At 63.5% G+C, this 55,865-nt stretch carries 56 protein-coding genes and 1 pseudogene (1 of these 57 cut by a window edge); 21 read left to right on the forward strand and 36 right to left on the reverse strand.

What is annotated here, in order from left to right:
- Positions 1-53: 53 nt before the first annotated feature.
- From AC2FAN_RS04670 to AC2FAN_RS04705, 8 genes are all read right to left on the reverse strand, one after another.
- Positions 54-1,091, reverse strand: a complete 1,038-nt coding sequence (locus tag AC2FAN_RS04670) for a trans-3-hydroxy-L-proline dehydratase (protein WP_485172868.1) — start codon at positions 1,089-1,091, stop codon at positions 54-56.
- Between the two features lie 85 nt (positions 1,092-1,176).
- The gene (lhpI, locus tag AC2FAN_RS04675) at positions 1,177-2,181 is read right to left on the reverse strand and encodes a bifunctional Delta(1)-pyrroline-2-carboxylate/Delta(1)-piperideine-2-carboxylate reductase (RefSeq protein ID WP_485172869.1); all 1,005 of its coding nucleotides are present in this window, start codon (positions 2,179-2,181) and stop codon (positions 1,177-1,179) included.
- Positions 2,182-2,231: 50 nt separating this feature from the next.
- Positions 2,232-3,026 carry an ectoine/hydroxyectoine ABC transporter ATP-binding protein EhuA gene (gene ehuA / locus AC2FAN_RS04680; protein WP_485172870.1) on the reverse strand — a complete coding sequence of 265 codons (795 nt, stop codon included), beginning with the start codon at positions 3,024-3,026 and terminating at the stop codon, positions 2,232-2,234.
- Between the two features lie 49 nt (positions 3,027-3,075).
- A complete protein-coding gene (gene ehuD, locus AC2FAN_RS04685; protein ID WP_485172871.1) occupies positions 3,076-3,759 on the reverse strand; it encodes an ectoine/hydroxyectoine ABC transporter permease subunit EhuD in 684 nt (227 codons plus the stop codon).
- A complete protein-coding gene (locus tag AC2FAN_RS04690; RefSeq protein WP_485172872.1) occupies positions 3,732-4,397 on the reverse strand; it encodes an amino acid ABC transporter permease in 666 nt (221 codons plus the stop codon). The genes ehuD and AC2FAN_RS04690 overlap by 28 nt, the downstream gene beginning before the upstream one ends.
- Positions 4,398-4,420: 23 nt before the next feature.
- Positions 4,421-5,311, reverse strand: a complete 891-nt coding sequence (gene ehuB, locus AC2FAN_RS04695; protein WP_485172873.1) for an ectoine/hydroxyectoine ABC transporter substrate-binding protein EhuB — start codon at positions 5,309-5,311, stop codon at positions 4,421-4,423.
- Positions 5,312-5,337: 26 nt separating this feature from the next.
- Entirely contained in the window at positions 5,338-6,240 is a 903-nt protein-coding gene (gene ehuB / locus AC2FAN_RS04700) for an ectoine/hydroxyectoine ABC transporter substrate-binding protein EhuB (protein ID WP_485172874.1), read from the reverse strand.
- A 27-nt stretch (positions 6,241-6,267) separates the two neighbouring features.
- Positions 6,268-6,645 (reverse strand): RidA family protein, encoded by a 378-nt coding sequence (locus tag AC2FAN_RS04705; RefSeq protein ID WP_485172875.1) that lies wholly within the window; start codon positions 6,643-6,645, stop codon positions 6,268-6,270.
- A 160-nt stretch (positions 6,646-6,805) separates the two neighbouring features.
- Between AC2FAN_RS04705 and AC2FAN_RS04710 the strand changes: the two genes are divergently transcribed.
- A complete protein-coding gene (locus tag AC2FAN_RS04710) occupies positions 6,806-7,474 on the forward strand; it encodes a GntR family transcriptional regulator (RefSeq protein ID WP_485172876.1) in 669 nt (222 codons plus the stop codon).
- 41 nt (positions 7,475-7,515) lie between these two features.
- Here the strand turns inward: AC2FAN_RS04710 and AC2FAN_RS04715 are convergent, their stop codons facing one another.
- From AC2FAN_RS04715 to AC2FAN_RS04745, 7 genes are all read right to left on the reverse strand, one after another.
- Positions 7,516-8,271, reverse strand: coding sequence for an SDR family oxidoreductase (locus tag AC2FAN_RS04715; RefSeq protein WP_485172877.1), 756 nt, complete (start codon positions 8,269-8,271; stop codon positions 7,516-7,518).
- Between the two features lie 31 nt (positions 8,272-8,302).
- Positions 8,303-9,547: a peptidase dimerization domain-containing protein gene (locus AC2FAN_RS04720; protein WP_485172878.1), complete on the reverse strand. Its 1,245-nt coding sequence runs from the start codon at positions 9,545-9,547 to the stop codon at positions 8,303-8,305.
- Positions 9,548-9,654: 107 nt separating this feature from the next.
- A complete protein-coding gene (locus AC2FAN_RS04725; protein ID WP_485172879.1) occupies positions 9,655-10,389 on the reverse strand; it encodes a GntR family transcriptional regulator in 735 nt (244 codons plus the stop codon).
- 35 nt (positions 10,390-10,424) lie between these two features.
- On the reverse strand, positions 10,425-11,312 hold the full coding sequence (gene ehuB / locus AC2FAN_RS04730; protein ID WP_485172880.1) for an ectoine/hydroxyectoine ABC transporter substrate-binding protein EhuB: 888 nt from the start codon (positions 11,310-11,312) through the stop codon (positions 10,425-10,427).
- Positions 11,313-11,826: 514 nt separating this feature from the next.
- Positions 11,827-13,143 carry an NAD(P)/FAD-dependent oxidoreductase gene (locus tag AC2FAN_RS04735; protein WP_485172881.1) on the reverse strand — a complete coding sequence of 439 codons (1,317 nt, stop codon included), beginning with the start codon at positions 13,141-13,143 and terminating at the stop codon, positions 11,827-11,829.
- 175 nt (positions 13,144-13,318) lie between these two features.
- The gene (locus tag AC2FAN_RS04740; RefSeq protein ID WP_476807015.1) at positions 13,319-13,663 is read right to left on the reverse strand and encodes a RidA family protein; all 345 of its coding nucleotides are present in this window, start codon (positions 13,661-13,663) and stop codon (positions 13,319-13,321) included.
- Between the two features lie 59 nt (positions 13,664-13,722).
- Entirely contained in the window at positions 13,723-14,364 is a 642-nt protein-coding gene (locus AC2FAN_RS04745) for a cupin domain-containing protein (protein ID WP_485172882.1), read from the reverse strand.
- A gap of 396 nt (positions 14,365-14,760) precedes the next feature.
- Here AC2FAN_RS04745 and AC2FAN_RS04750 point away from each other — a divergent pair, with 396 nt between their 5' ends.
- From AC2FAN_RS04750 to AC2FAN_RS04765, 4 genes are all read left to right on the forward strand, one after another.
- Entirely contained in the window at positions 14,761-16,263 is a 1,503-nt protein-coding gene (locus tag AC2FAN_RS04750) for an ABC transporter substrate-binding protein (RefSeq protein ID WP_485172883.1), read from the forward strand.
- Positions 16,264-16,309: 46 nt separating this feature from the next.
- The gene (locus AC2FAN_RS04755) at positions 16,310-17,227 is read left to right on the forward strand and encodes an ABC transporter permease (RefSeq protein WP_476807012.1); all 918 of its coding nucleotides are present in this window, start codon (positions 16,310-16,312) and stop codon (positions 17,225-17,227) included.
- Positions 17,224-18,117 carry an ABC transporter permease gene (locus AC2FAN_RS04760; protein ID WP_485172884.1) on the forward strand — a complete coding sequence of 298 codons (894 nt, stop codon included), beginning with the start codon at positions 17,224-17,226 and terminating at the stop codon, positions 18,115-18,117. The genes AC2FAN_RS04755 and AC2FAN_RS04760 overlap by 4 nt, the downstream gene beginning before the upstream one ends.
- Before the next feature lie 129 nt (positions 18,118-18,246).
- Entirely contained in the window at positions 18,247-19,152 is a 906-nt protein-coding gene (locus tag AC2FAN_RS04765) for an alpha/beta hydrolase (protein ID WP_485172885.1), read from the forward strand.
- 878 nt (positions 19,153-20,030) lie between these two features.
- Here the strand turns inward: AC2FAN_RS04765 and AC2FAN_RS04770 are convergent.
- From AC2FAN_RS04770 to AC2FAN_RS04795, 6 genes are all read right to left on the reverse strand, one after another.
- Positions 20,031-21,302: an enolase C-terminal domain-like protein gene (locus AC2FAN_RS04770; protein ID WP_485172886.1), complete on the reverse strand. Its 1,272-nt coding sequence runs from the start codon at positions 21,300-21,302 to the stop codon at positions 20,031-20,033.
- Positions 21,303-21,341: 39 nt separating this feature from the next.
- Entirely contained in the window at positions 21,342-22,349 is a 1,008-nt protein-coding gene (locus AC2FAN_RS04775) for a TRAP transporter substrate-binding protein (protein ID WP_265055565.1), read from the reverse strand.
- A 43-nt stretch (positions 22,350-22,392) separates the two neighbouring features.
- On the reverse strand, positions 22,393-23,676 hold the full coding sequence (locus tag AC2FAN_RS04780; protein WP_485172887.1) for a TRAP transporter large permease: 1,284 nt from the start codon (positions 23,674-23,676) through the stop codon (positions 22,393-22,395).
- Positions 23,673-24,218: a TRAP transporter small permease gene (locus AC2FAN_RS04785; protein WP_265055216.1), complete on the reverse strand. Its 546-nt coding sequence runs from the start codon at positions 24,216-24,218 to the stop codon at positions 23,673-23,675. Before AC2FAN_RS04785 ends, AC2FAN_RS04780 begins: the two co-directional genes overlap by 4 nt.
- Positions 24,178-24,957, reverse strand: coding sequence for a FadR/GntR family transcriptional regulator (locus AC2FAN_RS04790; protein ID WP_485172888.1), 780 nt, complete (start codon positions 24,955-24,957; stop codon positions 24,178-24,180). Before AC2FAN_RS04790 ends, AC2FAN_RS04785 begins: the two co-directional genes overlap by 41 nt.
- A gap of 588 nt (positions 24,958-25,545) precedes the next feature.
- Entirely contained in the window at positions 25,546-25,998 is a 453-nt protein-coding gene (locus AC2FAN_RS04795; RefSeq protein WP_485172889.1) for a universal stress protein, read from the reverse strand.
- A gap of 152 nt (positions 25,999-26,150) precedes the next feature.
- On the opposite strand from AC2FAN_RS04795, the gene AC2FAN_RS04800 reads away from it, so the two are divergent.
- Together AC2FAN_RS04800 and AC2FAN_RS04805 are read left to right on the forward strand one after the other, a co-directional pair.
- Positions 26,151-26,369 (forward strand): hypothetical protein, encoded by a 219-nt coding sequence (locus AC2FAN_RS04800; protein ID WP_485172890.1) that lies wholly within the window; start codon positions 26,151-26,153, stop codon positions 26,367-26,369.
- Between the two features lie 582 nt (positions 26,370-26,951).
- On the forward strand, positions 26,952-27,347 hold the full coding sequence (locus tag AC2FAN_RS04805; RefSeq protein WP_485172891.1) for a hypothetical protein: 396 nt from the start codon (positions 26,952-26,954) through the stop codon (positions 27,345-27,347).
- Between the two features lie 96 nt (positions 27,348-27,443).
- Here AC2FAN_RS04805 and AC2FAN_RS04810 read toward each other — a convergent pair.
- From AC2FAN_RS04810 to AC2FAN_RS04830, 5 genes and pseudogenes are all read right to left on the reverse strand, one after another.
- Positions 27,444-28,070 (reverse strand): annotated as a pseudogene (locus AC2FAN_RS04810) (tyrosine-type recombinase/integrase).
- 272 nt (positions 28,071-28,342) lie between these two features.
- Positions 28,343-29,599 (reverse strand): M20 family metallo-hydrolase, encoded by a 1,257-nt coding sequence (locus AC2FAN_RS04815; RefSeq protein WP_485172892.1) that lies wholly within the window; start codon positions 29,597-29,599, stop codon positions 28,343-28,345.
- A 2-nt stretch (positions 29,600-29,601) separates the two neighbouring features.
- Positions 29,602-30,483 (reverse strand): alpha/beta fold hydrolase, encoded by an 882-nt coding sequence (locus AC2FAN_RS04820; RefSeq protein WP_485172893.1) that lies wholly within the window; start codon positions 30,481-30,483, stop codon positions 29,602-29,604.
- A 12-nt stretch (positions 30,484-30,495) separates the two neighbouring features.
- Complete coding sequence (locus tag AC2FAN_RS04825) at positions 30,496-31,278, reverse strand: SDR family oxidoreductase (RefSeq protein WP_485172894.1); 783 nt, start codon at positions 31,276-31,278, stop codon at positions 30,496-30,498.
- A 43-nt stretch (positions 31,279-31,321) separates the two neighbouring features.
- Positions 31,322-32,455 carry a pyridoxal phosphate-dependent aminotransferase gene (locus AC2FAN_RS04830; protein WP_485172895.1) on the reverse strand — a complete coding sequence of 378 codons (1,134 nt, stop codon included), beginning with the start codon at positions 32,453-32,455 and terminating at the stop codon, positions 31,322-31,324.
- Between the two features lie 237 nt (positions 32,456-32,692).
- Between AC2FAN_RS04830 and AC2FAN_RS04835 the strand changes: the two genes are divergently transcribed.
- Genes AC2FAN_RS04835 through AC2FAN_RS04850 form a run of 4 tightly spaced genes read left to right on the forward strand, consistent with a single transcriptional unit; the run spans position 32,693 to position 36,247 of the window.
- Complete coding sequence (locus tag AC2FAN_RS04835) at positions 32,693-33,787, forward strand: ABC transporter substrate-binding protein (RefSeq protein ID WP_485172896.1); 1,095 nt, start codon at positions 32,693-32,695, stop codon at positions 33,785-33,787.
- Between the two features lie 60 nt (positions 33,788-33,847).
- Entirely contained in the window at positions 33,848-34,681 is an 834-nt protein-coding gene (locus AC2FAN_RS04840) for an ABC transporter ATP-binding protein (RefSeq protein ID WP_485172897.1), read from the forward strand.
- A gap of 8 nt (positions 34,682-34,689) precedes the next feature.
- A complete protein-coding gene (locus tag AC2FAN_RS04845; RefSeq protein WP_485172898.1) occupies positions 34,690-35,520 on the forward strand; it encodes an ABC transporter permease in 831 nt (276 codons plus the stop codon).
- 13 nt (positions 35,521-35,533) lie between these two features.
- The gene (locus AC2FAN_RS04850) at positions 35,534-36,247 is read left to right on the forward strand and encodes a GntR family transcriptional regulator (protein WP_485172899.1); all 714 of its coding nucleotides are present in this window, start codon (positions 35,534-35,536) and stop codon (positions 36,245-36,247) included.
- Positions 36,248-36,514: 267 nt separating this feature from the next.
- Here AC2FAN_RS04850 and AC2FAN_RS04855 read toward each other — a convergent pair whose 3' ends face one another.
- From AC2FAN_RS04855 to AC2FAN_RS04890, 8 genes are all read right to left on the reverse strand, one after another.
- Positions 36,515-37,381 carry an isocitrate lyase/PEP mutase family protein gene (locus AC2FAN_RS04855; RefSeq protein ID WP_485172900.1) on the reverse strand — a complete coding sequence of 289 codons (867 nt, stop codon included), beginning with the start codon at positions 37,379-37,381 and terminating at the stop codon, positions 36,515-36,517.
- A gap of 71 nt (positions 37,382-37,452) precedes the next feature.
- Positions 37,453-38,640, reverse strand: a complete 1,188-nt coding sequence (locus AC2FAN_RS04860; RefSeq protein WP_265055076.1) for an ABC transporter substrate-binding protein — start codon at positions 38,638-38,640, stop codon at positions 37,453-37,455.
- Positions 38,641-38,701: 61 nt separating this feature from the next.
- The gene (locus AC2FAN_RS04865; RefSeq protein ID WP_265055077.1) at positions 38,702-39,424 is read right to left on the reverse strand and encodes an ABC transporter ATP-binding protein; all 723 of its coding nucleotides are present in this window, start codon (positions 39,422-39,424) and stop codon (positions 38,702-38,704) included.
- A complete protein-coding gene (locus tag AC2FAN_RS04870; protein WP_485172901.1) occupies positions 39,421-40,149 on the reverse strand; it encodes an ABC transporter ATP-binding protein in 729 nt (242 codons plus the stop codon). Before AC2FAN_RS04870 ends, AC2FAN_RS04865 begins: the two co-directional genes overlap by 4 nt.
- The gene (locus AC2FAN_RS04875) at positions 40,146-41,108 is read right to left on the reverse strand and encodes a branched-chain amino acid ABC transporter permease (protein WP_485172902.1); all 963 of its coding nucleotides are present in this window, start codon (positions 41,106-41,108) and stop codon (positions 40,146-40,148) included. The genes AC2FAN_RS04870 and AC2FAN_RS04875 overlap by 4 nt, the downstream gene beginning before the upstream one ends.
- Complete coding sequence (locus AC2FAN_RS04880) at positions 41,105-41,983, reverse strand: branched-chain amino acid ABC transporter permease (protein ID WP_485172903.1); 879 nt, start codon at positions 41,981-41,983, stop codon at positions 41,105-41,107. The genes AC2FAN_RS04875 and AC2FAN_RS04880 overlap by 4 nt, the downstream gene beginning before the upstream one ends.
- Positions 41,984-42,010: 27 nt before the next feature.
- Entirely contained in the window at positions 42,011-43,345 is a 1,335-nt protein-coding gene (locus tag AC2FAN_RS04885) for a phenylacetate--CoA ligase family protein (protein WP_485172904.1), read from the reverse strand.
- Between the two features lie 16 nt (positions 43,346-43,361).
- Positions 43,362-44,144, reverse strand: a complete 783-nt coding sequence (locus AC2FAN_RS04890) for a citryl-CoA lyase (RefSeq protein ID WP_485172905.1) — start codon at positions 44,142-44,144, stop codon at positions 43,362-43,364.
- Between the two features lie 184 nt (positions 44,145-44,328).
- On the opposite strand from AC2FAN_RS04890, the gene AC2FAN_RS04895 reads away from it, so the two are divergent.
- Positions 44,329-45,045, forward strand: coding sequence for a GntR family transcriptional regulator (locus AC2FAN_RS04895; RefSeq protein ID WP_485172906.1), 717 nt, complete (start codon positions 44,329-44,331; stop codon positions 45,043-45,045).
- A 308-nt stretch (positions 45,046-45,353) separates the two neighbouring features.
- On the opposite strand, the gene AC2FAN_RS04900 is transcribed toward AC2FAN_RS04895, so the two are convergent.
- Together AC2FAN_RS04900 and AC2FAN_RS04905 are read right to left on the reverse strand one after the other, a co-directional pair.
- Complete coding sequence (locus AC2FAN_RS04900; protein WP_485172907.1) at positions 45,354-46,256, reverse strand: HNH endonuclease; 903 nt, start codon at positions 46,254-46,256, stop codon at positions 45,354-45,356.
- A 125-nt stretch (positions 46,257-46,381) separates the two neighbouring features.
- Positions 46,382-48,748 (reverse strand): hypothetical protein, encoded by a 2,367-nt coding sequence (locus AC2FAN_RS04905; protein ID WP_485172908.1) that lies wholly within the window; start codon positions 48,746-48,748, stop codon positions 46,382-46,384.
- A gap of 210 nt (positions 48,749-48,958) precedes the next feature.
- Between AC2FAN_RS04905 and AC2FAN_RS04910 the strand changes: the two genes are divergently transcribed.
- The 9 genes from AC2FAN_RS04910 to AC2FAN_RS04950 all read left to right on the forward strand — a co-directional run.
- A complete protein-coding gene (locus AC2FAN_RS04910) occupies positions 48,959-50,308 on the forward strand; it encodes an acetyl-CoA C-acyltransferase family protein (protein WP_485172909.1) in 1,350 nt (449 codons plus the stop codon).
- A 149-nt stretch (positions 50,309-50,457) separates the two neighbouring features.
- Positions 50,458-51,252 (forward strand): enoyl-CoA hydratase/isomerase family protein, encoded by a 795-nt coding sequence (locus AC2FAN_RS04915; protein ID WP_485172910.1) that lies wholly within the window; start codon positions 50,458-50,460, stop codon positions 51,250-51,252.
- A 105-nt stretch (positions 51,253-51,357) separates the two neighbouring features.
- Positions 51,358-51,558, forward strand: coding sequence for a hypothetical protein (locus AC2FAN_RS04920; RefSeq protein ID WP_485172911.1), 201 nt, complete (start codon positions 51,358-51,360; stop codon positions 51,556-51,558).
- Positions 51,555-52,331: an SDR family NAD(P)-dependent oxidoreductase gene (locus tag AC2FAN_RS04925; protein WP_485172912.1), complete on the forward strand. Its 777-nt coding sequence runs from the start codon at positions 51,555-51,557 to the stop codon at positions 52,329-52,331. The genes AC2FAN_RS04920 and AC2FAN_RS04925 overlap by 4 nt, the downstream gene beginning before the upstream one ends.
- Positions 52,332-52,338: 7 nt before the next feature.
- Complete coding sequence (locus tag AC2FAN_RS04930; RefSeq protein ID WP_485172913.1) at positions 52,339-53,112, forward strand: SDR family NAD(P)-dependent oxidoreductase; 774 nt, start codon at positions 52,339-52,341, stop codon at positions 53,110-53,112.
- Positions 53,113-53,115: 3 nt separating this feature from the next.
- The gene (locus tag AC2FAN_RS04935) at positions 53,116-53,964 is read left to right on the forward strand and encodes a branched-chain amino acid ABC transporter permease (protein WP_485172914.1); all 849 of its coding nucleotides are present in this window, start codon (positions 53,116-53,118) and stop codon (positions 53,962-53,964) included.
- Between the two features lie 41 nt (positions 53,965-54,005).
- The gene (locus AC2FAN_RS04940) at positions 54,006-54,965 is read left to right on the forward strand and encodes a branched-chain amino acid ABC transporter permease (RefSeq protein WP_485172915.1); all 960 of its coding nucleotides are present in this window, start codon (positions 54,006-54,008) and stop codon (positions 54,963-54,965) included.
- Positions 54,962-55,672, forward strand: coding sequence for an ABC transporter ATP-binding protein (locus AC2FAN_RS04945; RefSeq protein WP_485172916.1), 711 nt, complete (start codon positions 54,962-54,964; stop codon positions 55,670-55,672). The genes AC2FAN_RS04940 and AC2FAN_RS04945 overlap by 4 nt, the downstream gene beginning before the upstream one ends.
- Positions 55,672-55,865: the beginning of an ABC transporter ATP-binding protein gene (locus AC2FAN_RS04950; protein ID WP_485172917.1), read on the forward strand. 502 nt of this gene lie beyond the right edge of the window; only the first 194 of its 696 coding nucleotides appear in the window; its start codon is at positions 55,672-55,674; its stop codon lies beyond the right edge, outside the window. The genes AC2FAN_RS04945 and AC2FAN_RS04950 overlap by 1 nt, the downstream gene beginning before the upstream one ends.

The raw sequence follows: 55,865 nt of genomic DNA on the forward strand, positions 1-55,865 counted from the left end.
CGGGTGGCGGATTACTGATCGAGATTTGCGTGAGCCTAGCCGCACTCAGGCCTTTACTTTGGCACCTTTGGCATCGGCCAAGTGTCCGACAGCCGGTACCCGGACGGAAATGGATCGGATGGATCCAGCATGTGCTGATGGATGCCGGTGATCCAGGCACGGCCGGAAATGACCGGAACGATGGCCTGCCTGCCAGCCAGATCGACCTCTGACTCTAGCAGGCAGTCGAACTCCGTATCCACGATGGACAAGCCAATGAACCGCTCGCCGACGGCCAGATCGCCGCGAGCATGGAGAACCGCCATCCTAGCCGAACAGCCGGTACCGCAGGGCGACCGGTCGATCTTGCCCGGCTGGATCGCGACGGCGCTCATGCCGCGCATCGCGCCGTCCTTCCGCGACACCGGCTCGATCATCTGGCAGAATGAGATGTGGTCCCAGCCATTTGTCGGATGCGAGAAGCCCAATTGCTCGTTGGCGGCGTTGGTGACGCGGACGCCTATCTCGGCGATATCGCGGGCCTGATCCGGACGAATGGCCAAACCCAGTGACCCGGCATCAACGATCACGAAGCTGTCGCCGCCCCATGCGATGTCCACAGACAGCGTGCCGATGCCCGCAACCTCGATTGTCGCATCGAGCCTGTCCACGAAGGATGGATGATTGCGGACACGGATGCGCTCGGCCTTGCCGTTGCGGCATTCGGCCTCGACCTCGATCAGGCCTCCCGGGGGCTCTAGGAGCAGCCGTGTCATGGGTTCCTGCATCGGCACGATGCCGGTGTTGAGCAGGACTGTGGAAACGCAGATCGAGTTCGAGCCCGACATGGGCGGCGTATCGCCGGGCTCCATGATGATCCAGCCGGTATGAGCCCTGGGATCCTTGGGCGGAACCAGCAGGTTGACGTGCCGGAAGACGCCACCTCGCGGCTCATTGAGCACGAAGTTTCGCAAACTCTGATCGCGGGCGATGAACTGTGCTTGCTCCCAAATCGTTTCGCCGGGCGGCGGCAGGACGCCGCCCACGATGACATCCCCGACCTCTCCCTCGGCGTGGCAGCTGACGACATGGACGACACGGTTGCTTTGCATGGAACCCTCGGAACCTCGGAATTTGCGCCGGCGCCTCGGCAGGCGACTGTGACTGGGCGGATCAGGACGCTGCGCGTGAAAGCGTTCAGTGGTCCGGCGCATACAGGGCGCGATAGACCAGCCGAGCCGCGACGAGATCGGCCAGAGACGATCCGACGGCTTTGAAGACCGTCACGTGCTCGGCCGATTGGCGTCCGACCGCGGCACCGCGGCACAGCTCGGCCAGCGTTCCCCGAACCTGGTCCTCGGCGATCACCCCCGCTTCGATCGGCTGAATGAGGTCGCCGGATTCATGCAGCGCGTCGCTCGTGTCGACATAGATCTGTGCAGCCGCCATCAGGCGATCATCGACCTCGCGCATCGCCGGCGTAAAGCTACCGATCAGATCGACATGGGTTCCAGGCCGCACCCAGTCACCCTTGATCAGGGGAGAGGTCGACAAAGTCGCCGCCGAGATGATGTCGGCTTCGCCGGCCGCGCTCTCGAGATTATCGACTACGGTCGCGGCAAAGCCGTTGGAGGCAAGGCTGGAGGCTAGGCGCTGTGCGCTATTGGGGTCGATGTCCCAGACCGCAACCGTATCGATCGGTCGAACGGCGCGAATGGCCTCAGGGACGAGGCTAGCGACCCGGCCGGAGCCGAGCAGCAGAAGCTTCCGCGCACCCTCGCGCGATAAGAATCTGGCGCCGAGCGCAGCCGTCGCCACGGTTCGGCGGGCCGTAACGGTGTTGCCATCGATCAAGGCCAGCTGTTGCCCCGTCTCGCCGTCGTACAAGATATAGGTTGAGGCAAGACCTGGCAGGCCTTTGGCGGAATTTCCGGGAAATACGGTGACGATCTTGACGCCGAGGATGCTGTCCTCCTCGCCATCGTTGCTCCATGCCGGCATCAGAAGCAGCGTGGCCTGCGGCTTCCCGGTGCGGTGGATGGCATGATGGTGCCGCAGCGGCGCCTGACATCCTGCCGCGAAGCCCGCTGCCAAAGCATCTATCAGGACCGGATAATCGAGCGCCGACGCCGTCTGGGCCGCTGCAACAATCGTAGGTGAGGACACCCTGATCTCCCTTCCATCATGGCAAAGCTGTGCCATCGCCCGATCGATCGAACGATCGGGCCCGTCAGACTGAATTTTTCCGAGGCTTATCGTTTGATGGCGTTCAGGAACGCCTTGGTTCTTTCGTTTTGCGGGTCCTTGAAGATCGCTTCCGGGGTCCCGTCCTCGACTATTTTCCCACGCTCCATGAAGATCACGCGATCGGCGATATCGCGCGCGAACCCCATTTCATGGGTCACCACCAGCATCGCCATCTTGGTCTCGAGAGCGAGGTTGTGGACGACTTCGAGAACTTCGCCGATCACTTCTGGATCGAGCGCCGAGGTGATCTCGTCGAACAGCATGATCTGCGGCTTCATCGCCAGAGCGCGCGCGATCGCCACGCGCTGCTGCTGACCACCCGATAGTTGCGAGGGATAGGACGTCCCTTTTTCAGCGAGGCCAACCCGTTGCAAAAGGCCCTCGGCAAGATCCCGCGCCTCTGGCCTGCCCATCTTGAGAACATGAATCGGAGCCTCCATGACGTTTTCGAGCGCGGTCATGTGAGGGAACAGATTGAACTGTTGAAACACCATCCCGATCTTGCCGCGGATCGCCCGGAACTCTCGATCCGATCGCGCTTTCGAGGCGGGCGTGTCGCCAAGACACAAGACATCGCCGAACACCCTGATCTCGCCCTCATTGGGACGTTCCAAGGTCATCAGCAGACGCAGGATCGTAGTTTTCCCAGATCCGCTCGGACCAATCAACGACACCCGCTCGGACGGCCTGATCTGAAGATTCAGATTGTCGATGATCGTGAACGCCCCGAACGATTTCGACACGTTGACGAATTCGGCCGCCAGAGGAGCCCCGGTGTCGCTTGTGCTCTGATGGTCCATTTTTAACGCACTCGATGAGGGAAAGAAGACATGCCGGTAGCCTCCACTTTCAAGCTCGACCGTATGCGGTCTTCAGTTCGAGATAGCGAACCAGGCGGGAGAACCCGAAGCCAATGACAAAGTATATGATGCCGACGAGTGTGAAAGCTTCGAAGTAACGGAACGTTTCTCCAGCGAAATTCAACGCCGCGCCGAGGAGCTCAACAACTGTGATCGTCGCTAAGAGGGCTGCGTGCTTGTACATTGAGATGAGGTAGTTTCCGATCTGAGGCAGGACGATACGGAATGCCTGGGGCAGCACGATCCTGGTCCATGTCTTGAGGCGCGAGAATTGGAGCGCGACACATGCCTCCCATTGCCCGCGGGGAACCGCATCGATGCCCGCCCTAAAGACCTCCGAAATATAGCTGCTGTAATGCAGGCCGAGACCCAAAATTCCGGTAAACAGCGGACTGAACGAAGGCCCGTAAAGTGGCAGGACGTAGAACAGCAGATACAATTGGATCAGGAGAGGAGTGCTGCGGACGACTGTAACGAAGCTATCGATCACCAGCACCAGCGCCTTGTTTCCACCGCGCCGTGCAACCGCGATCAGCAATCCCAACGTGAGAGCAACCGCCATGCCGGCCGCCGTCGCATAGAGCGTGACGAGCGTGCCTTTGAGGAGCGCCGGAAGCAGATCCAGCATGATTTGTGCGCTGAAGGTCATGTCGTCGGCACTTTCGGCTTCCATTGCCCGCCAGAACGCTTCTCGAGAGATTTGTTCAACGCAATGAGAGGGAGAGCCAAGATCAGATAGATAACGAAGATCGACATATATATAAGCGTCGGATGGCCGTAATACTGAACAAGTTGCGCGCCAGAGAATGTCAGCTCCGTGATCGTGATCAGCGACACGAGAGACGTCGCCTTCAACAATTCGAGCGCATAATTGCCAAAGGCGGGCAGCATGACCGGTATCGCCTGTGGAATGATGATCCGCCGATAGCTCAGGCCCGTGGTCATGTTGAGCGCGGTGGTCGCGTCATGCTGTCCGCGATCGACCGACAGAATGGCAGAGCGCACGACTTCAGAAATATATGCCCCGAAATTCAAGGCGAGCACGAGACAACCCGTAGTGAACGCTTCCAGCCGAATTCCGATCAGCGGGAAGACGAAGAAGAAATAGAAGATCTGGACGAGCGAGGATGTGTTGCGGAACACCTCGATATAAGCGGCCAGGGGAATCGAAATCCATTTCACCTGGGACAGGCGTGCCAGCCCGACGGTGAAACCCACCAGGAGCGCACCAGCGCCGGAGACAAGCGTGAGCAACACGGTGGTGTATGCGCCACGAAGCAGCGTCGGACCGATTTCAAAGAGGAGGTTCACGCTCGCTCCCGGGCAAGAGGGTGCTAGTTTTTAGCTGCGCAGAGATCGGCAGTGCTGATGTCCGCGGGCGCAATGTCGGCCGCCGTGAATCCGAACGGCTCCAGAAGCCTTACGATCTCACCCGATTGCTTGGCTGTCTTCAGCCAGGCGTTCCAGGCCGCGAGAAGTTCTGGATGCGATTTCCGAAAGCCGAGTGCACCGTATCCGATAACCGGGTTGCCATCCTTGTCCACCGGCGGCTTCGACATCGCAACATAGCCAAGCTCAGGATGCTTGTTGCCCGCCAGCAAGCCGCGGATGGTGATCGAGGTCTGCATCATGACGTCGACCCGGCCCGCCTTGATGCCAGACGCCGCCGTGGTCAGATCGGGGAAGATGACGACCTGAGCATCAGGAATACCGTTGATCCTGGCGTACTCCCGCTCGGCGCCACCGGTGACGACGGCAAGACGGATGGCGGCATTGCCCTTCACGTCATCCAGGCTCGTCAGTTTGGACGGATTGCCGGCCTTGGTTACGAAGGCCTGCGTGCTGACCCATTCAGGATCGCCAAAGGCGATCTGCTGGCAACGGGCGGGCCGGATTTGCATCCCCGCGCCGATGAGGTCGAGACGCTTCGCATCGAGAGCAGGGATGATGGAGACGTACTGCGTCAGAACGCCGTCCATCTTGTCGACGCCAATCGACTTCAGGAAGGCTCGGACGAGCGTCGGCTCGACACCGGCGAGCTCACCGGTTTCGTCGACATAGCCCCACGGCGTGAAGTTCGAGAAACCTACCCGGGCGTAACCCTGTCCCTTGATCGTCGCAAGACTGTCGGCCTGGGCGAAGGTCGCGAATGTCGTGGCCGCAGTAGCGATCACCGCACTCTTCAGCAAATTTGCGACGCTGGATTTCAGCGAAATCGATCTCATGGGCTGTCTCCTGGTTCTTGCGACCGTTATTTGCGCTCTGCGCATGCCTGCTCGGCCGTGGTGCCTTCTTTCGGCAGTGTTTCCGGGCCGAAGCCGAATGGTTCGATAATCTTCGTCACGCGGCCGCTTTTCAGGCCCGTAGCCAGCCAGGCGTTCCATGCCTCGCGAAGCGAGACGTCCTCCTTGCGAAAGGCCATGCCGCCGTACCCGACGGATTCGGCACCGGTTTCGTCCCGCGGCTGCTCACTCAGTGTCACGAAGTCGAGGCGAGCGTCGTTGGCGCGGGTCAGCGCGCCCCGGATCGTTACGGTGGACGCCACGACAGCGTCGACCCGGCCGGCTTGGAGGCCGGCAATGGCTGCGGACAGATCCGGAAACAGGAGACGGCGTTCCTGGGGAATGCCCGCGAGCTCGGAGAAGCGAATTTCGCCAGCTCCCGTCAGCAAACCGATTTTGGCGTCGAGGTGCTTGGCGATCCCCACGAAACTGTTCACGCCCTTGGGATTGCCCTTCTTGACGGCGAAGGCGCGATTGATCTGATATTCGGGGTTGCCGAAAGACACGATCTTGCAACGCTCGGGCTGGATCAGCATGCCTGTGGCGACGATATCGAAGCGCTTGGCAACCAGGCCGCCGATCAGTGATCCGAAATCCGTCACCACGGGTTCGATGGCGGCTACGCCCATATCGGCGAAGAAGGCCCGCACGAGCTCCGGAGCCTGACCGGTAACGCGGCCATCGGGCATCACGAAGCCGTAGGGGTTGATGTTGGCGAAGCCGATCCGGATCTTGCCCTGCGACTTGATCCTTTCGAGGCTGTTGTCCTGCGCCTGTGACCAGGCGGTCGACGACGCCAACACCGCCCAGCTCGCAAGCGCGCCCCTGATAACGAGACGCCTCGACGGATTACCCGATTTGTTCCGCCTCATTGCCGTTGCTCCCGTGTTGGATCACGATCAAGCGTCGTCGATCACCGCGATGACATCGATTTCGACCAGACAATCACGCGCAAGCATCGCAGCCTGAACACGGGTTCGAACTGGCCGGTCCGTTTTGAAGTAGCGCGCGTAAACTTCGTTGAAGACATCGCCGTAGCGAACATCAACGAGATAGGCGTTGACCTTCACGACATCGCCGATCGTTGCTCCAGCCGCGTGAAGAGCGACCTTCATGTTTTCGAGAGCAAGCTCGAGCTGGCTCGCGAAATCGGGCGCCCATGTGCCGTGCTCGTCCCAGCCGACCTGTCCGGCGAGAAACACCAGGGTGCCCTTCGCCTTGACGATGTCGGAATAATATTTGGCAGGGTGCCCCGGCAGGGTGATCGCTTCGCGCATGATACCTAAGCCTCTGAAAGGAAGAGCAAGAGAGCCTCGAACTCCAAGCTCGGAGTAACTAAGGTGTAACATATTACCTGTAGCCGTCAACATTTTTCTCGACCGGAATCTGTCGTACATCTACAAGAAGCACGCCATCACCGAGGGGCTCCGAAGCCAAATGTCCGAGCTGCGTGTGAGCCAATTTTCGATCGCGCAAACGATCAGCCTGCGCGAGCGCGTGCGGCAACTCCTGTTGACACAGATCATGTCGGGCGAACTGGTCCCGGAAGAAATCTACTCGGTCGCCCAACTGGCATCTGGACTGGATGTGTCCCCGACACCCATTCGTGAAGCGGTTCTCGACCTGGCGAGCAAGGACCTGCTCGTCATTCATAAGAACAGAGGCTTCTCGGTTCCTGCGACCTCGCCTGAGGAACTCGATGAACTCCATAAAATCCGCGTCCTGCTGGAGGTACCGGCAACGGTGGAGGCGGGCATGAAGATGGATGAGCAGCACGCACGTCATGCGAGGAGCATTGCCGAGCAAACGGTCGAGGACGCACAATCGATCGATCTCATCAAATATGTCGAAGGCGACCGCCGCTTCCATCAGGCGTTCCTTGTCCCTCTCGGCATGCCGCGCTTGACCGAACTGATCGTGAATTATCGTGACCGGGCGCGGCTGAGAGGGCTACGCGCGAGGTTGGGAAGCGAAGAGATCGTCATTGCTGCCAAGCAGCATATCGAGCTCGTCGACGCTGCTTTGGCGAGAGACGAGACATCGCTCAAGGAGATCATCACCAACCACATCGAAGCCACCAGGGCACGATGGAATGCGGAGGAATGACCGCCGGCTTTTTTAAGAGCGCTGAAACGAGGAACTGAGCACTACCCCCGGCCGACGAACGGCATTTTCGTCGCCATGACGGTCATCGACAGGACGTTTGCGTCGAGCGGCAGACTGGCCATATGGAGCACCGATCGAGCGACATGCTCGACGTCCATGACCGGCTCCGCCTCGGAATAGGTTCCAGACGCCTTGGAGCGCTCGATCATGTCGCGAGCGATCTCCGTTAGAGCGTTGCCGACATCGATTTGCCCACAGGCGATATTGTATTTGCGCCCATCCAACGAGGTGATCTTCGTCAAGCCCGTGATCGCGTGTTTCGTCGCACTATAGGGAGCCGAGGCCGGGCGCGGGACATGCGCGGACAGGGAGCCGTTGTTAATGATCCGGCCGCCAGGCGGGTCCTGGCTCTTCATCAGCCTGAACGCTGCCTGAGTGCAGAGGAACGGGCCAGTCAGATTGGTCGACACCGTCGTGATCCAATCGTCATAGGCAATGTCCTCGATCGAGCCGCCGCGCGTCACGCCGGCATTGTTGAAGAGCACGTCGAGGCGCCCAAAATGCTGCTGGCATTGGAGGAACAGGTCTTGTACCGCCGCCGGGGTGGTGACGTCGCAGGAGACGCATAGTGCGTTTTTCCGCATCGGGCCGCTCTGCTCAGCGGATTCTTTCAGGGCATCGAGCCTGCGACCCGCCAGCACGACGTGATACCCGTTCTTGAGGAAGGCGACGGCCGTGGCGCGGCCGATGCCGGACCCGGCCCCCGTGACGAGTGCGACCTGCTGGCGAGCTGGCATAGATGGGCCTCCTGATTCAAATGCGACGATGTCAGGCCGATGCCGCGTCGGGCGTGACGTAGTCGTAGATCGTCAACGCGATCACCTCGATGGCGGCCATCAGCTCGCCATCGGAGACGGTCGGATCGCCCTCCTCGATGACGACCTTGCCGTGGTCGACCAAGCCGGGCGTATAAGCGACTGCGGCACTTCCCCAACCAGCCGTGAAGTAGTGGAGCCCGAGATAATGGGACCAGACGATCGAGCGCGGCTCGCGCTTGATGACGTTCTTCAGATTGGCGCTCAATGCCTTGTGCAGAGGGTCTTCCGGCGGCGTGTAGGAGCTTGAAACCGAATGCGGAAAGGCGACTTCCATCCTGATCCCGGTCTCGCGTGAAGCCTCCGCAACGACAGCCTTGAGAACCGCCATCGCATCTTCGAGCCTTTCCTCCGGGTTCATCCGGCGGTCGACGAACAGGGCGCATTCGTCGGGTATGAAGGTTGCGTCCAGATTGGCGGCGATCCGGCACATCGCAATCGTCGGTGTATTGGCATGGGCGGGAATGATGTCGATTGGCGTCTTGATCGCCGAAAACTGCTTGGCAAGCGTCCGGATCTTCTCCTGAACGGCCATCATGCCTTCGATGGCGTTGACGCCTTCCGTCGGCCGCGAGCCATGTGTCGCCTTGCCGAAGGCCGTGATCTTCGCCCAGAAATGGCCCTTGTAGCCGGCGGTCACGATGTCCGGGCCTCCCAGGCTGGCCGCCAACACGGCTTTGCTGCGGCCGATGCCCTTCATCGCCAGATAGCCGGCACCCGTTTCGCCGCCGATATAGGCATCGGGCGTTGCCGACAGAAAAACCGACTTGTTCAGCTTCACGCCGCTTTTGGCGAGTGCTTTGAGTGCCAGGATCTGAGCGATCGACCCCGCCCGCTCCTTTCTCGCGCCCCAATAGAGGTCGTAGTTGTTGTTCAGGTGAATCCCGATCTCATCGCTGTTTCCGCGAAGCAGCGCCGTGACGATCACGCGGGGAACCGCCTTGAACACGGGGAGATATTGGCGCGAAAGCGACAGGTCATTCCCCCAGTGATCATCGAGATAGTTTTGTGGGACCTCGATCTGTTCTGTAGGCGTAAAAGCGGAGAGATGTTCCGTCAGATATTTTACGGTTTCGGCATAGCCCTCCCCGGTCGTCGCATCGGCCGGGATTGCCGTCATGTCGGCCAGCATGGAAGCAGCTTCCGCTCGCATCGCCTTGGCCGCCTCTGCGACTTTCAGTCTGTCCTGCTGAGACACGTTGTTCTCCTCGTTTTGCGACGCGAGGCCGGCGTCGGCCTTCTAAGGAGTAATATGTTACCGGCTACATACCACGTGTCAATGCACGAAAGCGCCTCGCGTGGAATCTATCGACGGTCGGCCCCTGCCCAGATCCCTCGAGCGTGTCGGAGATGCCTCCCCATCAAATCCTGGGCGTCCGCGACGTTGCCGGCCTCGATCAGATCAATCAGGGTGCGATGCTCCTGGGCGGAAGAGAGCAGCTCGTCCGAGCCACGCAGCCGGGTCAATCCGAGCAACCTGGTCTGGTCCCTCAACGTCGTGACCATCTCGACCAGACGTGAATTCCCGGTCTCCGAGAGCAGACCGACATGGAACTGCCGGTCGGCAGCCAGGAACGCGACCAGGTTGCCCTCGGCAGCCGCCCGTTCGGTCTGCGCGGCGAGATCGAACAGGAGCGTGCGCCCATCGAGTCTGGATCGTTGCGCGAGGCACATGATGGCCGGCACTTCAAGATAGAGGCGGCACTCGACCAGTTCGTCGAGATCGTGCTCGTCGATCTCGCGAACCGAAAAGCCTCGGTTCCGCACCATCACGATCAGGCGCTCGCCAGCGAGATGAAGGAGCGCTTCCCGCACGGGCGTCGGGGAGACCTTGAGCTGCTCGGCAACCTCGCCGATCGAGTAAAGCCGTCCGGGCGCGAGCGCGCCGATCAGAATCTCCGCCCGAAGAATTCGGATGGCCTGCTGTCGAAGACTGATGCCGGAGAGGCCCTCATTGGCAACGTAGGAAGGCTTCATTGAACACCCTACGGGAGGAGGATGCAGGCCACCTGGGCCGGCATCATCGTCTCTCGTCGTCATTTGCTATCGCGTGGGGAGACAGCAGGCCCGGCCTATCAGTTCTGGCAAAGCGACGGGGCAGTAATGCTTGCGGGTGGAATGTCGTTCGCGCTCAGGCCGAACGGCGCGACGATACGGACCGCCTCTCCGGACTCGCGGGCCTTGCGCAGCCATGCATTCCACGCCTCCAGGAGCTCGCTGTCGCCCTGGCGGAAGCCCATGCCTGCATAGGCCGTCACCGATTGCCCCTTTTCATCGAGCGGCTGCTGGGACAGTTCGGCGAATTCGATTTCGGGGCTGTTGGTCTTTGCTAGAACATATCTGAGCGCGACGCTCGCCCCGGTTGCAGCTTCGATGCGCTCAGCTTGCAGGCCGGCGATCAACTTGTCGAAATCGGGGAACAGGACCTGCTGGTCCTTGCTCACGCCGGCGATGTCGGCGAAGCGGATTTGCCCGGCGCCGGTCAGCATGCCCAGCCGGGCGCTCTTGTTGTTGGCGACGTCCTTGAAGCTCTTCAGCGCGAGCGGATTGCCCTTCTTGACGACGAAGCCTTGAAGCAACTGCATTTCAGGGTCGCCGAAGGCGATCTGCTCGCAGCGCCGCGGCTGGATCTGCATCGCCACCGCAATCATGTCGAAGCGCTGGGCCTGCAAACCGCCGATCAGGGATCCGAACTCGCCCACGACGCCCTCGACCTTGTCGACACCAAGGCTTCTGAAAAAAGCCTTGGCCAGCTCGGGCGAAGAGCCCGTCACGTCGCCGCTAGGGCCAACGAATGATGTCGGCGCGAAGTTCGAAAGGCCGATCCGGGCCGATTTCTGGCTTTTGATACGCTCGAGCGAATTCTGAGCATGAGAAGGGCTGATCTGGCTCGCCAAGGTCAGCCCACCAAGGAGGGCCATGCCCACAATACGGCAATATGGCTTCGAGAACCTGATCTGCATGGTGACGTCTCCTCGCAAAGGAAATGCTCAATCTCGTCGCCGAAGGCCGAGACGTGTCGCTCTGGCAGACATCCAATGGGCACTGGGGCGGGTCAAGTAAGATGTAAGGCGTTACATATTACAACATCGAGTTCGATGGTCAACCGCTTATGCGCTGGCTGACGAGTGCTAAAGCCGTCGCGTAGAGGTTCGATGAGGGCCTTTATGGTGGGACTGATGGACGTCCAACAGTCCGCACGAAGTCGCCAGAAAACAGACGCTCGATAGATCGAAAAAAGGTCGATTCCGGCCCTGACCTGCTGCTCAGTGGAAGTCTACTTTCCGGCAGAGACCCAAATACCGCTTATGGCGCATCTCGTCCGGACGGGCGATCGGCGTTTGTGGCTATAGCCGACGCTTTGAGAGTCCGCATTAGGGCCCTCTCATTTTTCAGGCTACCCCGGAAACCTTGCGTTTCCTGCATGATCTAACGCAGACTTGAAGAATGTCTGCCAAGCCGCAATAGCGCTGGCGGTCAGCGCGTTCCGATCCTTAGGCCAAACAGCTTGGGGATTGCCGCAGCCGCCCGCATGACTGCGGAGGGTGCCTCGCCGCGCTCCTCCGCTTCTTCGCAGCCGATGATGCCCCAGCGCACGAAGCGGCCGCCGACAACGCGGAAAGGCTCCGGCGGCAAGGCAGAGAGCTCGCGTTGGCAGAAGGGAAGGTTCGCCCATTCGTCCTGTTCGCCGAGCACCAGGGATGCGAGCGACTGGCCGCCGATATAGGTCGGATTGACGCCGTGGCCGGAATAGCCGCAGCCGTAATGAACGCGCGTGCCAGGCAGCGTCCGGAAGAACGGCAGCCGATCGGAGGAGACATCAATGCCTCCGCCCCAAATCTTCGCCACCGCGACATCGCCGAGGCCTGGGAGCAGCCTCCGCAAGCCGCGCTCAGCGCGGGCGGCCGATGCCACATCCTGCGTCAAGCTGGGGTCGACCGCACTCCCGTTATAGCTGATCGGGCCGGAGCCTGAGCCCATCAAGACCCGTCCATCGATGGTCTTGCGGAAATAGTGCACGAACATCCGCATATCGGCGAGGCCTTCCTCGTCCGTCCAGCCGATCTCCTGCAGCTTGTCCGGAACCGGCTCCGTCATCAGCGCATAGCTCGAGAAGACGCTGACGTACGGCTTGATCTCGCGGCGGCTGGCGAGACCGGTATTAGTCGCGAGCACGACCTCGCGCGCGACGATCTGTCCTCCGGTCGTGCGAATCCGATTGGGCGAGCCGGTGTCGAGCCCTGTCAAAGGCGTGTTCTCATAGATCGTGACGCCGGCCTCGATCGCCGCTTGGCGCAAGGCTCGGACGAGCCGGGCCGGGTGCACATTGGCGCCCTCGGGCAAATAGATGCCGCCTCGAAAGGCCGGGGATTTGCAGTAGGCCGCGACCTCCTGCGGCGAGAGCTCACGGGCCGTGTCGGGGACGCCCAAGCGCCGGGCCGTCGCTAGGGTGGCCGCGACCTTGACATCCTGCGCCGGTGAAGCGGAGACCCGGACATTGCCGGCCTCGCGCCACCAGACATCGCGCCCCGGCGCGGTCGCGAAGCGGCGAATTGCATCCTGTGCCCTGGTGCCGGCGCGGGCGACCGCGAGCGCGGCGTCTGCGCCGAGAGAAGCTTCCATTCCGCCAAGCGAAGCCCAGTAGCCATGGGCCTTCCCCCCGTTCTTGCCGCTCGCGCCCGAGCCGCAGAGCGACGCCTCGATGAGTGCGACGCTCAGTCCGGGGGCGCGCTCGCGCAATGCCAGTGCCGTCCACAACCCCGTGAAACCGCCGCCGACGATGGCAACGTCCACCGTAATTTCACCCTTGAGCGATGATGACGGCGGAGCGCCGCCCTCGGCCTTGAGAGCATCGGTGAACCACCAGGACGGATCACCTGGGAGCATGCTGGGAGCAGTCAAATCTCGTGACATGTCGCGACCGATTTCATGGAGAAAGACGTGGACGGCGAGGCGCCTGCTGCGCCCGTTAGACGAGGGCCTGGACCTGTACCTCGACCAGGATGTCGTCGGCGGCGAGACGGGACTCGACCGTCGCGCGCGCCGGCGGCTGCTCGGGGTCGACCCAGGTTTCCCAGACGGCGTTCATTTCGTTGAACGTGCCGACATCCTTCAGCCAGATATTTGCGGTCACGAGACGGGTGCGATCGGTACCGGCCATCGCGAGATAGGAATCGATCTGAGCCAGGATATCGGCCGTCTGCTCGCGCACGCCGCCGCTGCGGTCCTTGGCGGTCAGCCCGGAGAGGAAGGCGAATCCGTTCGCAACCAGAACCTTGCTCAAGCGGCCGGTGACTTCATGACGGGTAATCATTGTGCCTCTACTCGTTGTGTGTGGGGGGGGAGAAGGGGAGCGAGCTGCTGCTTATCGCTTTAGAGGTGCGATTCTCTGATGCGGATGATCCAGACCAGCTTGGCCTCTTCGCCGCTGCGATTGACTAGGTGATGCGGGATGCTGCTTTCGAACTGGAAGCTGTCGCCCTCGCGGATCTCTGCTGCGGCGTTGCCGACGGTCAGCTCTACCCGCCCCGAGAGTACGTAGCCGGCCTTGTCGCCCGGCCCGGTCAGGACATCGTCGCTGGTCGCGCCCGGCGGTAAGGTGAGGATCATGAAGCGGAGCTGGTTGTTATCCTTAGGAGACAGCAGCTCCTTGGTCAGAAGACCGGGACCCACGACAAAGCGTGGGCGGTCCTCCCGGCGGCGGACGAAGGCCGGCTCGCCTTCGGATGTCGCCTCCCGTTCGAGGAAGGCCCAAAGATTGACCCCGAGCGCGCCCCGCAGCTTCTGCAGCGTGCTGATCGAAGGGTTCGAATTGCCGCGTTCGATCTGGCTGATGATCCCGGCGGAGAGCCCTGCCTTGGCCGCCAGCTCGAGGATTGTCAGGTTCCTTTCGTTGCGCAGCGCTCGCAGCCGCTGCCCGATCTGGACGGCGTCATCGTCGGAGGGCGCCGGGTCGGTAGCGTCTTCAAAAGGCTTCGGCATGCAAGTGGGTCCATTTAAGTGAAAATGGACCATAGTGAAATTCATTGTTTTGCGCAATTGGGTCGCGCGCGAATTTCTCTGATATGAAATTATTCAATTAATTCAATGGTATAAGGGTTTATTCTCCGAAATTCAGCTCCCGGCTCGCGTTTCATTCTTGACACGTAATTCAATATAATGAAGCAATGCTCATGGAACTCCGGGAATGACCAGTCGGGAGGTATGAATGTTGCAGGTTCAGAAATGCGTCGAGGGAAACGCGTCGCGGTCCCCGGCGTCAGTGTCTGGTCAACGCGCCACTCGATGCGCCGGATGGTGCCCGCGGCAGGCCGCCTTCGAACTTGTGATCGGCGCAGGTGGCCAGGCGAAACGACTGCCGCTGCGCGACCGGAAAATCCGATCATTTTCAACGATACCAAGGGGACTGCGATGACCGCTTCACGCGTTGCTGCTCTGTTGCTCGGCCTTGCTGCCGCAACCCCTGCGTTTGCCGGAAAGGCGAACGACACGCTCACCGTGTCATGGGACCGCGAGCAGACCACGCTGGATGTCTATTACTTCACGGACCATTCCGGCCTCACCCTGATGAACAACGTCTGGGACGGGCTTGTCGATCGCGACCCCAAGACCGGGGAGTATGTCGGCAATCTAGCCACGAGCTGGAAGTGGGAGAGCCCGACAAGCCTCATCTTCGAGCTGCGGAAAGGCGTCAAATTCCACAACGGCGAGGATTTCGATGCCGACGACGTCGTCTACACAATCGACTACGTCAAGGACCCGGCGAACAAGATCCTGCTGGTGCAGATGATCAGCTGGATCGACGCCGTCGAGAAGGTCGATCAATACACCGTGCGCATCAAGCTAAAGCGCCCGTTCCCGGCGGCGCTGGAATATCTCTCGCTGGGCGTGCCGATCTATCCGGATGAATACTATAAGAAGGTCGGCACGGCCGGGATGGGCAAGAACCCGATCGGCACCGGTCCCTATAAGATCACCTCGTTCTCTCCCGGGCGAGAATACGTGATGGAGCGGAACGACGCCTACTTCTCAGGCGGGACGAAGCCCAAGGCGCGCATCAAGCGGGTCGTTGTCCGGACCCAGAAAGACCTCAACCTGATGATGGGCGAGCTCATGACGAAGCGCGCCGAATTCCTGTGGAGGCTGACGCCGGACCAGGCCGACCAACTGGAAAGCATCCCCACAATCCGGGTCGAGCGCTCGCCGACCCTGCGGGTCGCCTTCCTGACCTTTAATGCGCTTGACCCGCAGTCGCCGCTCGCGCGTCCCGAGGTCCGTCGCGCCCTCGCCCATGCGGTCAATCGCGACGCGATCGCCAAAAATCTCATCCGCGGTGGAGCGGCCACGCTCAAGACGGTCTGCGCGACCAATCAGCTTGCCTGCCCCGCGCCAGGGGTCGATTACGCCTATGATCCGGCCAAGGCCAAGGAGCTTCTGGCCAAGGCGGGGGTGCCGGACGGTTTCGAGACCTCGATCGGCTCCACCTCGGACCGCTTCATCACCGAGGCGGTGATCGGCGATCTCCAGCGCGTCGGCATCCGCGCCAACATGAACTTCAACGTCTGGGCCGCCTTCCGCGACAAATGGGTCAAGCGCGAGATGCCGCTCTTCCACGCCTCGACCGGCTTCTGGGGCATCAGCGACGCCTCGATCGCGTTCGGGACCTATTTCGCCGAGGCGCCGCAAGACCTTTCGCGGGACCCGGTCGTGACCGAAGCGATCCGCAAGGCTGACGGTACTCAATCGGTCGAGGAGCGGACGAAGTTCTACAAGGAGGCGCAGGACCGTATCCTGGATCAGGTCTACTGGCTGCCGCTCGTCGAGATAACGAACAATTATGCTTTCTCGAAGGAGCTCGATTTCACGCCGTCTCCGGATGAGATCAACCGCTTCTACCGCGCTGCCTGGAAGTGACCTTCATGAACCTTTCGATCGGCCCCAATTCTAAGGGAGGTTCGCATTGGCAAGTTTCGCGCTGAAACGAATCCTCGTTGCTGTCCTGGTCGCCTTCACCGTCTCGGTCGTGTCTTTCACCGTGCTGCGCCTCTCGGCCGATCTTGCCCAGGCGCTGGCCGGTGAGGGTGCCAGTTCCGAGCAGGTCGAGCAAATCCGCATCAGCTACGGTCTGGATCGGCCGCTTGCGCTGCAATATCTCGACTGGCTCGGGAAAATCGTCCGCGGCGATCTGGGGGAGTCGTATTACTTCAAGCAGCCGGTCTTGGCGCTAATCCTCGAACGCGTCCCGGTCACCTTCACCGTCGCGACGCTGGCGATCGGGCTGGCCTTGCTACTCGCGATCCCGCTCGGCATCTGCGCAGCACTGAATCGAAACAGCTGGCTGGACCGGCTCTGTCTGACGACGGCCGTGGTCGGCCAGGCGGTACCGAGCTTCTGGCTCGCGCTGATGCTGATCTACATCTTCGGCCTGCACTGGCAGTGGCTGCCCTTATCGGGCAGCGAGGAGTGGCAGGGCTTCATCCTGCCGATCATCGTGCTCGCCTATTATGCGATGCCGGCGATCATGCGCCTGACGCGGGCGGGGATGATCGAGGTCCTGCATGCAGACTACATCCGGACCGCGCGTGCCAAGGGGCTGAGCCTCAGGGCCATCGTCACAACCCACGCCGTGCGCAATGCGCTGATGCCGGTCGTGGCGCTCACCGCCGTGCAGTTCGGCTTCCTGCTCGGGGGCTCGACGGTCGTCGAGACAGTCTTCGCGCTGCATGGCGTCGGCTATCTCAGCTGGGAATCGATCCAGCGGGCAGATTTCCCCGTCGTCCAATCGATCGTGCTGATGTTTTCGATGATCTTCGTCGTCCTCACGCTGGCGGCTGATCTGCTGAACGCCGCCATCGATCCCCGGGTGCGCCTGCAATGACCGATCTGTCTCTCTCCGGGCCTCCGGGCGCACCGGCACTGCGCTCGCGCGCCAGACGTTGGCTGCGCAACAGCGGCGCGAGTGTTGGCGGGGCGATCGTCCTCATCGCCGTTCTCTGCGCGGTCGCGGCGCCGCTCCTGGCCCCGTATGACCCTTATCTCCAAGATCTGCCGATGCGGCTAAAGCCGCCGGTCTGGGCGGCGGAAGGCAGCTGGACCCATATCCTGGGGACCGACCAACTCGGCCGCGACTATCTGAGCCGCCTGATCTACGGCAGCCGGATCTCGCTCCTGATCGGCTTCGGCACCGTCTTGATCTCGGGCTCGATCGGTATCCTGCTGGGCATGTTGGCCGGCTTCTATGGTGGCCGCTTCGACCTGGTGATCTCCTTCTTCATCACCGTGCGGCTCGCCATGCCGATCGTTTTGGTCGCGCTCGCGGTTGTCGGGCTGATCGGGAGCTCGCTCACCGTCGTGGTCGCCGTTCTCGGCTTTCTGCTATGGGATCGCTTCGCCGTGGTGGCGCGGGCCACGGTCATGCAGCTGCGCGACAGCGAGTACATCATCGCGGCGCGCTCATATGGCGGCTCCGACAGCAGAATCATGCTGCGGCATGTGCTGCCGAACATTCTGGGTCCGATCCTGGTCGTATTCACGCTCGAGATCGCTCATGCGATCCTGCTCGAGGCCGCTCTTTCCTTCCTCGGCCTCGGTGTCCAGCCGCCGCTGCCGTCCTGGGGGCTGATGATCGCCGAAGGGCGAAACTACGTCTTCTTCACGCCCTGGGTGATCACGATTCCTGGTGTCGCGCTCGTGGTCCTGGTGCTCGGCATCAACCTGCTGGGCGACGGGCTGCGCGACCTGAGCTCGCCGAGAGACGCTGCCGACTAGATCCCAGACATGCCCAGCGGCGCCCGCCGCGGATCACACGCCTTCCACGTGGCCGGTGTCGCGCCACGATCACCAAGAAAGAGGAACGGAAGAATGCTTGAACACGCGATGACTGAATACAAGAAGCGGGTGAGCGACGTTCGCGGTGGGTCGAAGGCCCGCCCGCGCGACCCCAATGAGCGCCGCGCGCAGTTCGAAGCCTATGCGGACATCTTCAAGGAGCCGTATCCCGCGAGCCTCACCGTCACGAACTGGTTCATCGCCGCGCCGGGGCGCGAGATCCCGGTCCGGATCTACAGCCAGAAATCGGACGAGAAGCAGCCGACGATCGTCTACTTCCATGGCGGCGGCTACATGTCCGGCAGCCTCTACACCCACGATACGGTGGTTGCGAACCTGGCGGCCGGCACCGGCGCCCAGATCGTCGCCGTACATTATCGCCGGGCGCCGGAGAACCCCTATCCGGCTGCGGTCGATGACGGCTTCTTCACGCTGCAATGGCTCGAAAAATACGCCGACCGCTACAAGATCGACCTCGATCGCCTCGCGATCGCCGGCGACAGCGCCGGAGGCGGCCTGACCGCGGCCATCTCGATGATGTCCCGTGACCGTCAAGGCCCGAAGCTAGCGATGCAGGTCCTGCTGTATCCCGGCCCAATGAACACGGATCTGGAGACCGATAGCTATGTTCGGATCAACCACGATCCGCAGTTCAACAAGAACGATCTCGAGTTCTATCTGAAGGCCTATCTATCGGATAAGCTGGACACCAAGGACCCCTATGCCGTGCCGCTGCAGGCGACCAACTACGCCGATCTGCCGCCGGCCTTCATCCATGTCGCCGAACTCGACCCTCTTTACGACGAAGGCCTGCTTTACGGCGAGCGAATGAACGCAGACGGGGCACAGGCCGAGGTCCGTGTGGCCAAGAACCTTGAGCACAGCTTCCTGCGCGCCGTCACGGTCTCGCCCGAAGCGCGGGAGGAAGCCGCCTATCTCTACGCCGCGATCAAGCGCGGCCTGAGAATCGGCTAAACAATTGGGGCGGGCGATCGTCTGGACGCGGTCCGCCCCGATTGCCAAGAGCGAAGTGCATTTACTACGTCTGCCCAAGCTTATCAGGCTTTTACCGAGCGGTTCGGCTGCGGCCGGTCGCGAACGCCTCGCACGAGCAGAGCGATCTCGAATTATGCCGTCACTAGTGCTACGGCTGCGCAGATACTGGGAGCGTGCCGAACGTCCGGTTCCAGGCGATGAGCCAACGTCTGCAACTGGCGCCGAGCGCCCTCGCCGCTGGCTACCGTAATGGCGACCATCTAAGCGGATTACTCGCTGCCCAACAGGATCTCGACGAAGCATGCTGCCAGGCGGCTCAAAGGCCGGCTTCGCACCGTCATCAGGCATATAGTGATCGGCAATTCCGGCGTCACATCCAGCCTCACCAGCCCCTCGAAGCGCTGAGCCTGGGTCAGCAGGCTGTCGATCAGGATCAAGTCGCCCTGGCGCGCCAGCAGATGGGCGGCGGAAATGCTGTAGGGCACGGTCATGAAAGGGGCATAATCGATGCCGGCCTGCTCCTGGGCGCGCGCGAGGCGCGCTGCGGCTGCGATCCCGTACCGCTGCTCCTCGCATTCATCCTTGGGCCGATGATGGAGGAAAACCTCCGCCGCGCGCTGCTGATCACAAATGGCGATGCGAGCGTTTTTCTCACGCGGCCGGTGTCGGCCGCGCTTCTCGTGGTTGAGCTAGCGCTTATCCTGCTGGCGATGCTCCATCCTTGGGCCGAAAGCGCGATCAGGTCTTTCAATAAAAGTGAATTTAAAAACAAACACATCACCGGGTGTAATCCGGCCATTCCGAACCTAGAGGACACGCTGGCAACGGCATCGATCGAGCTCCAGTGCCTAGGCGCGTCACCAGTCGACGACCGTGCCGTCGGCGGTGACCGCATGCTGAGTGTGGAGAATTTCCTGCTTGAACGGGTGCAAGGCAGCGACCTTCTCGTTGACCTCGATGCCAAGCCCTGGCGCTTCCGATAGCTGCCACGCACTCTTCACGCGCCGCATCGGAAGGGAGACCACCTCATCGTACCAGGGCACGGCCCCGACCATTTCCTCCTGGATGATGATGTTGGGCGTCGCGAAGCCGAAATGCAGCGCCACCGCACCGGCAATCGGACCGAGCGGGTTGTGAGGCGCAAGGCCGATGCCTGCGGCCTCTGCCATCGAGGCGATCTTGCGCCCTTGCGACAGTCCTCCAACATGGCAGAGGTCGGGCTGGGCGATGTGTGTAGCGCGACTTGAGAAGAGGTTCTCAAAATCGTCCAGGTGAACCAGCCGCTCGCCCGTGGCAATTGTGCAGGGCGAATTCGTCGTGATGGTCTTCAACGAGGCGATCTCACCCGGCGGGATCGGCTCCTCGACGAAGAGCGGTCGGTAGGGAGCCAGCACCTCGAGATAGCGCATGGCCGCCGCGGCCGAGGCGCACCGGCCATGGAAATCCACCATGAGTTCGACGTCGTCGCCGACGGCCTCGCGCAGCGACCGCATGAGGCTGTCGACATGGCGAAGCCCCTTTGTGGTGGCGGTGTAGTGCGTATAGGGAATGAACACGACCTTGAGCGCGTTGTATCCCTGCTCGACCAGGGCGAGCGCGCTTTCGGCCAGCGCCGTCGGATCGAAGGTCTCGTAGACCGCGCGCATGTCGCCCAGGCCAAGGTGGGTGTAAACCGGAAGCTCGTCGCGGACCTTGCCGCCCAGCAGTCGCCAGACCGGCTCGCCGAGCGCCTTGCCACAGATGTCCCACAGCGCCTGCTCGATGCCGCTGATCGCGGACATGCCGATGACACCGAGGCGCCAGAAGCTTTGTTTCTGGAGAATCCGGACGATCTGTTCGATGTCGCGCGGGTCACGACCTATGATTAGCGGTTTCAGGTCCTCGATCGTCCCCACGACGCCGCGGGTCTTCCATTCCAGCGTCGCCTCGCCCCAGCCATAAAGCCCGGGCTGGTTGGTGACGACCTTGACGAAGATCCAGTTCCGCATCTCGGCGTTGACGACGAGAGTGGTGATGTCGGTGATTTTCATGGAACTCTCGAATGCCGTTAGTTGGCAGTGCGGCCCGTCGCGAGGCGGTCGCCGCCCGGTCGATGAGGAACGATGGTTCTCGGCGCTCCCGGCTTGCATGATCGCCCGCCGGGGAGCGCCGGGCTCACTTCGTCGTGTTCAATTGCCGCGGATCTTGGCGAGATCGGCCTGGATGCGATCGATCGTATCCTTGCCGATGGTCGCCTGATGGCGCTGGTACACGGCGGCGGTCGCCTCGCGCATCTTCGTCAGCTCGTCGGGCGTCACCTCAGAGACCTGCATCCCCTTGGACTTCAGATTGGCCAGCGATTTGTCGTTCAAATCACGCGCGACGCGGCGCTCTTCGTCGCGGCCGACGATCGAGCAATCGGTCAGGATGGTCTGCTCCTCGGCCGAGAGCTGGTCCCAGAGCTTCTTCGAATACAGCATCAGGAACGGCGTGTAGGCGTGGCGGGTTAGCGTGAGGTACTTCTGCACCTCGTAGAGCTTCGAGGTGTCGATCGTGACCAGCGGATTTTCCTGGCCGTCAATCGCATGGGTTTCGAGGGCGGCAAAGACCTCGCCGAAGGCCATCGGCGTGGCATTTGCGCCCATGCTCTTGAAGCTGTCGAGGAAGATGTTGTTCTGCATGACGCGGACCTTAAGCCCGGTCAGCTCCTCGGCCTTCGAGACGGCGCGCTTCGAATTGGTCAGGTTGCGGAAGCCGTTCTCCCAGTAGGACAGGTTGACGACGCCAAAGCCCGGCAGCTTGTCGGCGATGTATTTCCCGAACGCCCCGTCGAGGATGGCGTCGGCCTCCTTCTCGTTGGTGAACAGGAAGGGCAGGTCGAAGACGCCGAGTTCCGGCATGATGCCGACCAACGGCGAGGTCGAGGTGATCACCATCTCCTGCGTGCCGGCGCGAAGGGCCTGCGCCGCCTGCAGGTCGCCGCCGAGCGCACCGCCCCAGAAGGCCTGCAGCTTGAGCTTCCCGCCGGACTTCTCGGCCATGCAGCCCCTCATCTTGGCGACGCCGTTGCCGACCGGGTGGTCCTCGTTGATGCCGTTGGAGACGCGGATGTTGCGCTCCTTGATCTGCGCCTGGGCGGAGCCGGCGAGCGCCGCAAGGGCGACGCCGGCAAGGAGCGAAAGGATACGGGCAGTCATGGTCATGGTCTTCTCCCTATGTTCTTCGGTTTCTTGTCGAAAGTCAGCGCCCGCTCAGCCAGGCGAGCGGCACCATCACGAGCTGCGGAAACAGCACGAGCAGGAACATCGCGATGGATTGCGCGATGAAGAACGGCCAGACGCCCCGGATCACGGCGCTCATCGGTACCCGGGCAACGCCGCAGACGACGTTGAGCACGATGCCGACCGGCGGCGTGATCAGGCCGATGGCGTTGTTGATGATGAAGAGCACGCCGAAATAGATCGGGTCGATCCCCGCCTGCTTAACGATCGGCATCAGCACGGGCGTCAGGATCAGGACCGTCGGTGTGAAATCGAGCGCCGTCCCGACAGCCATGACCAGGAGCATGATGATGATCATCAGCACCGTCTTGTTGTCCATGAAGGGCTGGAGCAGAACTGAGAGCTCGGCAGGGATGTTGGCCTGCGTGATCAGCCAGGCCGATACGACGGCTGCGGCTACGAGCAGCATCACGGCGCTCGTTGTCTTGGCGGCAAGCAGCGTGACCTTGTAGAGGTCTCGGACCTTTAGTTCGCGATAGACGAACATGCCGACGATCAGCGCATAGACCGTCGCAACGACGGCAGCTTCCGTTGGCGTGACGATCCCAAAGCGGATGCCGCCGAGTATCGCGACCGGCATCAGCAAGGCGAGCGATCCGTCCCAGGTTGCCTTGAGCCTTTCGGCGCCCGTCCTACGGGGCAGCACCGTGACCTTGTCTTTGCGGCAGACAATCCACCAGGCGATGACCAGCGACAGCCCGATCAGCAGTCCCGGGAAGACGCCGGCGAGAAACAGCCGGGTGATCGAGAGGTTGGCCGCGACGCCGAAGACGATGAAACCGATCGAGGGCGGGATGATCGGCGCGATGATGCCGCCCGACGCAATCAGGCCAGCGGAGCGGCCTACATCGTAGCCGGCGCTGCGCATCATCGGCAGCAGGATCGAGGCGAGCGCAGCGGTGTCGGCGGCAGCCGACCCCGACAGCGAGGCCATGATGATCGCGGCGAAGATCGCGACATAGCCGAGACCGCCATGAAGGTGTCCAACCAGTGACAGCGCGAAATTGACGATGCGCTTCGACAAGCCGCCGGCATTCATCAGCTCGCCGGCGAGCAGGAAGAAAGGGATCGCAAGAAGCTGGAAGGAATCCGCTCCGATGATCATGTTCTGTGCGATGATCTGGGTGTCATAGACACCAAGCCACAGCATCAGGCAGACCGCGCAGACGATCAACGCAAAGGCGATCGGCATGCCGAGCGCCATCGCTCCGCAGAGCGAGACCAGGAAGATCGTGACGGTCATTCCAGGTGCCCCTTCAGGTCATGCGAGGGGCTGGCGCTGTAGTCGCCAACGAATTCCGCGAGTTCATGCGGGCCGAGTCTGCCGGTCAACGCACGGTAGAGCCGGGCGAGCGTGATCAGGCCGATCCCGATGCCGGCGAAGTAGAGCACGTTGTAGACATAGGCCATGCTGATGCCGGTGACCGGTGCGACGGAGCTGGCGTTGATCTCCTGCTGTTTCCAGGTGCCTTCGAGCAGCATCAGACAACAGGCGAAGACGATTAGGTCGCTCAGGATCATGCAGATGCGGCGGCCAGCGTCACCGAGGGTACCGACGAAAGTGTCGACGCCAAGATGCCCGTTCTCGCGCATCACCACGACGGCCCCGATGAAGGTCAGCCAGACGAAGAAATAACGCGACAACTCCTCCGACGCGTTGATGCCGGAGTTGAAGGCATAGCGCAGCACAACATTGCCGAAGACCATCACCACCATTCCGGCAAGCAGGGCGACGAGAACGGCTTCAAGCGCGCGTAAGATCCACCTTTCGGCGATGGCTATCATGCGGCATTTCCTCGGATTTTCTTTTTATGGGGCTTTCATCAAGACGCCGGTCGGCGCCGTGTTCGATATGCGCGCGGGCCATCGCGAGCAGCTCGGCCATGGCCTGGCGGGCCTCGTCCGGGGAGCGAGCGGCAATAGCGTCGGCCACGCGCTTGTGAGCCGCCACCGATGCGCGACCTCGTGCGTGATCGTGCATTGAAAGGCGGAACGACGCTTTCAGCACCGCATGCAGGATCGGCTTGAGCTGAACGAGCAGGAGGTTTCCCGAAGCCTCGAGGATTGCCTCATGGAAGCGAAGGTCCGCAGCCTCGTGACTGGATATGTCCGGCGAATTCGTCATCGCCCCGAGGGCGGCCATGACCGCTTCAATCTGCGGGTCGGCACCGCGCTCGGCGGCGAAGGCGGCGGCCGCGGGTTCCACCATGCTGCGGATTTCCAGAAGATCGCGCTCGAAGCCGTTCGCCATATCGGCGTCGGTGATCCACGCCATCACCTGCGGATCCAGCAGCCGCCAGGTTGCGATCGGCTGGACCCGGGATCCTACCCGCGGCCCCGTCGTGACCAGCCCGAGCGCCCTCAACGTCTTGGTCACCTCCCGGATCACCGTTCGGCTGACGGAGAAGGTCTTCGCCAGCTCATCCTCCCGAGGCAGGGCGCCCAAACTTCCGAAAGTGCCGGTGACGACCATCCGACCGATGCGGTCGACAAGGACATCATGGAGGCTGGAAGGACGGCTCATACAAATATCGTATCATCGTATGATTGAGGCGGTCAATCCACTTCCCTTTGTGAGCGCCAGGACTTGGCGAGCGCGCCGGCCGTGCGGGTCAAGAGCGAGTTAGCGCCCACAACATCGCGCGTTCGACGTGATGCGCGGGGTGGGGCTAACCTAACTTCCGGAAGGCTAAGTCCTTTTCGTCGGCGGTGGCGAATTACTTAGAGCCAAAGTGCGAGTTGGTCCGCCAGCCGACAACGGCGGTGCGCGCCTGTGAATGTCTGGTTCGCGGCGACGAGCCAGTGTTCGATTGCGGCGAGGCGAGCGCTAGCAGGATGCCAGGAGATGGAGGTTATCAGCTGCGCTCAAGATGCCGAAAACACTCCGTCGGACGTGAGATCGCTTCATCACGAGTTAAGTCCCGCCTCAGGCGCGTTCGGCTCGCATCTCAGAGTATTTTCGCTGCGATAGTTTGATCCAACGCAACGAACGCGGCGCCCCAGAGCGCAGGACGCGGGGAGGCTTTGGGAGGCGATCCTAATCGATGGCTCAAAGAATGTACTGGTGACGATCGCACAGGAAGGGCGGGACGAAGACGCCTCGGCATCTACACTACGTCACCACCAGAACGGGTACCGAACTGCGGGAAAGTACCTCGGAGGTCTGGCTGCCCAGCAGAAAGCGACGGAGCCCGCGTCCGCCGTGCGAAGCCATGACAATGAGGCTGCAGTGGCGGTTATTGGCAATTTCTACGATTGCCTCGGCCGGGAGAGCCTGTGGAATGTGAACGGTCTCGGCGTCGACGCCGGGACGATCTGCAGCAGCTCTGGCATCAGCCAATGTATTCTCCGCGGCTTGCCTTTGGCTCACCTCATACTCCCCCGTCTCCATCGGCGGCGTTGTCCATCCGGCGCTGGCCGCGGCACCGGCATAGATCGGAAACGGCTCGGATACGGTGACTATAGTGACCTTGGCGCCCACGCTCTTAGCCAGGTTCAGGCCATGGTTCACGCCCTTCTGGGCAAAATCCGATCCGTCCGTGGGTATGAGAATGAGCTTGTACATTGTCCGACCTGCTCCCTGCTTTCCCGCAGTCATAGAATAGGTCTGGCCGGGTTTTGGTTTTCCCGGAACAGCGGGCGGGTTGATTTGACGCAATCGCGAACTCGCTCATCTGGGGTACAATTGACCAGATGCCCCGTCGTCCGGAGGTCGCCATGAAGACGACGATTAAACACGGGCCGGTATCCTGCAGGTCGGACCCTCCTGCCTTCACGATCGAGACAGATGAAGACTACGCCCTCGCGATCCACCGCATCAAGGCGTTCTCGGTACAGGATGGAAGCAGTTACCGAGAGTTGATGGCACTCAAGGACGCGATCCGCGTCTGGGAGACAAACCATCCGGGTATGACGGGACCTATAGGCGGACGCTGAGAACGCCGATGACCTGAGACCCATTTCTCAGTTTGCCTCGAGGCAGCCTCGCGCCAGGAGCGGACTCTGGGCTACCGCCCCGGACCAGACATTCACAGGCGCATCTCCGTGGTCTGTTGGCGACCCTTTGCCGAAATTCCATCCCCGCGTAACAACCGCCGCAATATGCAGCGTTGCGAAAGTTTATTTTGGCTTTATCATATAGTACAAAGCAAAATGCAGGGCGCATGCGGCAAAGAATACCGCCACAACGCCGATCCAAGGCTTGATTTCTATAAACACAAAAACCAGCAAGTATGTGGATATAAATATAAAAAGCATATCAATGATGTAGATTAGCGCCATATCAAGTTACTCTCCGATTAAGATACCTCATCGTGCGCCAGATAGTTTAAAGGCGCCTTCTTACTCTTCCAAGCGTCATTCCGTCCGCTTCCGACCCATAGCGGGCATTCGACCCTTGAACGCCGATCAAGGTTGGTCGCGAGTCACTAACTACATGCCGCCTCACGACTAGGCACAGCGGGCTAACCTTCGTACTCTCCAGGTAGGCCCGGTAATCTGCCAGGGATCAGCAAGCCCATGACTTTTGGATCGGTAATTTACGCCCTAAGTCTGGCTCTTTCTGGCTCCGTGCTTGTATTTCTGTTCTACGACGAGCCGTGGAATTCTGAAAAGCTGCTCGGGCTCGGATTGATGGCCCTTGCTTTGTTCACGGGAATATTTGTTCGCAATAAATGCTACAATCTGGCCATTGTGGCCATGATTGCATACGCATCATATGAGATTTACCATTATTCTAGATTTCAAGGCGCGAGTAAGACATCAACTCAACTCAAGAATGATGCCGTGATTATTGGCATTTTTGCGTATCTCGGTTGGATTCTCACAGGAACTTACCTTCTATGGAAGGTGGGAGAGTTTCTCGCGCGGTGGAAAGCTAAGTCCCCCGCATTGACCCATAACTCCAAGGACTGAGCCCGTGGTGTTCTTAGCGTAGAGTCCGCTATCGACCCAATTGCGCCGTTGGCCGTCCGGTAAAGAAGGCACGGCGGGTGCCCGCCGTGCCTGACGTCACAGGTCCGTTTGCTCCGAAAGGAGAAGCGCATCGTCAACCTCGATACCGAGATATCGTACGGTGCTCTCCAGCTTCGTGTGGCCCAGAAGAAGCTGGCAAGCGCGCAGATTGCCAGTGCGTTTATAGATCAGCGCGACCTTCGTTCAGCGGAGACTGTGCGTTCCGTATAACGCTGGGTCCAATCCGATCAGAGCCACCCAGTTGTCCAGAAGGCGGCCATACTGACGCGTCGTCACGTGATCACCGTGCCGACTACGGCTCGGGAAAAGCCAATCGTCTTCACGAGAAGCTCTCTTTCTCAGCCAGGTGGTAAGCGCGTCGCGTGTTGAGTCCGTTAGTTCGAATGGTACGGGCCGCCCGGTCTTCTGTTGAACGATGGCGGTTCGGAGCCGAACCGTGCCGCCAAGGATGACGTCGCCGACGCGAAGGCGAACGAGATCGCATCCGCGTAGCTTGCTGTCGATCGCGAGGTTAAACATGGCGAGATCGCGAACACGCCCGTCATGTTGTAGCCGGGTTCGAATAGCCCAGATGTGCCTTGGCTTCAGAGGTGGCTTCGGGCCGATGATGCGTCCGAAGTTCCAAGCCTGATGCTGCAGTTGGTCTTGCGCTTGGGTATCCATGGCAAATCCCCTTCGTGGGGTGCCGCATCCAAGACAATACTATCAAATGCGCAGGCGCCGATCAGCCGCTTCCAATGCTCATTTGAGTGGTGCGGGGCCCGCCGCGCGCCAATAGCGGGCTCTGCCTCGTTGCCCGAAAGCGGCCCCACACAGCGCAGTTGCGCCACGCCCGGAGCCGCCCCCTTGCAGACATTGCCGTTGCACCGCCGGAACACCGAATTGGCCATGGTTCGCTGGCGCCAATCCACACGGTCCATATTTTTACGCACTGGCTAAATCGTACTTCGGCTGGCGAGGAGCCAAACGACGTCCGCAAGGACCTGTGCACCCGCGGTCAGATGCTCCGGCTCGGCCCATTCGTCGGGATTGTGCGATATCCCGCCCCGGCACGGCACGAAGATCATCCCGGCCGGACAGACATAGTGCAACTGCCGCGCATCATGGCCGGCCGCCGAATAGACATCCATGGCGGGAATACCGCGCGCCGCGGCCGCTTCGGCAATTGCGCTTCGAATCGCGGGGGCGAAGTTCAACGAGGGTGAATGCTGAATCTGTTGCAGCTCGACGCTGCAATCCCCCCTCAACTCCTCGGCGATGCGGCGGATCGCGGCATCGACTCGGTCGACCACGGCATTGTCGGGGTGACGGAGGTCGATGGAAAAGAAGGCTCCCGCCGGCACGACGGACGGAGCGTTCGGCGTCACCTGCAACATGCCCACCGTCAGCAAGGTGTCAGCCGGCTCCATGGCGGCTTCGTCCATGGCGCGGATCATACGGACGGCAGCCATCAGCGCGTCGCGCCGGTCCTTGCGCAAGGCGGTTCCGGCATGAGCCGCCTCGCCCAGGACGCGAACCCTGTAGCGCCGCGTGCCCTGAATGCCTGTCACGATGCCGACCGGGATGCCCGCCCGTTCGAGCACGGACGCCTGTTCGATATGCGGCTCGACATAGGCGGCGATCGGCAGGCCGAACGCCCGCAGCGGCACGTTGTCATCGGCCGCGAGGATGGACGCCACCGCCTCGCCGATGCTGATGCCGTCTGCGTCGCAGATGGGTAGCACCGCCTCGAGCGCCTTGGCTCCGGTGTAGAGCTCGGAGCCCGTCATGCCCGGTGCGAAGCGCGAGCCTTCCTCATTGGTCCAGGCCACGATCTCGACCGGGCGGAGCGGTCGCTCGCCACACGCCACGATCGCGCTTGCCGTTTCAAGTGCGGCGAGCACGCCGAAAACGCCATCGAACCTGCCGCCGGTCGGCTGCGAATCGATATGCGACCCCGCCACGACGGGCGCGAGCGAAGGATCGCGCCCCTCCAGGCGCAGGAACAGATTCGCGGCCTTGTCGGTAAAGGCCTCCAGGCCGATCGCGCGGCCCCAGGCGATCAATTGCGCGCGCGCCTGTGCTTCCTGCGGCGACAGGGTTGGACGATCGACGCCGCCGTCGGCGCGGGCGCCAAAGGCGGCCAGCGCCATGTGGCGGGCCCAGAGACGCTCGCCATCGACGAAATCGGACAGACGTTGGCTCGTCGTCATGCTCAGTCGGTCCGCATGATCTGCGCCGGATTGGCGCGTGGATCGCGCGGTCCCCAGCGTCCGGCCTCGACCTGCGCGATGAACTCGGCGAGCAGGCGGTTGAAGAGTTCGGGCTCTTCGAGATTCAGCGTATGGCCGGATTTCGGGAAGACGGCGAGGCCGCAGCGCGGCACGACCCGCTTCAGATAGAGCCCCGGCTGGATGCAATGGTCATCCTCGTCGCCGGTCATGACCAGCAGCGGCGTCTGCATGGCGCGGAACTCGGCCTCGAGGTCGTAGAGCGAGGGCCGGCGCATCTGCACGCCGCGCATGGTGTTCGCCGCGCCCAGCGAATCGTGCTGGCCGAGCCGCTCGGCGAAGAGCGCCCATCCGCGCGGGTCCTTGTCCTGGAACTGGACGCGCGACGCCCCCTCGGCATAGGTCGGCGCGAAGTCCCTGGCTCCACGCTGCTCGAAATTCCGGGCGACCTGCTCGGAGATGCCCCTGAAGTAATCCTCATGGGCCTTCTCGGCGCCATAGCCCGCCCCGGCGGCGACGACCGACACCACGCGGCCGGGATGGCGCAGCGCTGCATGCAGCGAGGCGAAGCCGCCCATGGAGAGCCCGACGACATGGGCCTTCTCGATGCCGGCCGCGCTCAGCACGTCCACGATGTCGTCAGCCGCCCGCGCCTGCGAATAGCTTTCCACGCTCTCCGGCACGTCGGAGGGCCGGTAACCACGCGCCGCGAAGGTGATGCAACGGTGCCGCCGCGCGAAGAAATTGAGCTGCGGCTCCCAGCTCCAGTGGCTGCCGCCGAACTCGTGCACGAAGATCATCGGCGTGCCGGTGCCGGCCTCCTCGTAAAAGAGCCTCACGCCGTCGCTGGCCGTAGCAAAAGCCATGTCGCGCGCCCCTCAGATCACGGACCGGCGCGAGGCGATGCCGCCATCGACGGTGAAGATCGCGCCGGACGTATAGCCGGAGCGGTAGGAGGCGAGGAACACGATCAGGTCGGTGACCTCGTGGACATGGGCCGGGCGCTTCAGCGGATAGCGCTGTTGCAGCTCCTCGTAGCGGCCGGCATCGCCGAGCCAGTCGGCGGCGCGCTTCTTCAGCATGTTGTAGATGCGATCCGTATCGACCGGGCCCGGATTGACGCCCACCACCCGGATATTGTCGTCGAGCGAGTGGCCGCCGATGGCGCGGGTGAAGGCCATGAGGCTGGCATTGCCGGTCGTGCCCGCGACATAGGCGGGATCGAAAACCTCGCCGCCATTGCCGATATTGTTGATGATGACGCCGCCGCCGCGTGCCTTCATGCGCGGATAGAGCGCACGCGTGAGGTTGATATAGCCGAAGACCTTGAGCTCCCAGCCGGCACGCCATTTCGCCTCGTCGACGTCCCACAATGTGCCGCTGGGGACGACGCCGGCATTGTTGACGAGAATGTCGATATCGCCGACGGAATCGACCACGCGCTCCACCGCGCCCTCCTTGGTCAGATCGAGCGCGTGCGCCGTCACCGTGACGCCATGGGCGGCTTCCAGCTCGCGCTTCAACTCCTCCAGCCTGTCGCCGGAGCGCGCCACGACATGGAGGTTGCAGCCCTCCTCGGCGAATGAGCGCGCCAGCCCCTCGCCGATGCCCTGGGATGCGCCGGTGATCAGGACCGTCTTGCCCTTCAACTCAAGATCCATCTTCGATTTCTCCTTCTATGAGCGCTGCGACGGGCAGGCCGGCTCAGAACAGTTTCACGTCTTCGTTTTGGCCACGGACCTGGTCGACCATGGTCGGCAGCAGATCGACGAACTCCTCGACCCAGGCGGTCGGGACGGTGGTGCTGATCTTGACGAACCGATCGCCGAAATTGGGCGTGTGGTAGGCGCCCTGGCGGATCATGATGTCGTGCTTCTGATAAGCCGCGACGAGCGCCTCCGGCTTCACGCCGGCCCGCTCGCATTCGAGCACGACGAAATTGCCGTTTGACGGGAAGACCGGCATGGACAGGCCCGGAATCCTCTCGGCTGCGTCCTTGATCAGCTTCTGGTTGGCGCGCTGCTGCGACAGGACCCCCGGAAACCACTCGGCCTTGATGCTGAGGCCGGCCAGTGCAGCGCGCTGGGACAGGATGTTCGAGCCGAGATTGTTCGGGGGAGCCGCCGAGAGCTTCTCGATGATGTCTGGATGGGCGACGACGGCGCCGACGCGCATGCCGGCCAAGCCGAGCCATTTCGAGAAGCTGTAGATGGTCAGCGTCCGCTCGGGATAGCGCGTCGCCGCCAGTGTGTGCTCATGGGCGAAATGGCGATAGGTGCAGTCGTGGATCAGGTAGGCTCCGGCTTCGCGCGCGGCCGCCACAATGCCGTCGATCTCGGCCGCCGTGCAGGCCGAGCCGAGCGGATTGTTCGGATCGACGATGTAGATGACCTTGGTCTTCGGCGTGATCGCCGCCTTCAGCCGCTCCGGCGCGAGGCGATAGCCGTATTCCTCGCCATAGATCGGGATCTGCGTGACCTTCGCACCGACGGCCCGCGCGAAGGCCATAGGCCAGTTCCAGGTCGGGTCGGTGGTGATGAACTCATCGCCCGGCCCGAGCAGGCTGTGGCAGACATGGTACAGCGAGGCGACCGCGCCGTCGGAGACCAGGGCGGCCTGCCCCTCCAGGCCGAGATCGGCGACGATGCCATGGCGCAGCTCCTCGAGCCCCGCCGGCGGCGCGTAGATGTGGAACTCCTCGTCGCGGATGCACTTCTCCATCGCCGCCAGCACGGCGGAATGCGGCGTCGCGTGATTGGTGTTCTGCCCCATCCAGCGCAGGCCGGTCGTGTTCACGAGCCGGTCGAAATGGGCATTACGAACCTCGAAGGATTTCATGACATCTCCGTACCGTGGTGCCATTCTGGTATAATGAACTGGCTGACTTGGTTCATTTTGACGAGTCGTTGCACAAAACTCGTATGCCGAACAGCCTAAAATTACGCCTCTATGGCAAAAACGTATGCAAGATTGAATTTTCTGCATAATGACGCTTGCGTCCCGGGTGGATCACGGTGATTGTTGTGCCAGCGCCACCGGACGGCTGGCTCGCGATGGATCGAAGGGGAGACTTGGATGCTTGTTTCACGTCGCAGCGCCCTCAGGGGCTTCGGTGCCGCAGCAGCAGCGGCGGCAACGGGCTCGTTCGCCATCCCTGCGCTCTCGCAGGGCCTGAAGAAGGTTTCCTTCACGACCTCCTGGATCCCGGAGGGGCCGAACCTTTTCGCCTATGTCGCGCGCGACAAGGGCTTCTGGAAGCGCCATGGCCTCGACGTCTCGGTGGCGCGCGGTTCGGGTTCGGGAGCGGCGGCGCAGGCGGTCAGCGCCGGCACCTTCGATTTCGGCATGGCGGCCACGCCGACGGTGATCGTGCAGGCGGCGAAGAAGCTGCCGATTACCTGCATAGGCCAGATCAACTATGACGCGCTGATGGGGATCGGCGTCCTGTCCGGCTCGCCGATCCGCGCGCCGAAGGATCTCGAGGGCAGGAAACTGGGCGCGAGCGTGACCTCGGGCGAATATCCGTTCCTGCCGCTCTATGCCGAGAAGGCCGGCATCGATCTCGAGAAGCTCCAGATCCTGCAGGTCGACGGCAAGGTGCGCGAGCGCACGCTGGTCGAGAAGCAGGTCGATGCGGTCTCCGCCTTCGCTACCAGCACCGTCCCGTCGCTGGCGCCGCTCGGCACCGATGTCCGCTTCATGCTTTTCTCGGCGGTCGGCATCGAGTTCTACGGCCAATCCCTGACGACCCAGCCGGCCCGCCTCCAGCAGGACCGCGCGCTTTGCGAAGCCTTCGTCCAAGGCGCGATGGAGGCCATCCAGTTCACGATGACCAATTTCGACGAAGCCGTGGACATCTTCCTCAAGGCCAATAGCGAGGTCGCGATCTCCTCGACCGGCAAGGAATATGCCCGCATCGGGCTCGGGCTGACGAACCTCACCAATCTCGTGCCCGAGGTGAAGCAGAACGGTTTCGGCTGGGCCGACCCGGCCAAGATCGCCACGATGGCCGAACTCGTGATGAAATATGCGGCGGGCGAAGGCTCCGTGAAGCCGGATGTCGGCACGCTGTTCACCAACGACTTCGTCGGCAAGATCAAGCTTTCACCCGCAGAACTGGCGATCGCGGAGAAGAGCGCCGCGCCGTTCCGTAGATATGTCGGCTCCTGACCGGCGCAGCGAACGAGGCGACCACTGATGCTGAGTTTGGCACCCAAGGCGGAGCTTACCGTGGCCGAGACACCTCTCGTATCGGTCACGGATGTCCAGAAGACCTATTTCACGCGACAGTCGCCGATCCATGCGGTCGCCTCCGCATCCGTCGACGTGGCGAGGGGCGAATTCGTGTCTCTGCTCGGCCCGTCCGGCTGCGGAAAGTCGACGCTCCTGATGATGATCGCCGGGCTGGAGCGGCCGACGGCAGGCTCCATCATGCTTGCCGGCGAGCCAGTCGCGGCGCCGCGCCGCGACATCGGCATCATCTTCCAGGACGCGACCCTGCTGCCATGGAAGAGCACACTGGAGAATGTGCTCTTCCCGATCCGAATCCTGCGCCTGCCGATCGAGAAATACACCGACCGGGCTCACAGCCTGCTCAAGATGGTCGGCCTTGCCGGATTCGAGCACAAGAAACCAGGCGAACTCTCGGGCGGCATGCGCCAGCGCGTCGCGATTTGCCGGGCGCTGATCCACGATCCCGAGATCCTGCTGATGGACGAGCCGTTCAGCGCGCTCGACGCCATCACCCGCGACCAGATGAATGTCGCGCTGTCGGAGATTCTCGAGACTTACCGCAAGACCGTGATCTTCGTGACCCATTCGATCCGCGAGGCCGCCTTCCTCTCCGACCGGGTGGTGGTGATGGGCGGACGACCGTCGACGATCATCCTCGACATGAAGATGCCCTTCCCGCGGCCGCGTCGGTTCGAGATCGAGGAAACCCAGGAATTCGCGCAGGTCTGCCGGACATTGCGCCTGACCATCGAGGCCGCGCACGGCCATGGCGAGGTCTCCGTCAAGCCGGACCACGGCAAGGCGACCTCCGCCGTCAGCATCATCGAGTGAGGTCCAGCATGGCAAAGGCCACCATCGGTACCGAGACCGGTGCCGCCCTTCCGGCTTCCGGAGCCAGCCGGTTTCAGGGCGCCGCCGGCCTGAGCAGCATCGTTCTGCCGCTTGGCCTGGCCTTCGTCGTGCTGGCGGCCTGGCAGCTTTACGTCACGATCTGGGAGGTCCCCTCGGTCATCCTGCCGTCCCCGGTCTCGATCGCGAAATACATCGTTGCGCGCTACGATATCCTGCTGATGCATGCGGTGCCGACGACGCTGGAATCCGCGGCCGGCTTCCTGCTCGCGCTCCTGCTCGGCATCTCGCTCGCCATCCTCATCACCTATTCGGATATGGCGCGCGAGGCGCTCTATCCGAACCTGATCTTCTTCCAGCTCATCCCGAAGATCGCGCTCGCGCCGCTCTTCATCATCTGGCTCGGGGTCGGCTCGCAGTCGCGCATCGCGTTCTCGGTTTTCATCGCCTTCTTCCCCGTGGTCATCGCGACGACCGCCGGCTTCCTGAGCGTCGACCGGGGCATCCTGAGGCTGTGCCGCTCGCTGACCGCCACGGAATGGCAGGTCTTCACCAGCGTGCGGTTCCCGATGGCCCTGCCCCATATCTTCAGCGGCATGAAGATCGCGATCACGCTGGCCATCATCGGCGTGATCATCGGCGAGTTCATTACGGCACAGGCGGGCCTGGGCTATCTCATCATCTTCGCGACGGCGCGCGCCGATACGGAGGTGTCGATGGCCGCCATCGTGGTGCTTTGCATCTGCGGCCTGCTCCTCTATGGGCTTGTGGCACTCGCGGAGGTGGTCGCGAACAGATTTTATTCGGCAGACAGCCGGTGAGGCGCTGAGCGTGATGGCGCGAGTGAACGGATCGATGACGCCGGAAGAGCCTGAGTCGCTTTCGGCCGGAGTGGTCACCCGGCTTGAGGAAGAGATCCTCAAGGGGATCCGGCGACCGGGCGACAAGCTGGACGAGCGCCAGCTCGCCGAGCAGTTCGGCATGTCGCGCACGCCGGTGCGCGAGGCACTGCAGCGTCTGGCCGCCAGCGGCCTCGTGGTGTCGCGCGGGCGCCAGGGGCTGCAGGTCTCGCAGATGTCGCTCGCCGACCTCCTCGACGCGTTCGGAGTCGTGGCCGAACTGGAAGCCTTCGCCTCCTCCCAGGCCGCCCGTCGCATCCAGCCGGAACAGCGGACGCGGCTCCAGGCGGCGCACCAGGCCTGCGCCGAGGCTGCGGGGGCGGAGGATGCGGAGGCCTTCTATGCGGCCAATCTCGATTTCCACGAGCTGATCGCCGCCGCGAGCCATAACCGCATTCTGCAGGACGAGTTGCGGCGGCTGACGCTCAAGATCTCACCCTATCGCCGCACCATCACCTACCAGCCCGGACGGATGCACTCGTCCATCCCCGAGCACGAGCGCGTGATGGAGGCGATCGTGCGGGGCGATGGTGTGCAGGCGGCGCAGATGATGCGCTCGCATGTGACGCTGCTCGGCGAAGGACTGTCGGACCTGCTGCATTTCCTGCGCACCTCCGGGCAGCACGGGCTGCTGACGGAGATTCCATAAAGTCCACTACCCCACACGCCGCAACACTCTCACCATCACCATTTGGCTGAGTTGCGCCAGGTCCGGACGTTGAGATAATGCCCGGAAGCGGACCTTGCCGCGTGATATGTCGCGGCCAAAATCGATCCCGTGAACCATTCGCGGCGCACGGTCGGACGATCGAGATCTGGCGCAACGTGGCCTCTGACTGCTTAGATCGGCATGCCAGCCGCGACATCGGTCGGCACGAGTGCGATCGGCCGAGCCTTCGCATCGAAAGTCCAGCCTTCAGACTTCCTCCTCGGCATGAGCGCGCTCGAATTCCCAGACCCGCTCGAAGCCGATTATCCGGGTGAACTCGCCGAAGGGGTAGAGCTCCCCTGCCCAGCCTTGCGTCGAGCCCGTCGCCTTGATCTGGGTGTAGACCGATTGCAGAGCGCTCGCCGCGGCGAGCAGCCCGGCGACCGGATAGATCGCGATCTTGTATCCGAGCCCTTCCAGCTCGGCACGGCCGAGGATCGGGGTGCGCCCGCCCTCCACCATATTGGCCAGCAGCGGCACATCGAAGGTGCGGCCGATGCGTTCCATCTCCTCGTTGCTCTCGGGCGATTCGATGAAGAGGATGTCGGCGCCGGCCTTCAGGAAGGCCTCGCCACGGCGCAGCGCCTCATCGAGGCCATGGGCCGTGCGGGCATCGGTGCGGGCGATGATCTTGAAGGCGGCGGATGACCGCGCCTGCGCGGCGACCTTGATCTTCCGGGCCGCGTCTTCCAGCGGGATGACCCGCCGCATCGGCGTATGGCCGCATTTCTTCGGGAATTCCTGATCCTCGAGCTGGATCGCCTGGGCGCCGCTCGCCTCATAGCCGCGCACGGTGTGGTCGACATTGAGCAGGCCGCCATAGCCGGTATCGCCATCGGCGATGAGAGGCGTCGCCGTGCCCTCGGCGATCTGCCGCACGCGCCCGACCATGTCGGAATAGGTCGCAAGCCCCGCATCCGGATAGCCGAGATGGGAGGCGACGACGCCAAAGCCCGTCATGTACAGCGCCTCGAAGCCGGCCCGGTCGGCGAGCTTCGCCGAGACGAGGTCGTAGACGCCGGGCGCGACGATCAGGCCGGGCTGGCGCAGGCGTTCGGACAATGTCTGGGGCATCGAGGATCCTTACGTCGGAAGGAAGGCCCCGGCCGCCGCGCAGCGGCCGGGGCGATCGCGCTCGCGAGCGCTTACGGGGCCGGGTAGGTGATCTTGGCGGCGGCCTTCTCGGCCGGCCAGACGACCTCCTGCCCGCCATCCGGCTTGTACTGCACGGCTATCATGCTCTTGTCGGTAATGAGCTGATGCTTGCCGCCCATCTCGGAGGCGGTATAGGCGACCTTGCCGTAGGGCGTGTCGAAGGTCATCGAGCCGAGATTGGCCAGGATTTTCGCCCGGTCCCAGGAGCCTGCCGCCTTGGCCGCGTCGCGCAGCGTCTGCATCGCGACATAGCCCTGGACCGCGCTCGACACGACCTCCCCGCCGCGCTTGGCCTCGGCCTTCTTCACCCATTCCGCCAGGCCGGGAGTGGTCTGCTTGGCCGACCAAAGATCGATGACAACGACGTTGTCGCCGGCCGTGCCGAGATCGGAGCGCTTCTCACCCGCGCCCTGCGTGACAAGGAGCTTGGGCTTGACGCCGAGCTGCGCGGCCTGGCGCGCGATCTGGATGTTGTCACCGGAATAGCCGATCAGGAAGAGCACATCGGGGTTGAGCCCCTTGGCGCGGTTCAGGATCGGCGAGAAATCCGGCGTGCCCGCCCGGAACGGCTCGTTCATCACGACGTCGAGCCCGGCCTCCTTGGCGTATTGCTGCGTGAACTTTGCACCGTCGGTGCCGTAGAGCTTGTCCTCATAGGCGATGGCCAGGGTCTTCACGCCGGGGATGCTCTTGAAGAAGTTCACCGCCGCCTTCTGGCGGTGATAGTCCCAGATATAGACGTGATAGTACCAGTCGTACTTGCCGAAGCCCTCCTCCAGGCGAACCGAGGAGGAGCCCGGATGGACGAAGATCGGCTCGTAGCGCTGCAGCGCGTTGAGCAGCGCGAAGTCCGATGTGCTGCCGAAGCCGCCCACGAAAGCATCGACCTTGTCCTGCGTCGCGAGCTTCGCGGCGATGGTGGCCGACGTATTGGCCTCGCCCTTCGTGTCCTCGACGACGAGCTCGATCTTGCGCCCGAACAGGCCGCCGGCCTCGTTGATCTCATTCGTGGCGTACTGGATGCCCCAGAGGATCTGCGTTCCACCGCCGGCCAGCGCGCCGGTCAGCGGCAGTGGCACGCCGATCTTGATCGGCTGCTGTGCGGACGCCGCCGTCGTGGCGAGCGCCGCCCCGGCGAGCACGGCCCCGGCCGCAAGATGTCTAAGCCTGCTCCACATCCTCTTATCCCTCCCTGAATGGCCTGCTCGTGACGGCAGGCATTGGCCTGGATTCCCCGGTTCACAATCCGAGGTAGGCGATCCTGAGTTTCTCGTTGCCGGCGACCTCCTGCATGGTGCCCGTCAGCGCGACATGCCCCTCATCGAGCACGAGGCAGGTATCGGCGACACTTATTGCCGCGGCGAAGTTCTGTTCGGCCATCACGATAGCGCAGCGGCTCGCCGCCTTGATCCGTCCCAGTGCCTCGAACAGCTCCTCGACCAGCTTCGGCGCCAGTCCGGCGGAGGGCTCGTCGAGCATCAGCACCCGTGGCTCGATCATCAGCGCGCGGCCGATAGCCAGCATCTGTCGCTGGCCCCCGCTCATCGAGCCGGCAAGCTGGCCGCTGCGCTGGCGCAGCACCGGAAACAACTCGAACACCACCTCGCATAGCCGTTGCCTTTCGGCATGGGCACTGCGAGGCGACAGCGCCTCGAAGGCACCCCGCAGGTTCTCCTCGACGGTGGCATTGGCGAAGCAGCGGGCTCCGTCCGGAACGAAGGCGATGCGGGAACGGGCGAGCTGCCAGGGCGACTGCCCCGACAGGTCCTGCCCATCGAGCCGCAGATTGCGGCGCAGCGTATCGACGGTTCCGGCCAGCGCGCGCAGCGATGTCGTCTTGCCGGCACCATTGGGCCCCAGCAGCACCAGCAGCTCGCCGCCGGAAACATGAAGCGAGAGCTTCGGCACCACCGTGAGCTCGCCGTAAGCCGCCCGCTCGATCGTGGCTTCGAACCTGTTCACAGCGAGAACCCCTTGCCGAGATAGGCCTCCCGCACGCTCTCGTCACGCAGCACCGTCTCCGGCGCTCCCTCGGCGAGCAGCCGGCCCTGATTCAGCACGATGGCGTGGCCGCACAGGCGGGCGATGATCCGCATTACATGCTCGATCACCACCACCGTGACACCGGATGCGTGGATCTCCCGGACGAGGCCGATGACCTGGTCGGTGTCCTCCAGGCTGAGCCCGGCCATCGCCTCGTCGAGCAGCAGCACCGAGGGGCGACAGGCCAGCGCCCGCGCAATCTCGAGCCGCCGCAGATCCGAGACGGAGAGCTGGCCGCAGCGCGTCGTCACCGCCGGCCGCAGCCCGCAATAGCGGGCGAGCTCGGAGACATCGCTCGCTCCGCCCGGCAGCGGCCGAGGCGAACTCACATAGAGCAGCGGAACCGCGATCACCTCCTCGATCGTCAATTCCTTCGGCACGCGCGGAACCTGGTAGGTCCGCGCCAGGCCGCGATGGACGATCCGGTCGGGCCGCAGGCCGGTGATGGATTCGCCCCCGAGCGCGACGCGCCCGCTGCGCGGCGGAATCTGGCCCGAGACCATGTTGACGAAGGTGCTCTTGCCCGATCCGTTCGGCCCGATCAGCGCCGTGATCGCTCCGGCCGGGATGGCGAGCGTCACGTCGTCGATGGCCTTCAGGCCACCGAAAGCGACGGTGCAGCCCTCGATGCGGAGCGCGGTCACGATGCGAGCCTCGGTTTGGCCTGGGGCTCTCCAGGCTGCGGCCGGCGGCGGCGCAGGCGGTTGCGGAGGAAGCCGACGAGCCCCTCCGGCATGCCGACGATGAACAGGATGATCACGGCGCCGTAGACGACCTGATAGCCGACGCCGCCGACGAAATGGCGCGCGACCTCCTCGAGCAGGCGCAGCACGACCGCGCCCACTACCGGGCCCAGCGTCGTGTCCATGCCGCCGAGGATCGTCACCGCCAGCGGCAGTACGTTCCAGTTCGTCGTGAAGACGTCCTCGGGGATCACATAGCCGTAGAGCCCGCAATAGCAGGCGCCTGCTAGCCCCGCGACCATGCCCGAGACGGCGAAGGCGAGCACCTTCAGCCGCGTCACCGGCACGCCGGACGCCGCAGCGAGATCGGGATTGTTGCGGATCATGAAGAAAGCCGGGCGGAAGCGGCGGCCGAGGAAGACATCGCTGACGATGGCCGCCGCAACGAGGCAGCCCGTGATGAAGGCGAGCTGCAGCGGCGGCGAACCGCCCGCGATGACCGGCGGCATGATCCCGGTCGAGCCGCCGGTGATGCCCGGCGTGACGAGGATGACGACATGGATCGACAGGCTGAAGGACAGGGTCGCGATGGTGAAGTAGAGCCGGCGCAGCCGCAGCGTCACCGAACCGAGCAGCACGGCCACCAGCCCGCAGACCAGGATGCCAGCGATCCAGCCGAGCACCATGCCGAACAGGGGCGTCAGCAGGGCAGAGCCGTAGCCGCCGATGCCGAAGAACGCAGCATGCCCGAGCGAGACCTGTCCCGTCCGCGAGAGGATGTCCCAGGCCAGGGCCAGGATGGCCGAGATCGCCGTCCCGATCGCGACTTGGATCAGGAAGGGACGGTCCGTGGCCGCGATCAGCAGCAGCGGCGCGGCGATCGCGACATAGAGGCCGAGACGGGGAAGGAGGCCGCTCATGCCTGCACCTGCCGACCGAAGAGCCCGCTCGGCCGCACCAGCAGGACGAGCAGCAGGATCAGGAAGGCGACGCCGAAGCCCCAGCTGCCGCCGCCGGGAACGAAGGTGCCGATCAGCCCCTCGACCAGCGCCAGGATCGCGGCGCCGACGAGCGCGCCGGGAATGTTGCCGAGACCGCCGAGCGCGATGATCGCGAAGGCACGGATGACGAGGTCGACGCCGACCGACGGCTGGACATAGAGCACGAGCGCGACCAGCCCGCCCGACAGGCCCGCGGCCGCGCCGCCGATCACGAAGGACAGCTCGAAGATGCGGTCGACATTGATGCCTGCATGCATGGCGAGCACGGGATCGTCGCTCGCGAATCGCATCTGCGTGCCGTAGCGGGTGTGGTTCTTGATGCCGAGCATCACGAGGAAGAGCAGAAGCCCGACCAGCGCGACGACGATGTTGTTGCCGGGCACGGTCACTCCGGCGAACTGCAGGCTCGGCAGCAGCGCCGGCGCCTGCATCACGCGCGGATCGGGCGACCAGAGGATGATCGCGATATTGAGCAGCAGGATCGACAGGCCGAGCGTGGCCAGGAGCTGGTTGTGCTCGTCCTGCTTCAGCACCCGCGCCAGGAACAGCCGGTAGACCAGGATCGAGAAAGCCCCGAGCGCCACGCCGGAAGCGAGCATGCCGAGCCAGGGCGAGACCCCGAAACGGGTATAGAGCCCATAGGTCAGGAATGCGCCGAGCATGACGAATTCGCCATGGGCGAAGTTGATGATCCGCGTCACGCCGACCGTCAGCGTCAGCCCCGCCGCCACCGCGGCATAGAGGCCGGCGATGCTCAACGACAGGAGCACGGCCTGTATGATCGAGGCCGTCATGGCGCCGGACCTGCGAGCCGTCGGGTCTTAGTCATCGAGCGCCTCCGCCGATGCCTCGGAGAAGTCGAGCAGCCTGGACTTGTATTCGCTGCGCGGCAGCGTGCCCGGCGGCACGAGATGGATCGCCGTGGTTACCACCAGCGTCGCGCGGATGTCGGCTTCGATCCGCTCGCGCAGGCCATCCGGGGTCGCGCCCGCCTCGGCAAGCTCCACCACGACCTTCAGCGGCGGGGCCTGCTTCACCCCCTTCGCCGTGGGCCGGACCGAGACCACCCCGGTCACGGCCGGCGCGAAACGGTTGACGATCTCGCGGATCGCCGAAGGGAAGACGTTGACGCCGCGCACGATCAGCATGTCATCGGTACGACCGATGCAGCGCACCCGCGGCGCCGTGCGCCCGCAACTGCAGGGGCTCGTCCAGACCACGACATGGTCGCGGCTACGGAAGCGCAGGAGCGGCGCACCACGGTGCTTTAGATGGGTGTAGACCAGCTCGCCCTTCGCGCCGTCCTCGACGGGGACCTGCTTGCCGGTATCGGGGTCGATGAGCTCGAAATGAACGAAGCCGCGACCGGAGAAGTGCATCCCGTGCTGCTCCTCGCACTCGCCCCAGAGCGAGACTGAGATGTCGCCGATGCCCATCGCCTCGGTGACCTTGGCGTTCCAAGCCTCCTCGAGCTTCTCGCGCATAGCCGGCTCACCACCGCCTGGCTCGCCCGCTACCATGATGCGTTTGATGCTGCTGTTGCGCAGATCGAGGCCGCGCGCCTCGCCGATCTCTGCGAGATGCAGCGCATAAGAAGGCGTGCAGGCCAGGATCTGCGGCTTCAGCAGCTTCACCGCGGCGAGCAGTCGCTCCGTATTCCCGGTGCCGACGGGGATATGGCAGAGCCCAAGCCGCGGGAAGGCGTCGAGTGCCGCCCCGGCGACGAAGGGGCCGGCATTGTAGGTTGAGACGATGCGCTCGCCCTTGCCGAGCCCGCTGGCGCCATAGCTGCGCGCCGAGGTCCGGATCCAGTTGTCGAGGTCGCCCGCGGTCAGCGGGATGTAGCTGGGCAGGCCGGTCGTGCCGCTCGTCGAGAAGATGCGAACCACGTCTTCGAGCGGGGCCGCGAGATGCGTTCCGATCGGGTCCGCCTCGCTGCGGCTCTGGCGCAGCTCGTCCTTCTCCGTCAGCGGCAGGGCGCCGATCTCGTCGAGGCCGCCCATGGCCTCGGGCGAGGCGAAGCCGCTCGCCTGCAGCTTCTCGCGGAAGAAGCGCGAGCGGCCGTAGAGATAGCGGAGCTGCTCGCGATAGAGCGTGTCGTCCTTCGCGCGCTGCTCGGGCCAGGGCAAGGTTTCGATATCGGGTTCCTGCAGCATCTGCCCGGTCCTCAGCTCAGTTCGCGGGGTCGTAGGTGACGGCTTCCTCGGCATGGTGTGCGAGGAGGAAGCCGATCGGGCGCCGCTGTTCCTCGGCCAGATGCCCGAGGATGCCCGCGGTGCGGGCCAGGATCGGCACGGCCTTGATCATGCTGTGCGGGAAATCGAGGTCCATCAGCACGGCCGCGATCGGGCCGGAGACGTTGAGCGGCATCGGGCGTCCCCAGGCGGTGGCGACCGCGCCGCGCATCCGCTTCAACAGGTCGAGATGGCGGCCGGCGATGCCGCGCTCCTCGACCAGGTCGAAGATACGCTCGGTGCGCGGATCGACAGGGTGATGGATCGGATGGCCGAAGCCCGGCATCTTGCCGCCGGCGCGCCGCGTGCTCGAAGCGATGTCGTTGACGACGGCGTCGGGGTCCTCGCCGGCATCGACCCGCGCCGCCGCCTCGGCCAGGACCTTGGCGCAGAGCTCCGCCGTGCCCAGAACGACCGTGCCGCAGCCGAGGATGCCAGCCGCGACCGCGCCCTGCAGGCTGTCCGGCGCCGCGGCCAGCGTCATCCGCGCCGCCTGAGCGGTCGGCGTGAGACCATGCTCCGCTATGGCGACGAGCAGCAGGTCGAGGAAATAGCGCTGCTGATCGGACGGCTTCTGGCCCGTGACGAGGAAGAAGAAGAAATCGGTGAAGCCGTAATGGCCCATGATCTCGCTGGTGAAATCCTTGCCGCGGATCTCGATGCGATGCGGTTCCGACATGCAGATGCTGGTAACCGCTGGACCTGCCTTGCCAATCAACATGTCACCTCTCCTGATGCCGGGCGCGCGAAGAGAGTCGGCTCGGCAGAGCCGAGCACTGGCGTCTGGGCTGGACTTGGGCGTTTCCTCTTCGCCGTGTTCGGTGTATTTTGTCTTCTAAGTTTGTAGGACAATATTGCAGGTCGAAATGTTGTCAACCGTGTTGGAGGCTGGTAGGTCCATCACCATGGCGACACTCGAGGATCACCTGCCCGACGTTTCATCAGGCCCCGAGGTCCTCGACGGCCCGGAGCGCGGGGGCACTGTCGAATACATCCTCGAGCACCTGCGGAGCGGCGTCCTTCAGGGCCGCTACGCTCCGGGGCAACGGCTCATCGAGGCAGACCTGACTCAGGAGCTTCGCGTCAGCCGGGGCCCGCTACGCGAGGCATTTCGGCGCTTGTCGGCAGAAGGCCTTCTTGAGATCGTTCCGCACCGCGGAGCGATGGTACGCCGCCTCACCCTCAAGGAGATGAAGGAGCTCTTTCAGATCCGACTTGGACTTGAGATGCTCGCAGCGAGGCTGGCCTCTGAGGCCATGGCACATCCCGCGACCAGGTCGCGTTTCGAGCAGGATATAGAGCCGATCTGGGATGAACGCGCCCGCGCCGCAGGGCCTGACTACATCGAAGAAAACCACCGGTTCCACGATGCCGTGGTCGCAGCTAGCGGGAACGAGCAGCTGCTCAGGCTGACCAAGCAGTTGCGGCTACCCGCGCTCATGTACCAACTGACGGGCACGCTGACGGTCGAAAACATCGCCGCTTCCCTCGCCGAGCACCGCGAGATCGCCCGCGCGATCCTGGCCGGCGATGCTGCTTTGGCGGAACAGCATGTCAGGGATCACCTGCAGCGTGCGATCCGGGTGGCCGAGGCCATGCCCCAACGCGTGTTTGCCCGATAGAAAGTCCAAAGCGAGATTGACCGCGCTTCGGTCTCTAGACCTGGCGTTGGCAGGCGGAGGCGCCGTCTTTGCCCGGCCTGAAACGAATTCATCGGTGCGGGTTAGCAAAGCCGGTCAGCACATGACTAAATGCTACCTCGCGAATATTCGAAGATCCACAAATGGCGCCGTCTAGGTGATCAGCCGGTGTGGGGCGAAGGTCAGATTCGGATTCTAGCCAGCCTTCTAACGATCTAGACGCCTGACTTCCCGGAGGCGCCAGGAGCCGACATTGACACCTTGACCGAAAGCGGACCGCACGCTCCGCACTATTGCTTGAAGCAATTTTCCCGATGCCATTGCAGGAAGCGCGGGTGGGGGCGCTCGTGCGGATTGGGCGGCGCAAATGCCCGCCCGGTCCTGTTCACGAAGCTGCGGATTCCGTCCGGGTCGTTGGCCTGGCGGGAGATGACGATGTCGAGGTCGTCGGAAAGGGTGATCAGGCCGCGATCGAACATCCAGTGGGCGGTTCCGGAAAGCGCGATGCCGTTGTTGACGATGTCCGGGCCGTTCGCCTCGACGGGCCGAATATGCGCGGCGTCGACTTCGGCACGACCGCCGCCGTTGATCAGCTTGAGTCCGGTGATGGCGCACCGCTCATCGTACGCACGGAGGACCACGCGCCGGAACACGCGATCCCGGACGATCCGATTGGTGATGATGCCCAGCCGCTCGCGCTCCTGTTCAAACACGAACGGCGTCTGAGTCTCGGCGAAGCCTGTCCCGGCGTCGGGCTGGTCCAACCTCGGCAGCAAGGCATTGTGCTCATCCAGACCGAGAGCGAGGATGCGATCGAAGTCGGTCGGCGAAATCGGTCGAACGGCGGCCTGCGCCCGGCCTGAGATGCGTCCATCCTCGTTCAGGACACCTCTTTCCACCAGCGCGCCAGCGGCATCGGTGAACGGCACTGGCCGGGCGAAGTCGAGATAGCTGCCCGGCTCGATGATGGCGATGTACATGCCGGAGGCGGCAGGGTCCGGGATGACCTCTTGAACCCGCGCGATCGCGTAGTAGCCGCGAGTGCCCTTCAGCTTCCGGGGTTCGTAATAGATGATCCAGTCGCCGATGCAGGCCTGCACACGGCCGAGATACGGTCGCGGGAACTGATAGCGTTCTGCCGGGCTGTCGTCGTAGATCGAATCGGGACGGTGGATGAAGACGCCGAAGGCCATCGCGGTATCATAGGGGCGTCAGCCATTCCGGCCAGTCCCCGAATGGTCGAAGGCGGCGGCTTCCGCCATGGGCTTTGACGGAAGCCGCCAAGTTCGCTCGGTCGAAGTCGACGAGCGGCCCGGCTCTAAGCCGCTTCCCAAACCTGGTTCAGGATCTTCGCCGCCAAGGCCGCCTTGTCCTGCGGAAGGAAGCGCCCGTAATGGTTCTGGACCATCTCTGGAGTGTCCTGGATGGCGTAGCTGGCCTGCTCGTATGAGCCTGTCTGCTTGAGGATATGCGTCGCAAGCACGTCCCGAACGTTATGCGGACCATGAGGGAGCAAGCCCCGGATTGCGCCCCGCCCGGTGAAGGGGTTGAAGATGCCGTAGCGTTGGATCGTCAATCTCCAGGCTTCGTAGAAGGTGGTCTGGTCATAAGCGGGGTCGGTGCTCGTCTGCTTCACCGTCTTCACGAAGAACGTTCCTGGGTCATCCGCGCCGGAAAGAAGGGCCTTCCGATGCCGGGAGATATACGTCTCGATATGCTCGTAGAGGCGGCCGAGATTCGGCAGGACCAGCCGGAATGGCTTGCTGCCGAAATACGATGAGTTCGCATTCTTGAATGCGACGGCCGGGATGAGGACTTCCCAGCCACCATCCCTGTCGCTCCAGCGCAATTCCCCGCGCTTCGCGTCCTCGAGCTGACGTTCCGACCGGGGAAATTGCCCTCGCGGGCAGACCATGAGCTGCCGGAGGTTCTTTTGCCGCAATCCGAGGTGCAGGCCGAGGCGCAGTAACAGGAAGGCCCGCACGGCCTCCGCGGCGCCGCGCGGATAGCGGTTCGGATCGGGTGTCCGCTTCAGTATCTCCTCGGTGATCTTGCGATACTCACCGACCGGGCTGGGCGCCTCGAGAACCGGCATGATCGGCTCGAACGGATCGCGGTGGACCCGCGCCACGCGTTGGATCTCCTTCGCGCGTCCGGTCGCGTGCTTGTAGAAGGCGTCGCAAGCGCCGTCCCAATCAGATCGCGCGCACTCGATCTCGTCGGTCGAGACGAGGCCCGGAATGGGGCGGACCCGCTGAACGAGATGACGATGCTGCCGGAGCCAGCCGGTCTCCTGGCGCGTCATGGCAAGCGCGATGCGCAGCATGTCCACCTCCCAGGCGGTATAGAAGCCACGCCGCCGTTCCCGCCATTGGACGTACCAGTCCCAGATGCCCGGGAAGACGAGGAGGCCGAGCGTGAGATGTTCGAGCGGGACGCCGTAGCCACGCACGACGCCCTTCGGCGACGCCGCCAGCGCCCCGAGCATCAGGCCAAGATGCTCGATCTTCTGCGACGTCGTTTCCTCACCCCAGACGCCGTTGCGCTGGAGACCGAGGGCCGTCAGCGTCGATGTCTTGAAACGCACGAGGCCCGCCATTTCCATAGTGAGATCGGGCGGTGCGTCGACGACGCCCGACAGCAGATCCGGATCGGTCAACGGCAACTCCTGGTCCCGGGGAGTGCTGTGGCCGGGTTCATGGATGGGTTCGGGGCGGCCATATGCGACGCCGGGAAAACGGATCGCATAACGCTGCTTGGCCGCCGCGGCCTGGAACCGCCGATAGTCCGTCGCGCCGCTGATGATGACGCGCCGGACCCACTCGACGATCTTCTCCCGCTCCGCGTGCGGCAGGGAATTGAAGTTATCCGGGAGATGCCAGGCCAGGCGTCGGCGCTCGGACGGGCTGATATCTTCCAGTTCGTGCCCTCTGGCCGCCCGACCCTGGTGAGGCAACTTCGCCCGAAAGTATCCCTCCGGCAGTCGATAGCGACGTTCGATGCGTTGCAGGATCGCCATGCTGTCGGTGCTGGTGGGTGATCGCGTTCCCTGAACCCAGCTTCGGATGGTCTTGATGTCGAAGCTTTCCCCGGCATCGACGATGGCGCGATGAAGGTGCCAGTACGCTTCACCATGGCGCTGCATGTGCAGCATCAACGCCTCACGAAAGCTGGCCGGATCCTCCCAGCGATCATCAAGTGGCTGGGGGAAATCGACGACGACTTTCGGCTTTACGCCCCGCTTCCGGCTTGGTCGAAGTCGATCCACTGCCTCGCCGTGATCGTTCGGCGCGAACAGGTCGGGCTGAGAGCGTACGCGACGGACGGCGGAGGAGCGTGGTTCCGGCGGGCTCGCTTCGCTGACGGCGACAACGGCCTGGAGGGCGAAGCGCGGCCGGGCCTCTCTGGCCGCCGCAGCGTCGAACGCCCGCACGATCGCATCCAAAGCAGGGCGAACTTCCTCCTTTATCGCGGCCAGGCGCAAATGGTCGATGCCGCAATCATACGCAATGAGCCGCCAGTCGATGCCACGGCCCCGGGTCGGTGGGTATTCGCGGCGTGAGATGAGATCGACGAGATAGGCTTGCAGTCGTTCTGTGTCGGCGTGAAGGAATTGGGTCAGTCGCTTCCGGCAGAAGTCGGCGATTTTCGTGGCAAGCAAGCGGGAGTTCACGTCGGTAGGCATGTCGGCTCGAAATGTCAGCATTTGGGGAGCTGCCGGACCTAGCCGATTCGTTTCACTCAGAGTGCTGAGCGCCATTTGCGGACTCCGAGCCACCGCCCCGAAGCGGACGTGCACGGCAGTCTCGGGACGAATCGAGCGGCCCGCGCAGTTGGATGGCAGCCACCTCGGTGCTTGGCTCGCATCGGCATGGCCAGCGACTGAAACGTATCAATGCCGCAGGCGGGGATTGGCTTCGCCACCATGAGCGCGATAGCGCCGGTGCACGCGGATAGATCGGCGCGCCATCGACGAGCCGGCAGACTGATGCATGTTGATTGTCGGACAAGCCGACATTATCGTGAGCTCAATGACCTTGCTGAGCGGGATTGGGATCTCTCGATGACGGATGTCTTTGTTGTTGCGGCGCGCCGAAGCGCGATTGGCACTTTCGGTGGGTCACTGAAGGATGTTGCGCCCGGAGAGCTGGGGAGCACTTTGGTCAGGAGTGCCGTTGCCGAGAGCAGCGTGGAACCCTCCGAAATTGGCCATGTCTCCTGGGGCCAGGTCATCCAGACCGAGCCGCGTGACGCCTACATCGCGCGCGTCGCGGCGGTGAATGGTGGTGTCCCCGTCGAGACGCCAGCGATGACGGTCAATCGCCTGTGCGGCTCCGGGCTCCAGGCCGTGATCACGGCGGCGCAGGCAATTCTGCTCGGCGACGCCGAGGCCGCACTGGGCGGTGGCTCCGAGAGCATGAGCCGCGCGCCCTTCCTCTCCCCTGCCATGCGCTGGGGCGTGAAGATGGGCGATACGGTGGTCGTCGACATGCTGGACGGTGCGCTACGCGATCCTTTTGGCCGGATGCTGATGGGCGTGACAGCGGAAAACGTCGCCGCGCGCTACGGCATCGATCGGCAGACGCAGGACGCGCTGGCCGTCGAGAGCCACCGGCGGGCGTCCCGCGCAATCCGCGAAGGCCGCTTCAAGGACCAGATCACAGGTATCGAGATCAAGACGCGCTCTGGGCCGGCGGTCTTCGCCGAGGACGAGCATGTTCGCCACGAGGTGAAGAAGGCCGATCTCTCGGGGCTGCGTACGGTTTTCAAGAAAGAGGGGGGCTCGGTCACGGCCGGCAACGCTTCCGGCATCAACGATGGTGCAGCGGCGGTCGTGCTCGCCAGCGGCGATGCCGTCCGCAGGACTGGCGCGAAGCCGCTGGCGCGGCTCGTCGCCTACGGCCATGCCGGCGTGGAGCCGGAGTATATGGGCATCGGCCCGGTCCCCGCGACGCGCCAGGCGCTGGCGAAAGCGGGGCTCAAGGTCGGCGATCTCTCGGTCATCGAATCGAACGAGGCCTTTGCGGCGCAGGCCTGCGCCGTCTCCCGCGAGCTCGATTTCGATCCGGCCACCGTCAATCCGAACGGCAGCGGAATCTCTCTCGGCCACCCGGTCGGCGCGACCGGGGCGATCAACGTCGTGAAGGCGGTTCACGAACTCCGGCGCGTCGGCGGTCGCTACGCCCTGGTGACCATGTGCATCGGAGGCGGGCAAGGCATTGCGGCGATCTTCGAGCGGGTTTGACGAGGCCTTGCGGGCTTTCGCACTCCGGCACGCCAAAAAGCGCAACGCGGCATCACTCCTCTCTTGACGGAGCAGGCAGTGATGCTAACGTCCCGTTGTCGGACAAGCGGACAATGGGTTCAATAAAAACGATGCTGCCGCAGGGTGGGATGCTCACGACAGAAATGGCAAATGTCGGACTGGACAAGGTCGGCGGACATGCGCGCCTTTCGCTCCAACGGCCGGACAAGCTCAATCCGCTGGACTGGGCCACTGTGCGGGAGCTCAAGCAGGCCGTCGAGGCGATCGAGGCGATGGACGATGTCTTCATCGTCAGCATCATCGGCAGCGGTCGCAGCTTCTCGGCCGGCGGCGATCTCGACGGCTATCTCAGGCTTTATCGCCAACCTGCAGAGTTCTCCGGCTTCCTTGAGGATTTCTACGCGATGCTCGCGGGCATCGAGAACTCCAGGAAGATCTATGTTGCCCTGATCAACGGCGTCTGCGTTGCCGGCGGGCTCGAATTACTGCTCGCCTGCGATCTCGTCCTCGCGGCGGACACGGCGCGGATCGGCGACGGCCATCTCAATTTCGGGCAGTTGCCCGGCGCCGGCGGCTCGCAACGCCTGCCGCGCGCGATCGGCCTGCTGCGGGCGAAGCATCTGATGTTGACCGGACAGCTCCTGACGGCCGAGCAGGCGTTCGAGATCGGCCTCGTCAACGAGGTCGTGCCGCATGCCGAGCTCGAATCCGCTCTGGACCGGCTCGTCGGACAACTGGCGGAGAAGAGCCGGGTCGGGCTGGCTTCGGCCAAGCACCTAGCCAACAGGACCCTGACCTCCGATCTGGAGGAAGGATTGCGCTATGAAATGGACTTTGTCCTGAACTACGCGACCACCGAGCCGGATGCGACGGAGGGCCTGCTCGCCTTCAAGGAAAAACGCAAGCCGGTCTACCAGAGCTGACGGCACCGCGCCCACCTGCGCCGCAAGGCGCACCAAGACCATTAACAAGGCCCGCGCACGGCAAGCCGTGACAGAAGAGGCCGCCGAACGGGAAGGAAGCAGCCGATGGGCGATGAGCGTCGCCGTGAATCGTGCAACGAGGACGCCTATGCGATCCTGACGCGGATGCTCGCCGATGCCGAGCGGCTCTGCGCCACGCAGGATCCACTTCTGACGGGCCAGGCCGCCCAGTTGCGCGGGCGGATCGCTGCCATGGTTGTCGTCGCCGCGCAGCCCTCCATCCTGCTGGCGGAGGCCCGTTCGTGACCGGGCGGCTTCAAGGCAGGTTTGCCCTCGTCACCGGCGCCGGGTCCGGGCTCGGCAGGGCGGTGGCGCGGCGCTTCGCGGTTGAGGGCGCCAAAGTGCTCGTCACCGACATCGCCGACGCGGCCGGCGAGGCCGTCGTCGGCGAGATCGGCGCAAATGCCGCCTATTGCCACTGCGATCACACCAGCAGCGAGGATTGTGCGCGGGCCGTCGCCTTCGCACTGGAGCGGTTCGGCGCGCTCGACATCCTGCACAACAATGCCGGTGGGCCGTTCACCGGCGCCTTCGAGGCGATCGATGACGCGACGCTGGAGCGCGTGCTGAGCGTCAACCTGCTGGGCGTCCTCAAGATGACACGCGCCGCCTTGCCGGCCCTGCGCCAGAGCGCAGCCGGCAATCCCGCCGGGGCCGCGCTGCTGTTCACCTCCTCGCTACAAGGGTTGAAGGCCAAGCCCAATTTCAGCCTCTATACCGTGGCCAAGCACGGCATCGTCGGGCTGGTGCGCAGTCTCGCGCTCGAGCTCGCGCCGCAGAACATCCGCGTCAACGCGATCTGCCCAACGGTGACAGAGACGCCGATGCTCTCGGCCTTCCTGCCTGGCATGGCCGGCGACCGCGACGAGGCGATGAAGCGCTTCCGCGCCACCATCCCGCTCGCCCGGATGCCGGAGCCGGAGGATATCGCTGCTGCCGCCCTGTTCCTCGCCTCGGACGAGGCGCGCGTCATCACCGGCATCGCGATGCCGGTCGACGGCGGCCAGATGGCGATGTGAGGCCGCCATGGCGACGCATTCCGATCCATTCCGTCTCAACGGCCTCGCCGCGGTGGTGACCGGCGGCAGCGGCGGCATCGGCTCCGCCGCCGCCGAGGCGCTAGCGGCTGCTGGCGCCGATGTCGCCGTGTTGGGCCGCAACCGGGAGAAGCTCGAGCGCACGGCACAGGCGGTCGAGGCGGCGGGGCGCCGCGCGCTCATCGTAGAGGCTGACGTCACCGACGAAAGCTCGGTCGCAGCGGCGCGCGATGCCGTGCTTGCCACCTTCGGGCGCGCCGATATTCTGTTCAACAATGCCGGTGTCACCTCGCCGAAACAACTTGCCGAGACCACGCTGGCCGATTGGCAGAGCGTCGTCGACGTCAGCCTGACCGGCGCCTTTCTCTGCTCGCGCGCTTTCGCGCCGGTGATGAGCGAGCGCGGTTACGGCCGCATCCTCAACATGGGCTCGATCCTGTCGGGCCGGGGCATGGCGAACCGCACCGCCTATTGCGCCGCCAAGGCCGGGCTGGCGAATTTCGGTGCGGCGATGGCTTTCGAACTCGGCAAGCACGGCGTCACCGTCAACACCATCGGCGCGACCGTCATCGTCACCGATCTCAACCGCGAGCTGATCCGCACCCAGCCACAACTCTACGACAAGGTGCTGCAGCGCTCGGCCATCGGACGTCTCGGCGAGGTCGAGGACGTGACGGGGCTGATCGTCTTCCTCGCGTCCCGCGCCGCCTCCTACATCACCGGCCAGACCATCTATGTCGATGGCGGCTATACGGCGGGCTAGCGCATGACGATCCAGCTTCTCAACGGCATCGTCTATGGCGGCCTGCTCTATCTGCTGGCCGTCGGGCTCGTGCTGATCTTCGGCCTGCGCGAGGTGGTGAACTTCGCGCATGGAGCGCTGTTCATGCTCGGCTCCTATATCGGCTTCACGCTGGCCGCGGCCGGTCACTGGTGGCTCGGGCTGCTGGTCTCGGTGGTGGCGATGGCGGCGGTAGGCTGCCTGCTCGACGGGCTGGTCTTCCGCAGCCTGCGCAAGCACGACCATATCGTCACGGTGCTGATCACCTTCGGCCTGCTGCTAATCCTAGAGACCGTGGTCACGGTGACCTGGGGCAAGGCTTATTTGAGCTATCCTGTTCCGAAGCTACTCGACGGCACGGTCACGATCGCGGGTTCGCCTTTCCCGATCTACCGGCTCTTCATCATCGCGGTGAGCCTGCTCGTTGCGAGCGGGCTCGCGGCCTGGCTGCGTTTCACGCGGATGGGCCTCTATGTCCGCGCCGCCAGCACCAATCCGCACGTCACTTCGATCCAGGGCATCGACGTTGACCGGCTGAGCCTGGTGGTGGTCGGTCTCGGCACGGCGCTCGCAGGGCTCTCCGGCGTCGTTGCCGGGCCGCTGCTGACGCTCTCGCCGACTATGGGCAACTACATCCTGATCGATTCCTTCATCGTCGTGGTGATCGGCGGCCTCGGCAGCTTCGCAGGTGCCTTCTTCGCGGCGCTGCTGATCGGCCAGATCCATAATCTCGGCGCGATCTACCTGCCCTGGGCTGCGACCATGCTGCCCTTCCTGCTGATGATCGGCATCCTGATCTGGCGGCCGACTGGCTTCGCGGGGTCGCGGACATGAGCGCCTTCGCCCATAATGGCATCGCTGCCCCGAGGCGGGACATGCCGCGGACGGGCCGCCTGCTCGCCATCGCCGCGGTGGCGCTTGGGCTCGGCGCGGCCACGCCGTGGCTGGTCCCATACCAGCTTACGCTTTCGCTAGCGACGCAGGCGATCTTCGACGCGCTTCTCGCGACCAGCGTTGGCTTCCTCGTGCTGCAAAACGGCCGCGTCAGTTTTGGTCAGGCCGCATTCTTCGGGCTCGGCGGCTATGCCTTCGGGGTGCTGGTCGCCCGCGGGCTTATGGCCGCAGAACTTGCCTTCCTGACCGCGCTCGCCTTGCCGACGCTCGTCGCCTTCCTCCTCGGCCTCGTCTTCGCCCGCATCGCCGGCGTTGCGCATGCCATGCTGACGCTCGCGGTAGGGCAAGCCTTCTACGAAATCGCCTTCCGTTGGAGGGAATTGGCCAAGGGTGACGACGGTATGTCGTTCAACCTTCCGCCGCGCATTTTCGGGTTCGATTCCAGCTTGTTGCAGGATCCGTCGGTGATGGTCGTCGTCGCCTGGACCATTCTGGTGCTGGCCCTGCTCGGTCTGGCCCTTTTCGCCAACAGCCGGATGGGCCAGATCGCGGCCGCGGTGCGCGACAATGCCGAGCGCGCCCGCTTCATCGGCCACGACACCACAATCCCGCCCGCGATCGTCTACGCGATCTCGGCGTTACTCGCTGCCATCGCTGGCCTGCTGCAGGCGACCTATAACGGCTACATCGCCCCGCAGATGTTCCACTGGAGCCTGTCGGGCTCTGCCCTGATCATGGCCGTGGTCGGCGGCGCGCAGTTCATCCTCGGCCCCGCGATCGGCGCCGTCTGCTTCTTCATCCTCAAGGATTTCGCCGGGCGTTTCGCCGAATACTGGCCGGCGATCGTCGGAAGCGTGCTCGTTGTCGTCACGCTCGTCATGCCGCAGGGTATCGTTGGCCTGCTGAAAGCTGGCTGGCTCAGGATGCGGAGACAGCCATGAGCGAGGCGATCGCGATCCAGGGCATCGGTCTCGAACGTCGCTATGGCGGTTTCCGGGCGCTGAAGGGCGTCGACATCACGGTGCGGCGCGGCGAAATCCGGGGGCTGATCGGCCCTAACGGCGCTGGCAAGTCGACCCTGATCGACGTGCTATCCGGCCGAGTCCGCGGCCAGCCCGGCCGGGTTCTACTCGACGGAAAAGATGTCTCGCGGCTGAAACCACAGGAGCGACGCAGGCTCGGGCTCGCGCGCTCGTTCCAGCGCACCAACATCTTCCCGATGCTGAGCGTCGAGCAGCAATTGCGCATCGCGTCCTGGGCCGTCGCCGAGGCCGGCGTCGAGGAGGTGATGGAAGAGCTCAACCTCACCGCCCTGGCGCGGATGCCGGCGGCCGAGATCAGCTATGGCGACCAGCGGCGGCTTGATCTTGCGCTCGCCCTCGTGGGCCGCCCGAGCGTGCTGCTGCTCGACGAACCGGCAGCCGGGCTGACGGTCGAGGAATCGCATGGGCTCGCGACGATCCTGCGCGACCTCGCCAACCGCTGGAACGTCACGGTTCTGCTGGTCGAACACGATATGCAGGTCGTGTTCTCGATCTGCGACGGCATCACCGTGCTGCATCTCGGCGAGACGCTAGCTGAAGGCAATGTCGGGGAAATCAGGGCCGACCAACGCGTCGTCACCGCCTATCTCGGGACGGAGGCGTGATGACACTGCTTTCCTTCCATGACGTCCACGCGCTCTACGGACAGGCCCGCATCCTCAACGGCGTCAGCTTCGAGATTGGCGCGGGCGAGCGCGTCGCGCTGGTCGGGCGCAACGGCGTCGGCAAGACCACGGTGGTCAACACGCTCTGCGGCGTCACCCGGATCGAACGCGGCCACGTCGAGATTCGCGGCGA

This window comes from Allobosea sp. RIT-PG3_2, assembly GCF_057321085.1.

Bases quoted from the DNA above. Each gene is read 5' to 3' on its own strand.
- AC2FAN_RS04670 (WP_485172868.1), bottom strand. From the start codon at position 1,091: ATGCAAAGCAACCGTGTCGTCCATGTCGTCAGCTGCCACGCCGAGGGA.
- lhpI (WP_485172869.1), bottom strand. From the start codon at position 2,181: ATGGCACAGCTTTGCCATGATGGAAGGGAGATCAGGGTGTCCTCACCT.
- ehuA (WP_485172870.1), bottom strand. From the start codon at position 3,026: ATGGACCATCAGAGCACAAGCGACACCGGGGCTCCTCTGGCGGCCGAA.
- ehuD (WP_485172871.1), bottom strand. From the start codon at position 3,759: ATGGAAGCCGAAAGTGCCGACGACATGACCTTCAGCGCACAAATCATG.
- ehuB (WP_485172873.1), bottom strand. From the start codon at position 5,311: ATGAGATCGATTTCGCTGAAATCCAGCGTCGCAAATTTGCTGAAGAGT.
- ehuB (WP_485172874.1), bottom strand. From the start codon at position 6,240: ATGAGGCGGAACAAATCGGGTAATCCGTCGAGGCGTCTCGTTATCAGG.
- AC2FAN_RS04705 (WP_485172875.1), bottom strand. From the start codon at position 6,645: ATGCGCGAAGCGATCACCCTGCCGGGGCACCCTGCCAAATATTATTCC.
- AC2FAN_RS04710 (WP_485172876.1), top strand. From the start codon at position 6,806: ATGTCCGAGCTGCGTGTGAGCCAATTTTCGATCGCGCAAACGATCAGC.
- AC2FAN_RS04715 (WP_485172877.1), bottom strand. From the start codon at position 8,271: ATGCCAGCTCGCCAGCAGGTCGCACTCGTCACGGGGGCCGGGTCCGGC.
- AC2FAN_RS04725 (WP_485172879.1), bottom strand. From the start codon at position 10,389: ATGACGACGAGAGACGATGATGCCGGCCCAGGTGGCCTGCATCCTCCT.
- ehuB (WP_485172880.1), bottom strand. From the start codon at position 11,312: ATGCAGATCAGGTTCTCGAAGCCATATTGCCGTATTGTGGGCATGGCC.
- AC2FAN_RS04740 (WP_476807015.1), bottom strand. From the start codon at position 13,663: ATGATTACCCGTCATGAAGTCACCGGCCGCTTGAGCAAGGTTCTGGTT.
- AC2FAN_RS04745 (WP_485172882.1), bottom strand. From the start codon at position 14,364: ATGGTCCATTTTCACTTAAATGGACCCACTTGCATGCCGAAGCCTTTT.
- AC2FAN_RS04750 (WP_485172883.1), top strand. From the start codon at position 14,761: ATGACCGCTTCACGCGTTGCTGCTCTGTTGCTCGGCCTTGCTGCCGCA.
- AC2FAN_RS04760 (WP_485172884.1), top strand. From the start codon at position 17,224: ATGACCGATCTGTCTCTCTCCGGGCCTCCGGGCGCACCGGCACTGCGC.
- AC2FAN_RS04770 (WP_485172886.1), bottom strand. From the start codon at position 21,302: ATGCAAGCCGGGAGCGCCGAGAACCATCGTTCCTCATCGACCGGGCGG.
- AC2FAN_RS04775 (WP_265055565.1), bottom strand. From the start codon at position 22,349: ATGACTGCCCGTATCCTTTCGCTCCTTGCCGGCGTCGCCCTTGCGGCG.
- AC2FAN_RS04780 (WP_485172887.1), bottom strand. From the start codon at position 23,676: ATGACCGTCACGATCTTCCTGGTCTCGCTCTGCGGAGCGATGGCGCTC.
- AC2FAN_RS04785 (WP_265055216.1), bottom strand. From the start codon at position 24,218: ATGATAGCCATCGCCGAAAGGTGGATCTTACGCGCGCTTGAAGCCGTT.
- AC2FAN_RS04790 (WP_485172888.1), bottom strand. From the start codon at position 24,957: ATGAGCCGTCCTTCCAGCCTCCATGATGTCCTTGTCGACCGCATCGGT.
- AC2FAN_RS04795 (WP_485172889.1), bottom strand. From the start codon at position 25,998: ATGTACAAGCTCATTCTCATACCCACGGACGGATCGGATTTTGCCCAG.
- AC2FAN_RS04800 (WP_485172890.1), top strand. From the start codon at position 26,151: ATGAAGACGACGATTAAACACGGGCCGGTATCCTGCAGGTCGGACCCT.
- AC2FAN_RS04805 (WP_485172891.1), top strand. From the start codon at position 26,952: ATGACTTTTGGATCGGTAATTTACGCCCTAAGTCTGGCTCTTTCTGGC.
- AC2FAN_RS04815 (WP_485172892.1), bottom strand. From the start codon at position 29,599: ATGACGACGAGCCAACGTCTGTCCGATTTCGTCGATGGCGAGCGTCTC.
- AC2FAN_RS04820 (WP_485172893.1), bottom strand. From the start codon at position 30,483: ATGGCTTTTGCTACGGCCAGCGACGGCGTGAGGCTCTTTTACGAGGAG.
- AC2FAN_RS04825 (WP_485172894.1), bottom strand. From the start codon at position 31,278: ATGGATCTTGAGTTGAAGGGCAAGACGGTCCTGATCACCGGCGCATCC.
- AC2FAN_RS04830 (WP_485172895.1), bottom strand. From the start codon at position 32,455: ATGAAATCCTTCGAGGTTCGTAATGCCCATTTCGACCGGCTCGTGAAC.
- AC2FAN_RS04835 (WP_485172896.1), top strand. From the start codon at position 32,693: ATGCTTGTTTCACGTCGCAGCGCCCTCAGGGGCTTCGGTGCCGCAGCA.
- AC2FAN_RS04845 (WP_485172898.1), top strand. From the start codon at position 34,690: ATGGCAAAGGCCACCATCGGTACCGAGACCGGTGCCGCCCTTCCGGCT.
- AC2FAN_RS04850 (WP_485172899.1), top strand. From the start codon at position 35,534: ATGGCGCGAGTGAACGGATCGATGACGCCGGAAGAGCCTGAGTCGCTT.
- AC2FAN_RS04855 (WP_485172900.1), bottom strand. From the start codon at position 37,381: ATGCCCCAGACATTGTCCGAACGCCTGCGCCAGCCCGGCCTGATCGTC.
- AC2FAN_RS04860 (WP_265055076.1), bottom strand. From the start codon at position 38,640: ATGTGGAGCAGGCTTAGACATCTTGCGGCCGGGGCCGTGCTCGCCGGG.
- AC2FAN_RS04875 (WP_485172902.1), bottom strand. From the start codon at position 41,108: ATGAGCGGCCTCCTTCCCCGTCTCGGCCTCTATGTCGCGATCGCCGCG.
- AC2FAN_RS04880 (WP_485172903.1), bottom strand. From the start codon at position 41,983: ATGACGGCCTCGATCATACAGGCCGTGCTCCTGTCGTTGAGCATCGCC.
- AC2FAN_RS04885 (WP_485172904.1), bottom strand. From the start codon at position 43,345: ATGCTGCAGGAACCCGATATCGAAACCTTGCCCTGGCCCGAGCAGCGC.
- AC2FAN_RS04890 (WP_485172905.1), bottom strand. From the start codon at position 44,144: ATGTTGATTGGCAAGGCAGGTCCAGCGGTTACCAGCATCTGCATGTCG.
- AC2FAN_RS04895 (WP_485172906.1), top strand. From the start codon at position 44,329: ATGGCGACACTCGAGGATCACCTGCCCGACGTTTCATCAGGCCCCGAG.
- AC2FAN_RS04900 (WP_485172907.1), bottom strand. From the start codon at position 46,256: ATGGCCTTCGGCGTCTTCATCCACCGTCCCGATTCGATCTACGACGAC.
- AC2FAN_RS04905 (WP_485172908.1), bottom strand. From the start codon at position 48,748: ATGCCTACCGACGTGAACTCCCGCTTGCTTGCCACGAAAATCGCCGAC.
- AC2FAN_RS04910 (WP_485172909.1), top strand. From the start codon at position 48,959: ATGCCGCAGGCGGGGATTGGCTTCGCCACCATGAGCGCGATAGCGCCG.
- AC2FAN_RS04915 (WP_485172910.1), top strand. From the start codon at position 50,458: ATGCTCACGACAGAAATGGCAAATGTCGGACTGGACAAGGTCGGCGGA.
- AC2FAN_RS04920 (WP_485172911.1), top strand. From the start codon at position 51,358: ATGGGCGATGAGCGTCGCCGTGAATCGTGCAACGAGGACGCCTATGCG.
- AC2FAN_RS04930 (WP_485172913.1), top strand. From the start codon at position 52,339: ATGGCGACGCATTCCGATCCATTCCGTCTCAACGGCCTCGCCGCGGTG.
- AC2FAN_RS04935 (WP_485172914.1), top strand. From the start codon at position 53,116: ATGACGATCCAGCTTCTCAACGGCATCGTCTATGGCGGCCTGCTCTAT.
- AC2FAN_RS04940 (WP_485172915.1), top strand. From the start codon at position 54,006: ATGCCGCGGACGGGCCGCCTGCTCGCCATCGCCGCGGTGGCGCTTGGG.
- AC2FAN_RS04945 (WP_485172916.1), top strand. From the start codon at position 54,962: ATGAGCGAGGCGATCGCGATCCAGGGCATCGGTCTCGAACGTCGCTAT.